We start from the raw sequence: 57671 nt of genomic DNA, 5'->3' as shown, positions 1-57671 counted from the left end.
CGGAACGGTCCATCACCGGCCCGCCGGGCACGTATTCCATCGCGATGTAGTGTTGGTTGCCGACCATGCCCACGTCATGCACCTGCACCACGTGCGGATGGCTGAGCTTGGCGATGATCCGCGCTTCGCGCAGGAAGCGCTCCCCGAACTGCTCGTCGCTGGCCAGCAGCGGCGACATCACCTTCAACGCCACTTCACGCTGCACCGATTGCTGTTCGGCCAGATACACGGTGGCCATGCCACCACGTCCCAGCGTTCGCACAATCCGGTATCCGGGGATTTCCAAATGCCTGTCTCCAGCCTGGGGCTGCGGGTTGTTCCCGCGCATCGCACCGCCGTCATGCCAATCCGAACGGAAATTGACCATGCGCGATACCGGGCCGGAAGCATACCAAGCCCGCCTGCCCCACCACATGTCCGCCAGGCCTGCGTTTGACACATGTGTAACAATTGCGGCTTACTCCACAATCCGCGAATTTGCACGGATTCGCATGTCGCGTGGCCGGATCAGCGGTTCGGCTTACCGGTTGGAGCATATTTCCTCCCCCCGCCGCACTGTTTCGCCACTCGCAGACCCATCCCCGCCGACCCTGTTCTCGGCACCTGCCGTGCCGATGCGGGACTAAAAGCAAAAGGGAGCCGCCTGCTGATGGCAGCCACTTTCAATCTGCCCGGGTCCACGCAGCCCGCTGCTGACCCGAGCCGAAAAAGCACTCGACCGCCCATTCGCACCTGCATCCTGCTGGCGCTGTCATGGGTGGCATTCGCCGGTGTGATGTGGCTACTTGATCGCCAAGCGCTGAACGTGACTCCCGACGCCTATCGGGGTGGCTGGACACTGACGATCAATGCCCTGGTGGCATTCTCGGCCTGGCTGCTGCTGGCTTCGGTAACCCGACGACCGTTCACCAGTCTGCTGCTGCTGGCGGCGTTGCAGTGCGCGCTCTATATCGCTGCCGGCATGAAACTGGAACTGTTGCAAAGCCCGCTGACACTGCCCGACCTGCACTTTCTGACCGAAGTGAATGTCGCCAGCATCCAGTTGTTCGGCTCCTATCTGGATCTGCCAGGCGGTCCTTGGCCATGGCTGATCGTCGCACTGGCCGTGATGATCGGAATCTTCACGCTGGAGCCGGCATCCGTACCACGGCTGGGCACCGTACGGCTCGGAGCATTTGCGATCGGAATGGCATTGACGGCCACGCTGTATCTGGCTGCATGGCCCTGGACCGCCATATACACCGAAGAGCGGATGCGACCATCACCCTTCAATGACCTGCCCAGCATTCTCCGCGCCGGGCTGGTTGGCTCGCTGGTTCACAGTTATCTGCATGCCCGCAGTGCGGCACCGCAAGTGGACGAGGAGGCACTTCACCGCACGCTGGTACTTCTGCAGGACCAAGGGATGCCGACAGCATCCCCTGCCATCCCTGCTGTACAGCAGGATGATCCGCCACCTGACATTGTCATGGTGCTCAGTGAGTCCTTCATGGATCCGCGCGCTCTTCATGGCTTCGATTCCATCGACGACCCGATTCCGTTCGTGCGTTCCGTGATCAACTCCGGCCGTGGCGGCGCGATGCATGTGCAAGCGTACGGAGGCGGCACGGTGCGTACCGAATTCGAAGTCGTGACCGGCATGCCGATCGACGCCTTCCCCGCCGTCACCTATCCCTACCGTGACCTGCGTCAGACACATATTCCCGGTGTGGTCTCGGTATTGGGCGGGCATGGCTATTCGACGCTCGCGGTCCACGGCAATTCCGGGTCCTTCTGGAATCGCACCAACACCTATCACGCGATGGGCATGGAGCGTTTCATCACCGATATCGAATTCAAGCAGAAGGCGATGCAGGACGGCCTCTGGTATTCGGATGAATCCATGACGGATTTCATGCTGCAAGCGCTGCAGGAAGCCAGCCAGCCGGCCTTCATTCTGGCCATCAGCATCCAGAATCACGGCCCTTACAATCGCCCTCTGCCGCTGCGCGACATGGCCGCCTGGAACGATATTGAAGTCCCGGCCTCACTCAACGAGGATGATGCGCTGGTGATGAGGAACTACCTGTATCACCTTCGCGCCGCCGACCGGCAGCTCCAAAGGCTGCACGAAGAACTGGTCCGGCGCGGACGCCCGTTCGTGCTGGTGTTTTTCGGCGACCATCTGCCGGCGATGGACCTGTTCGAAGAACTCGGATTCGTCGATGGACAGACCCCGCAGCAACAGACGGTTCCGTGGATCCTGTTGTCGGAAGGAACGGAGATCGATATGAACCTGCCGGAAACAGCAATTCCCGCCTGGCAATTGCCGGCCCTTGCACTGCAAGCAGCAGGCATCCATGACGATTATTTCGATTTCATCACGAGAGCAGCGGAGCTCCAGACACGCCTTCCATCCGATTCCAGCGATGTCACCGTGCTGACACGGGGAATCCATTCCGCAGCCAACGCCCGCCTTGATGGCCGCTTCGGGACATATCTGCAATGAAGGCGCGCAGGAAAGCTGCCCGCCTGCTGTTGGCATTTCCGGGCATCACCACCGGTAGCGGCCAACGCGCGATTGGCCATCGGCTGCGCCCCAGCCCCCCAATGTCCGCAATGGTTTCACCTCGCGCTGCGGGCCAGAAACAGCACGAAACACGTTCACCACGATTTCGCGCGTCTTCACTCGCGGCAAGTTCAGTGCATGTCGGCTGGCGTATCTGTGCAACGCTGCTGATCTGTACAAGTCTGCTTGCCTGCGACCCTCGGGGCGAACGGTCCCTGCTTCTGCTTGAACCGGCCTACCTCCCGGACTGCAGCGCCCCCGGCGTAATCACGGTGAACTGGAAAGCGGATCCACGCCGGAACGAGAGTGTGCGGCTGGAAGTCAGCCGACTCGGTAAGCCGGGCAAGCTCTGGGTGATTGGCCCGCCCGAAGGTTCCGACGCTACCGGCCCCTGGGTCGACGATGGCACGACCATCAGCCTGCTGACACACGATGGCAAGCTGCTGGCGCGCCAAACCGTGACCAGTGAGGGATGCAGGATGGATGACGGTTCAGACCAGTGACACTTGCAGTTGAGTCGCACGGCGCACGCTGCCTACATCCGTCGCGCCTCCAACACCGCCGGCACCGCTTCGATCCTCGCCAGCAGCTGGCCGAGCTGTTCGAAGTCGGCCACTTTCAGCGTAAAGCGCAGTTCGGCGCGGTTGCGGTTTTCGTCCAGGCGGGTGCTGGCGGCCAGGATGTGGACGTTGCTGGAGCCGATCACGTTGGTCAGGTCCTTCAGCAGCCACTTGCGGTCCCAGGCGCGGACCAGGATGTCGACGCTGAAGCTCTGCGCATTCTCGCGGCCCCATTCCACCGGCATCACGCGTTCGGGCGAACGCGTGGCCAGCGCCTGCAGTGAGGCGCAGTTGGAACGGTGCACGGTGACGCCGCGGCCGCGCGTCAGATAGCCGGAGATCGCGTCGCCGGCCACCGGCTGGCAGCAGCGTGCCAGTTGTGCCATCAGATTGCCGACACCTTCGATGGTGAAACCGCGCGCCGGTTTGGGCGGTCGCGCCAGCGCGCCACCCAGACCATTGGGCCTGGGCTCGGCGCCGATATCGCCGGGTGCCTGGGTGGCTTCGTGCAGCGCGCGCGCCACCTGGCTGCAACCGATGTCGCCCAGCGCCACCGCCACGTACAGATCATCGGTTTTCGCCAAGCGGAACTTCGGCAGCGCCAGCGCCAGATCCAACTGGTGCAGACCGAGACGCTTGAGTTCCTTTTCCAGCAGTTCGCGCCCGGCCTGAAGATTGCGCGCGAATTCCAGCCGGTGGAACCAGGTACGCACCTTCTCGCGCGAACGCGAGCTTGCCAGATAGCCGGAACCGGCCACCAGCCAGTCACGCCGAGGCTCGGACACCTTGCCCGTGAGGATTTCCACGCGCTCGCCGCTGGATATCTGCCAGGTCAGCGGCACGATGCGGCCGTTGACCTTGGCGCCACGGCAACGGTGTCCGACTTCGGTATGCACGTGGTAGGCGAAATCCAGCACCGTGGCGCCAGCCGGCAGGTCGATCACCTTGCCCTGCGGGGTCAGCGCATAAACCCGGTCTTCGATCAGCTCGGTTGAAAGCCCGGCCAGCAGAGGCGCATCACCGTCCTCTTCCTTGTTGCTTTCCAGCAGCTGGCGCATCCACGCGATCTTGCGTTCGAACTCCGAATCGCCCGCGCCGCCTTCCTTGTAGCGCCAGTGCGCAGCCACGCCGAGTTCGGCGTGCTCATGCATTTCCCAGGTGCGGATCTGCACTTCCAGGGTCTTGCCCTGCAGGCCGATCACGGCGGTATGCAGCGAGCGGTAATTGTTGGATTTCGGGTTCGCGATGTAGTCGTCGAACTCGCTCGGAATCGGCGACCACAGCCCGTGCACGATGCCAAGCGCGGCATAGCAGCCGGCGATATCATCGACCATCACGCGCAGCGCGTGGATGTCGTACAGATCCTCGAAGGCCAGATGCTTTTTCTGCATCTTTTTCCAGATGCTGAAGATGTGCTTGGGTCGGCCACTGACTTCGGCCCGGATGCCGGCCTTGTCCAGTGCCTCGCGCAGCGCCGCCAGCGAATCCTCGATGAAACGCTCGCGGTCTCCGCGTTTTTCCGATAGCAGCGAGGCCACGCGGTGGTAGGTATCCGGCTGCAGGGTGCGGAAGATCAGATCCTCCATTTCCCACTTCAGTTGCCAGATGCCGAGCCGGTTGGCCAGCGGCGCGTGGATATCGGCTGAAAGCTGCGCCAGGCGTTGACGTTCATCCGGTTCCAGCGACTTGATCGCACGCAACCGCACCAACTGCCGCGCCAGCAGGATCAGCACCACGCGCAGATCGCGCACGATCGCCAACAACAGGCGGCGCAGCCCTTCGGAACTGGTGCGCGCACCGCGCTCGGCATGGATCGACCACACCGTCTCGGCTTCGCGCTGGCCTTCGATCAGCACCGCCGGCACCAGTCCGGCAGGGATTTTCTCCACCGGCACACAGACATAGAGCGCCGCCGCCGACAGCGTCGGCTCGTCCGCACCCAACCCCTCCAACTCAAGAAGCGTCTGCACCAGCTCGGCTTCCTGCGCCGCCGGCAACGGATGCGACTGGATCAGCTCCCACACCGCTTCGGACACACCCACCTGGGCACGGCCCGGCATTGCCTGCCAGGCGGCGAGGGTTTCGATCCGGGGTGTCTGCGGTTCCATCGATCCAGTCCACTACAAAAAACAACGCCGGGGAAGTCCCCGGCGCTGCATCATGCCCCTGTGCCTCTGATTCCGTGGATCCAGATCATGGCAGCGGATTCATATGGCTCACTGATTGAAGCCAACAGTGACAGTGCAGTTGTCCTGCACGGATGTTGCCTTGTACACGATCCTTTCTGGTGGGCTCGAGTCGATCAACGAAAACTGGAAGTTGCAGCGTACCGGATCAGATACCACCAGCTGGGGCCCATATCCCGATGCAGGGAAAACGGCGAATGCCGCAGCCTGCCCATGGATGACCTCGTCGATCACTACCGGAAGAACATCACCAACCGATGCACCCGCTTCACCGATGGTGCCGTTTGTCCCATCCTCACCTGCAGCAAGCTGCACGTTCACGGTGTACTCGTTGATTGCAAAACTCGCCGACAACTCACAGCCCGAGCTGAAAATCGGCCCGGCAGTTCCGGTTTCACCATCATCGCTGACCGTGCCACAGGCCGGTGTGCCGGTTACCACTCCATCCAGGTGATAGCCGGTCTGTGGCTGCACCGTGAACTGCGCATCATCACCATGCGTAACAACGCCACCGCCATCCAGCACAAGCGTGCCGTTGTTCATGCTCGAAACGGTGACCTGATGCGTGATGAGACTGAAGGTGAAGTGCACCGTGCAGTCACCAAGAATCCCGCTGATGTAGTACTCGTTGCCGTTCATCCAGAAGCCCGTCGGGCAAGTGCCGCCTGGATTCTGATCGATCTGGTAAGTGCTGTCCGCAGCCTCCACGGTGAAATACACGGTGCTGTTCGGATAAGTCACCGGCTTCACTGTCGGGCCAATGATCTGCCCGTTGGGACCGGCTGTGGCTGTCACCGTCGATTCGATGCCTGAGAACTCAACGTGTACTGCGCAATCCGCCGTCACAGGAGCAGTTTCCCAAGTGCTGCTGTCGACTTGCGTAAGACCGCCGCAACCTGTTGCCGTACTGACCGCATAACCGGTGGCAGGTGAAATTGTGAACTCCGCAACCTCACCATAATCAATCTGTTGCGAAGGCGGGGTGATGGCGCCATGGTTTCCAGCCGTTGCGGTGACGGTCGGCATGGCATGGAAGTTGGCCACCAGTGTGCAGCTGGTGCCACCACTGGTGGTAAATGTGCCGCCGGTTGAGCTTGTGCCAGAGGTACTCCCGGCGCAACCGCTGAAACCTGTGAAGGTGTAACCATTGTTAGCGGTGGCGCTATAGACCAGCCCCGTCGTACCCGGTGGACAGGCAGTAGTGCCGAACGACTCAGTCTCGCACGCCGCAGGCGCGAAGGTTCTGATGATGCTGCCACCGCTGGTATCGCCGGCATTGCCATTCGTACTCACCGCGCGGGTGATGTTGATCTGGTTAACAATCTCAACCACCAGGCTCCGCGCGTTATTGCCAAGTACGGGATCGCCGCTGCTGGCCGGATCGGAGAATGCCGCCACCGCCGCCAGCGCGCGCGTGCCGACGGTACCGGTGGGAATCTCACGAGTCAGGGTGAACTCGATGGACTGGCCGGCGTTGATCGTTCCCAACGCGACATCCAGCACACCCGAGCACGGCAATGAATCGTCACGGACACAGTTGCGCGCTTCGATTACTGGCAGCACCGTACCGCCAGCGGTCGGCAGGAACTCACGTACCTGCACGTCTTCAGCAGGGCCTTCGCCCAGATTGCTCACCCGCACCTTGTACGTGAACTCGTTGCCGGCCGCAGCCGTGACATGACCAATCTGCAGGGGACTCCCCTGGGCATCCAGCAGTGTCACTTCCAGATCGCCAATGCTTTCAAAGCTGGCGGAGAACAGATCATCGCTGGTATCAGGGCCCGGGGTTGCCGGTGGGTTGGTGGTGGTGTCGCCATAAGGAAACACATGACAACGCGCCACCGGGCCATGCGCGGCCTGGGCAAACAGTGGCGTCACGGTACCGTTGCTCAGCTGATAGCCAACCGTATCCACACCACGCAGTTCCTGCACGTCACCATTGCTGTCGGTCAGCACAAGCGCGAGCTTGTCACCGGCAGTGTAATAACCATGGCAGATAACCGGCTCGGTTACCGTGGCACCCAGTCCCGCAGGCGTGCCAGAGAAGTCATAGACGATGGGGGAGCCCGGTGGCGTGCTGTCGGCAATGACGGCCTTGGCCGTGGAGCCTTCAAACTGGAACGCCAGATTCGCCGTGGTGCTTTTGACACAGGTCTTGGAATCGATGGCATCAACGGTGTGCACCAGGTAGGTGCCGTCACCCATCGGATACAGGCCCAGGACCTCCTCACCGTCAGCCAGTGCCTTGGTATTGGTTTCACCCGAACACAGCGGCCAGGGGCCGGTGTCGAGGTCGACATCCTTGATCGCGCGCTGCTTGCTGGATGCAGTCGCCAGGTCGGATGCGAAAGTCTGTTCCGCTGCGAGGGCCAGCTGGCCGGCACCCGCTGCAAGCAGGCCGAACATCGTTGCCAGTGCCAGTGCGCGGCGGGGTTGCGCCACGCGGGTTTGCTTCACGCTATCCAGGTTCTGCTTCACATCATTCCTCATCGGCTCGTCACTCCTTTGACTTGGGACCGGCTTACCGGCCTTGTGCAATCGTCGAACCCGGCCCTGTCATCCGGGGTGATCCACGTGCGGGATCTCTGGTGAGCCGCTGCCGGACGCAGGCGCAGCTATCCCCTTGATTGTAGAACAGCATCGCACAGCGGTGCGTGAATCTTCCGTAAGCCGACAATCGGCATGGTACAGGCGATATGCGTGTCTCATTCCGCCGCTTCCAGCGCCTCCAGCTGACGCGCAAGACGCTTGGGCGACACCGGCGTGGCGGTGCCCAGTTCCTGCGCGAACAGTGAAACACGCAGCTCCTCCAGATCCCAGCGCAACGCCTGCCAGCGCGGGTCGGCGAACGCGGGGGTATCCCGCACCTGCTCCAGCGCACGGGCGAAGGGGCGCAGTTCCAGCATCCGCGCCTGGTCGCGCGCCGGGTCGCGCAGCGCGCGCTCGATGCGGCGCAGGATTGCATCCAGATAGCGCGGCATCTGCGCCAAGGCGCTGCCGGGCGTGTCACGCAGGAAGCCGGGATGCACCAGCCCTTCCAGTTGTTCGCGCACATCATCGAGGTTGCCCTGGGCCCAGCCCATCAGCGGGGATTCCAGCTTCGGGCGGATCTGCGCGACGCGCTGCAAAATGGCTTCGGCCAGTTCCAGCCGGCGCACGGCCTCGCCGAACAGGCGGCGGCCGGCATCGGCCAGACGTGCATCGAAGGCGGCGCGGTCGCGGATCGCAGCCAGATCATGTTCGAGCACCGCGTTCAGCGCGGCGGCGACGATGTCCTGGCGCAGGCTTTCCTGCGATTCGATCGCGGCATAGAGCAGGCCGGTCTTGGGCGATACCGGCAGTTGTTTGCGCGCCTGGCGGATGCGGTCGGCCAGCGCGATTTCGAGCAGGCGGCGCACCCCGCGCGGATGTTCTGCTGCCGCCTGCGCGGCATCGGCGAAGACACGCAGCGCGACACTGTCGCCGTTGTCCACCAGCGCAGGAAAGGCCGGCACTCCGGCCTCGCCCGGCACGCTCGGCGGGATCGGATCGGAAGGGAAACCTTCCAGCGCATCGCTTGCCAATTCGCGCCCGGCGCGGGCTGCAAAAGCCTGCTCGGCACGCTCACCGAAACGTTGGCGAAGTCCACCCAGATCACGCGATTCGGCCAGCACGCGCTTATCGCTGTCGATCAGGCGCAGGCGCATCCGCAGGTGCGGCTCCAGCGCGGATTCGTCGAAATCGGTGGTGGCCAGCGTGGCGCCGGTGACACGGGAGAGAAACCGCGCCAGCTCACCGCGCAGGCTGTCGCCGCTGGGCTGCGCGAAGGCTTCGGCGAAGGCACGCGCGAAATCCGGCGCCGGCACGAAATTGCGCCGCTGCGCCTTGGGCAGGGCGCGGATCAATGCGGTGGCCTTGTCTTCCACCAGGCCGGGCACCAGCCATTCCAGCCGCGCCGGATCGAGCGCCTTGAGCAGGTGCAGCGGCACATCCAAGGTCACGCCATCGTCCTGCGCACCGGGGCTGAAGTGGTAATGCAGCGCCAGCCGCACCTCGCCCAACGGGAAGTATTTCGGGAAGCGGTCGGCATCGCTGCCCTCGCCTGGCAGCAGTTCGGCCAGCGGCCATTCCAGTCGGCGCTTGCCGGTTTCATCCAGCTGGCGATACCAGCTGTCCAGCCCGGCAACGCTGTTGATCTCGGCCGGAATCCGGTCCAGATACCAGCGTGCCTGCCAGTCCTCGTCGGCCACCAGCCCAGCACGGCGCAGTTTGGCCTCTTCCTCGCGCGCCTTGTCCAGCGTGGCCAGATTGCGCACGATGAAGCCGGCACGGGCATCGATTTCCCCCGGCACCAGCGCCTGCCGCACGAAGATCTCGCGTGCTTCAGCCGGATACAGGCCGCCGTAATGCACCGGACGTTTGGGCGCCAGCACCAGCCCGAACAGACTGATCTGCTCGTAACCCACCACGCGCCCCTGCGAGCGCGCCCAGTGTGGCTCAAAATGCTTGCGCGCCAGCAAATGCGACAGCTCGGCGATGATCCAGTCCGGCTCGATCCGCGCATTGATCAGGCCCCAGATCTTCTGCGTATCCAGCAAGGTGGCCGAGAGCACCCACGGCGGTGGCTGGCGCGCCAGCGCGGAGCCGGGGAACAACTGGAAGCGGCGGCCGCGCGGGCCTTCAAACACGCCCTTCTCGTTCTTGTTGCCGATCTGGGCTGGCAAGCCGGCGAGCAGGGCGCGGTGCAGGCGGGTGTAGGTGGCCGCGTCGGGTTCGTGCAGCAGCGATGCCTGTTGTGAAGCGGACGGTGGGCTTGCCGCACGGTGTTTCGCGGGTAAAGACGTTTCCGGATTCGTGGCCGGAGCCGCAGAGGTCTTGCGCGCCGGTCGCCGCCTGCGCTGTCGCGATCCGGCTGAAACTTCGGTCGTGGCGGGCGCATCCAGCGGCCAGCCCATTTCCTCGCAGGCCAGCAGCAACTGGCGGTGCAGTTCGCGCCATTCGCGCATCCGCAGGAAACCGAGGAAATGGCGTTCGCACCAGCCGCGCAGTTTCGACTGGCTCAGCTCCTCGTGCGCTTGGCGATAGGCCTCCCACAGTTTCAGGATACCGACGAATTCCGAACGCGGATCGGCGAACTGCGCATGCGCCTGATCGGCGGCACCACGCTGATCGGCCGGGCGTTCGCGCGGGTCCTGGATGCCAAGGAAGGACGCGATCGCCAGCACCTGGCGCAGCACCCCGTGCTCCTTCGCGGCCACCAGCATACGGGCCAGTTTCACGTCCACCGGCAGGCGCGCCATGGTGCGGCCGATGGTGGTGAGTTGGCGCTGTTTGTCGACCGCGCCCAGTTCGGTCAGCTGTTGCCAGCCATCGGCGATGGCGCGCTCGTCGGGGGATTCCAGAAACGGGAAGTCCTCGATCTTCCCCAGCCCCAGTGACAGCATCCGCAGGATCACACCGGCCAGCGAGGCGCGCAGGATTTCCGGATCGGTGTAAAGCGGGCGGGCCTGGAAATCCGCTTCCGGATAGAGCCGGAAACACACGCCGGAAGCGACGCGTCCGCAGCGCCCGGCGCGCTGGTTGGCGCTGGCCTGGCTGATCGGTTCCACATGCAGCCGATCCAGTTTGGCGCGGCTGCTGTAACGCTTGACCCGGGCCAGGCCCGGATCGATGACGAAGCGGATGCGCGGCACCGTCAGCGAGGTTTCGGCCACGTTGGTGGCCAGCACGATGCGGCGCTGCGGGCCGGGATTGAAGATGCGGTCCTGATCGCGCGCCGAGAGCCGCGCATACAGCGGCAGCACTTCGGTTTCGCGGTATTTGCGCCGTTCCAGCGCCTGGTGCACATCGCGGATCTCGCGTTCACCGGGCAGGAAGATCAGCGCATCGCCACGCGCATCCTCGCGCGTGGCTTCGTCCATCGCACGCACGATGCCGTCGATGATGCCGATGCCTTCGCCCGGTTCGGCATTGCGGCGCGATGTGGACGAAGGTCGAGGTGAGGTGGACTTTCGAGTTTGGCGGGAAGAAGCACCCGCGCCTGCGGCGCTCGCCCCCTCACCCCAACCCTCTCCCCCGCGGGCGGGGGCTAGGGAGCTGTTTGAGCAATCGCCTTCATCCAGCGGCCGATAGCGCATTTCAACCGGATAGCTGCGCCCTTCCACCGACACCACCGGCGCATCATCGAAATGGCGTGCGAAGCGCTCGGTGTCGATCGTGGCCGAGGTGACGATCAGCTTCAGGTCCGGGCGTTTTTTTAGCAGCGTCTTCAGATAGCCGAGCAGGAAGTCGATGTTGAGGCTGCGCTCGTGCGCCTCGTCCACGATGATCGTGTCGTAAGCCGAGAGATAGCGGTCGGACTGGATTTCCGCCAGCAGGATGCCGTCGGTCATGAACTTGATGTGGCTGCGCTCGGAAACACGCTCGTTGAAGCGCACCTGGTAGCCGACCGCGCCACCCAGTTCCACACCCAGCTCGCGGGCGACCCGGTTCGCCACCGCGCGCGCGGCGATGCGGCGCGGCTGGGTGCAACCGATCAATCCCGCCGCACCGCGCCCGGCGGCCAGGCACATCTTCGGCAATTGCGTGGTCTTGCCCGACCCGGTTTCGCCGGCGACCACGATCACCTGGTGACGACCGATCAGTTCGATGATCCGTTCGGCCTCACGCGCGACCGGCAGCGACAGATCGAATTCGGGTACCGGCAATGCCTCGCGCCGCGCCTGGCAGGCCGCGACCGAAACCGCCAGTTCGGCCTCGAACGTGGCGCACAACTCCGCGTCACGCGGATTCTGGCGCGCACGCGATTGCAGGCGTCTCAGGCGCCCTTGATCGCGGCTCAAGGCAAGTCTGAGCGAAGGTTGGGAAGAGGACATCAGGATGCGGGCAGACGTATCGGGAACGGACGAGCCGACAGCGACGGTCGGCACAAGAGAGACAGGCAAGCGAGCGCCCGGAACAGGCGAACAGATGACGCCACACCGGCAACACTTCAACCCGATAGCCTAACGCTACTCACCCGAATGCACCGAAACCGGATTCAGCCATGCCACACGCGTGCAGCAGACAGTAGCCAGCATGGCGATCAGCTGCGCCGCATGCCGCTGATTCAACCGCAATGGCAGCGGTTCGGCTTGAATTCCCGGCAATTGACCACACCTATTGAAGTCAGACAAACCTTTGATTTCCCTGCCCTCGCAAACTGGCGTAGGGTAGTGACCATTCCCCCGAACCGAGGAGCCCACGATGAAGATCGATATCGGCATCAAGACCGCCGACCGCAAGGCCATCGCCGAAGGCCTTTCGCACATGCTGGCCGACGCGTACACGATTTACCTGAAGACCCACAACTTCCACTGGAACGTCACCGGGCCGATGTTCAACTCGCTGCACACCATGTTCGAGACCCAGTACACCGAACAGTGGAATGCACTGGACGACATCGCCGAGCGCATCCGCGCGCTGGGCTTCAATGCACCCGGTTCCTACGCCGAGTTCGAGAAGCTGTCCTCAATCAAGGAAGAACCTTCGCAGGACGGCGTGCCGGACTGGCAGGGCATGGTGCGCCAGCTGGTGGCCGGCAACGAGGCGCTGTGCCGCACCGCACGCAAGGTGCTGGCCACGGCCGACAAGGCCGGCGATGACCCGACCGGCGATCTGGTGACCCAGCGCCTGCAGACGCATGAAAAGTACGCCTGGATGCTGCGCTCGCTGCTGGAATGATCCAGCACCGCACACGCTGACCAGCGCACCCGCCCGACAGCGTCCGGCCCAGGCAACACGCAAGTGGCAACGGCAGGAAGGAATTCCTGCCGTTGCCGTATCTGCGGCGGGCAATTTCCGGCCCGTGCGCCGGATATGCGCATAATCCCCTGTCGGCATTACCGCCGGACACCTTCCTTTCATTGGCCTGCCTCTGATCCATGACCTTTGCTTCCGCCTTCGCCCAGCTGCTGGATTTCGTCGGCACCTTCGCGTTCGCGATCAGCGGCGCGCTGGTGGCGGTGCGCAACCGCCTGGATCTGTTCGGCGTGTTGCTGCTCTCGTTCACCGCCGCCACCGCCGGCGGCGTGCTGCGCGATGTGCTACTCGGCCTGATGCCACCGCTGGCGATTGTCGACTGGCGCTATCTGGCGATATCGATCGCTGCCGGGTTGCTGACCTTCTTCCGTCATGCGCAAGTGGAACGGATGCGCAACCCGGTGCAGATCACCGATGCGATCGGGCTGGCTATGTTCGCGGTGATCGGCTCGACCCGGGCGCTCGACGCCGGACTCGGCCCCGGCGGCGCGATCATGCTCGGCATGGTATCGGGCATCGGCGGCGGCATGGCGCGCGACATGCTGGTGGCACAGGTACCGAGCGTGCTGAAGCGCGAACTGTATGCGGTCGCAGCGCTGGTCGGCGCGGCGATGATCGTGGCCGGCGACATGCTCGATTTGCCGCGTGAACCCATCGCCGTCGCCAGTATGGTGCTGTGCTTCACGCTGCGCTGGCTGGCGATCCGGCACGGCTGGCGGCTGCCGGTATCCGGCGGCTGAAAGCCCGGTCGGGAACGGCCCTGGCCCGGCTGATAGTGCCGCCTTCCTGCACCATCACCACACCGCCCCATCCCCGAACACAGGCTTTTGTCCTATCCTGTCCGGATGTCTGAGCCCGCCCTGGAACTGCTGAAGCGCGTCTTCGGTTTCGATGCCTTCCGTGGCCCGCAGGCGGACATCGTCGAGCACCTGCTGGCCGGCGAAGACTGCCTGGTACTGATGCCCACCGGCGGTGGCAAGTCACTGTGTTTCCAGGTGCCGGCGCTGTTGCGCGAGGGCACCGGCATCGTGGTGTCGCCGTTGATCGCATTGATGCAGGATCAGGTCGATGCGCTGCGCCAGCTCGGCGTGCGTGCCGCGCGGCTGGATTCCTCGCTCGCCCCACAGGAGGCGTTCGATACCGAACGCGCGCTGCTGGCCGGTGAGCTGGATCTGCTCTATGTGGCACCGGAGCGGCTGCTGACTTCACGCTTTCTTGATCTGCTGGATCGCAGCCACATCGCGCTGTTCGCGATTGACGAAGCACATTGTGTTTCGCAGTGGGGCCACGATTTCCGCCCCGAATACCGCCAGCTCAACGTGCTGCACCAGCGCTGGCCGCAGGTCCCGCGTATTGCGCTGACCGCCACCGCCGACCCTCCCACGCGCGAGGAAATCGCCGAGCGCCTGGAACTGCGCGAGGCGCGCTGGTTCATCAGCTCGTTTGACCGCCCCAATATCCGCTACCGCGTGGTGCAGAAGAACGACGCACGCCGCCAGCTGCTGGATTTCCTTAGCGAACGGCGCGGCCAGTCCGGCATCGTCTACTGCCTTTCGCGGCGCAAGGTGGAGGAAACCGCGGAGTTCCTCGCAGGCCACAGCATCAACGCGCTGCCCTACCATGCCGGCCTCGATTCGGAGGTGCGGGCGCACAACCAGCGCCGTTTCATCCGTGAAGACGGCATCGTGATGTGCGCCACCATCGCCTTCGGCATGGGCATCGACAAACCCGACGTGCGCTTCGTCGCGCACCTTGATTTGCCCAAATCGGTGGAAGGTTATTATCAGGAAACCGGCCGCGCCGGCCGCGACGGCGAGCCGGCCGAAGCCTGGATGTGCTACGGATTCGGCGATGTCGCCACGCTGATCGGCATGATCGACGGCGGCGATGCCGGCGAGGAACGCAAGCGGCTGGAACGGCGCAAGCTCGACGCCCTGCTCGGCTACGCCGAATCCACCCGCTGCCGCCGCCAGGTGCTGCTCGCCGGCTTCGGTGAAACCTATCCGCAGCCCTGCGGCAACTGCGACAACTGTCTGGAGCCGCCGCAGACCTGGGACGGCACCGAGGCTGCGCAGAAGGCACTGTCCTGCGTCTACCGCACCGGCCAGCGTTTCGGCGTCGGTTATGTGATCGATGTTTTGCGCGGCGTGCGCAACGAGCGCATCAGCCAGTTCGGCCACGATTGCCTGAGCACCTTCGGCATCGGCGCCGATCTGGATGCCAACACCTGGCGCAGCGTATTCCGGCAGCTGGTCGCCGGCGGCCTGCTGGATGTCGATGTGCAAGGCTACGGCAGCCTGCTGCTGACCAAAGCCGCACGTCCGGTGCTGCGCGGTGAAACGAACATCCAGCTGCGCCGCGACCTGCGCCCCACACGTCGCCGCTCCGGCGCGCGCGGCGACTCGCGCCCGACACGCGATATCGAGATTTCACGCCAGGCCCAGCCCCGTTTCGACGCCCTGCGCGAACTGCGCACCCAACTGGCACGCGAACAGAACGTGCCGGCCTACATGATCTTCAGCAACGCCACGCTGCGCGATATCGCCGAAACCGACCCGAACGAACTGGACGAGCTGGCCACGATTTCCGGCGTCGGCGCAGCCAAGCTGGAACGCTACGGCGAAGCGGTCCTCGAAGCACTGGCGCTGATGCGCTGAAACAGGGTTTCCACGTCGCCTCACGGCAACTTCAACAGCCCGCCCACACGATCACCGGGCCGGCTGTTTCTGGAATATCCGGACAAGAATCGACCCAGACATTCTTCACGATGAACTTCGGGGAAGTTGCTCCCGATATTGAACAGTTCACCCCACTGAAATGACACCCCGATTCCAACACCCGTCTCGAGTTTGAAATCTTCCTGCATCGAGCACTTATGGACTATTCACACGGCACTGAATCCGACTGCGGCAAGGCACCACCTCAGGCAATGTGCTAGAATCGCGCTGCGTTTTGCGCGATTTTCAGCCGGATTCGGCTGTTTTGCCCGATGTTCGCAGCCATTCTGCGGGCTGGCACCATATTTTGCGCATTCGCCCATGCCCGGCACCGGCAGGGTGGAACCCGGCTCCCACAGGAGCCCCGACATCTTCCTTCCCTCCATCCACTGCACTCCACCTTGCAGCCGGGCGCTTTCGTGCGTTGCCCGCTCCCGGGCGGCGTTCCGGCGCATCCTGCGCCAGGCCACGCCCCCGAACGGGCGTTGCCGTGAAAAGGAGATGACCATCACATGACCCAACGTATCGCCATTCTTGGCGCCGGCCCCAGCGGGCTGGCACAACTTCGCGCTTTCGACGCGGCCCGCCGCGCGGGTGCGCAGGTACCCGAGATCGTCTGTTTCGAAAAGCAGTCCGACCTGGGCGGCATGTGGAACTACACCTGGCGTACCGGCCTGGACCAGCACGGTGAGCCGGTGCACGCGAGCATGTACCGCTACCTGTGGTCGAACGGTCCGAAGGAGTGCCTGGAGTTTGCCGACTACAGTTTCGAGGAACACTTCGGCCGTCCGATCGCTTCCTATCCGCCGCGGCCGGTGCTGCGCGACTACATCATGGGCCGGATCGAACGCAGCGGCCTGCGCGACCAGATCCGCTTCAACACCGCCGTGCACTCGGTGGAGTACAGCGAGGAGACCGGCAGGTTCACCGTGACCGTGCGCGAGCTGCTGGAGGACCGCATGGTGAGTGAGGAATTCGACTGGGTGGTGGTGGCCACCGGCCATTTTTCCACGCCGAATGCACCGGCATTTCCGGGCCTGTCTCAGTTTCCTGGCCGCGTGTTGCACGCGCACGATTTCCGTGATGCCTGCGAGTTCGAAGGCAAGGACCTGCTGCTGGTCGGCAGCAGCTATTCGGCCGAGGACATTGGTACCCAGTGCTACAAGTACGGCGCGAAATCGGTCACCTTCAGCTATCGCAGCGCGCCGATGGGCTACGAGTGGCCGGAGGCTTTCAGCGAGAAGCCGCTGCTGGAACGGGTCGAAGGCAATACCGCCCACTTCATCGATGGCAGCCACTGCGATGTCGACGCGATCATCCTGTGCACCGGCTACCAGCACCACTTCCCGTTCCTGCCGGACGAGCTGACCCTGCGCACCAACAACCGCCTGTATCCGCAGGGCCTGTATCAGGGCGTGTTCTGGATCGACAACCCGAAACTGATCTATCTCGGGATGCAGGACCAGTACTACACCTTCAACATGTTCGACGCCCAGGCCTGGGTGGCGCGCGACGTGATCATGGGCCGCACCGCCCTGCCGGGCCGCAAGGAAATGGTGGCCGACAGCGAAGCCTGGTTCGCGCGTGAGAACGCCTGCGCCGGCGTCAATGATGACATCGATTTCCAGGCCGCCTACGTGCGTGATCTGGTGGACCGCAGCGACTATCCGGATTTCGCGATCGAAGAAGTGGCGGAAATGTTCAAGCAATGGATGCGGGACAAGCGCGAGGGCATCCTTGACTACCGCAACAAGTCCTACCGCTCCACCATCACCGGCACCCTGGCGCCGCCACACCACACCCCGTGGATGGAGGCGATGGACGATTCGCTGGAGGCGTTTCTGCGCGACTCCACGCCGCTGAAGCCGCAACCGGCCAGTATCGCCGCCAATGGCGCACGAACCCGGCCCGAACCTGCAAAGGATCAGCTGCGCAAGATCGCCTGATCCCTATCGAAGCCGGCGCAGATGCACGCATCGCGCCGGCCCGATGAGTCTCTTTTACCAGCCACGCAACCGGATCTGCCTGATGCCGCATCACAGGGTGACGAAGAGTGCGGCCTGCGCCCGATTCGGGCTTCGAGGTATCCGTCGCGGGGCGTGGCATCGCCGTGTCGCTGACAGTGACACCGTGACCGATACACACCACAACCAACTGGCGGTCTGCCACAGAATTTCGGCAACTGCGTGAATACGCTGGGAGGGAGTGGTGGGCCGTGATGGATTCGAACCATCGACCAATGGATTAAAAGTTCGCTATGAAATCAGCAAGTTACTGAAATACAAGCTAAGGACACCGAAGACTGAGGAAGACTAAATTAGTTTCAAATCAGAAAGTTAGAGAAGGCTGGCCGAGCTACGGCGAACTGACGGGTGTACCGCTGATGTACCGAAATCCGGGGCAGCTCTGGACCGCCTGTCGATCATGGCGATGGCCGCCATGGATCGACGATGGCCACTCCCGTCGGCTCGAAATCTGCCACATTACGCGTGACCACCGCCATGCCATGGACCAGCGCCGTCGCCGCGATGAGCGCGTCACGCTCGCCGCGTCTGTCAGGCACATGCAGTCGGGCGCACCGCTGCGCCACCGCCGTATCGACAGACAGCGTGCGTTCGGCGAATTCAGGCAACACATGCCTATTCATCCACGTGCGCAGTACCGCCCCTTGGGCCGCATCCTTGCGTTCGATCGACAACACGCCGAGCTCCAGCTCCATGATGGTGATCGACGATACAAAGAGCTCGGCGGCATCGATGCTGTCGGCCCATGCAGCCACGTTCACATCGGCCTTGCCAAGCCGCACCTTGCGCAACTCGGACACCACGTTGGTATCGAGCAAATACATCATGAAAGATCGGCCGGCCGGGCTCCGATCATCACGCGTGGCGGCTCGAACTCGATGTCCGCAGCTTCTGGCATGACCAGCGCATCAGCAATGCTTCGGCGTTGCTTGATCAACCGCTGGTAGTCCTCAAAGCTCAAGAGCACATGCGCAGGCTTGCCGCGATCAGTGATGAACACCGGACCGCCCTTGGTGGCCTTCTTCGCTCGCGTCACATCTTGGTTCAGCTCTCGGCTGGATAGGGTTGTAATAGCCATCGGGCATCTCCTGCTCTCTCCCAACGTATGAACATTACTACATTTCTGGGTGAGGTAAAAACTGGAGCGTCAAAGCCAAAGACTTACCCAGACGAGCGCCACTCTTGCTGGCCCGGCAAAATTAGGTGCATGCTTTACGCTAGTAAAACCTGCCTTGCGGGCCAAAAATGAGCTGTACAGCAATGCACGACCGCCCAGCTTGGCAAGCTCACCTGTAGCGATACAGCCAGCCCGCGATGGATCGACGTTGAGGGCTCGACCAATGCTGATAAGCTGGCAACCGATAGCGGAGGCATTGCGATGGAGCTGGCACCTACGGGCCACTGGGTGGGCGATGACATCTGCGTCTCCTTCGAGTCGTGGACCCGTCAACGCAAAATCGTGTCGATCGGCACCAATGCTGGCGCCGAGCCGTTGCCCTTTCAGGGCTGGCATCATTTCAAGGAAGCGTTCGCCCCGGAGGTCGTCGCCCGTGCGGTGCGCGAGAGCGAACGCCCTGTCACGCGCTGCCTGGATCCTTTCGGGGGCTCGGGTACCACAGCACTGGCCTGCCAGTTTCTAGGCGTGGCGCCAACCACGATCGAGGTCAATCCCTATCTAGCCGACCTGATCGAAGCCAAGCTGACCGCTTACGACGCCGATGATCTTGTTGCCGACTTGGGCCGCATCGTGCGTGCGGTGGGCACCCTGCGTGCAGACATGAGCCGTTTCGCACACATGCCGGTGACGTTCATTGAGTCCAGTGCGACGGAGCGCTGGATCTACGACCGTGCGGTGGCTAGACGCATCGCAATACATCTGGAAGCGATCGAGTGTTTAGCGCGCCCCCACCATCGACGTCTGTTCAAGATCCTACTGGGAGGCATGCTAATCGCGGTGAGTAATGTCGTCGTCAATGGCAAGGGGCGCCGCTATCGCAAGGGCTGGATGAACCGGCGGACGGCACCAGCGAAGGTCGATGCGCTGTTTCGCCAGCGCTGCCAATCGGCGATCACCGAGATCCACGCCCACCGTCATCGGCGTCATCGCGGGCATACCCTGCTGCGCGGGGATTGCCTCCAGCAACTCGATCAAGTCGATGCTGCTGACTTGGCAGTCTTCTCCCCCCCGTACCCCAACTCGTTCGACTACACCGACGTCTACAACGTCGAACTGTGGATGCTAGGGTATCTCGATGGATCGGCAAGCAACCAGTCGCTGCGCCACGCCACCCTGTGCTCACACGTGCAGATCAAACGAGAGTTCAAGCCGGCGCCCGCGGGGTCGCTGCGGTTGACGCGCGCTCTCAATCGCCTTCGCCGTGAGCGCGATGCGCTATGGTCGTCATGGATTCCTGACATGGTGGGGCACTACTTCTACGATATGCATCAGCTCCTTACGAAACTGAGCCGCACGCTCAGCACACAGGGAGAAGTGTGGGCTGTGGTGGGCGATAGCCGCTATGCCGGCGTGCAGATCCCGGTGGCGCGTGTGCTTGCCGACTACGCACCGGCGCTGGGCTTTTGCGTCAAGAGCATTACGCCCTTTCGCTCAATGCGCGTCTCCGCACAACAGGGCGGTCAGCAGCAGTTGGACGAGTCGCTCATTGTCCTTCAGAAGCTTGACTGATCAAGAAGCTTGACTGATCAGCCCACCCCTTTCGTCACAGCGACCACTCCCGCGGCGCGACGCGACGTCCGCGCGGCCTTGGCTTGGTTGTAAATCGGCCAGACCCACAGGCCAATCTGTTCGCGCTTAGCCCGACCCACCTCATGCGCAATCGCCTCAACAGGATTGGGCGCTTTGCGCATGTCGTAACAACTCAGCGCCGCCAGCCGACACGCATGGTCGGATCGATAGTCGCGTGCCTGATCCAAGCCTTCAGTCACGGCCTTCTTGTTGCCACTCGCGGGAAAGGGACTCCCAGTGTGCGTGAAGTCCTTGAGGACTTTCAGCTCAATGATCGCGTGGTGCGTCCACTTCGAGCTGTCGACCGGATCCTGCTCCTTCAAAATGAAGTCGCACCGCCCCATTACGGTCGTATCTTCTTGCTTGATATGCAGCGAGCTATGCATAAGATGCGTATTGAGCGCGATATAAAGGATCTTCTGAATCGCCTTCTCCGACTCGTTGACTGGGTGCCACTTGGCGCGATCCTCCCACAGATCACGCTGCGACTCCGAAGCCGTCGGCGTTTCCAGAAATTTCTCATGCAGCTTTTTCAGAAGGTCGTGCAAGTGATCGAGCGTGATATTGGCTGCATCAAGCGACAGCTCCTCGTACTCGTCAGGGTCGGCCATGCCCTTGTGATAGATGCGCATGACGCCGTCATTGATCGCGGCGTCGTAGACGATCGCCGGCGAATTACCCACGCCCAGTGTCATAACGACGTAGTCGAATAGCGCACAGTCATCGAGCTCGCTTGTCGGCATCGCGATCCCCGTTGCGCTGGCGAGCCGCCTAGAGCCAAACCACACGCGGCCTGAGACCTCGACCTGTGCGGTGTCGAATCGTGGTTGACGCTCGACCTGCGCGTCCACCGCGGGAAGGCGCGCCATCACGAACACGGCCGGTGCCGCTCGTAGCGAGTCCGGCGCGCAAGCGCGACGCTTGCGGATGATCTTGGCCGCGGCATGGCAGAACTGCGCCAGCTCCGGAGCCTGCTGCGTATAGCCTGAGCCCACATAATTGCGGATCGTGGCCTGTAGCGCCGTATCCGTCCAATCCGGTGCCAACTTATGCATGGCGCAGCCTTCGACCCAAGTGGTCGAGATAGATGTCCATGCATTGCGCGGGCTCGAGATCTTCGCCGGCAAGTGCTTCAATGCGTTCAAGCACATCGGCGGTTCGCGTGAGTCCGCCGTGCTCTAACCACTCACCCAGATCCACGACATTGCCGATGTCGACGTCTGGGTCGGCATAAGTGGCGTCTTCCACTAGGCCCGTACGTTGTTCGGCGTCTGTCAAACGATTGAGCGCCTGGACAACCTCCCCCAAAAACTCCAGCAGATCCGCCTCCTCCTGCACCGTCCGCATGATCGCCAGTACGGGATCGGCAAAGGAGCGATTGAGCGCGAAACGCCCCTCCATCCGCGATCGCTGCGCATCCATTTCCAGACCGGCCACATCCAGCATGCCCATGCCGACGAGAGCGTCAAGGTCGCGCTGTAGCATGGGGAAATAGGGCGGGCGTTCAGTCTTAAGAACTGCTGCATCGAAAGGCGCCAGCCGCCAAGCCGGCGCCAGAGCATTGGCTAGATACCACAACGCGTTGAGCTGCGCCGGTGCGACAGGACGAATGCCAGCCCAGTCCAGTGCATCGAACAGACCCACGAGCACGATGTGTCGCCGGCGCGAATCGACAAAGCTTGCGTGAGCCAGCGCCTCGCTCATGCGAAGCCCACTTCCTGCAGGATGTCATTCCATTCCTGCTCGTAGGTACCTCGCATACGCTGTACGGCCGCAGTGGGCACAGCGATGTCCATCAGATTAATCAAACGATCTTCACGCTCGGCTTTTGGCACGCCATGGCGTATTAACTGTGGCAACAAACGTCCGTCGACTAGATTGGATGCGATGATGAGCCGATTGTCTGAGCCGGGCCGCCCGAACCGGGTCAGCACCTCGGCCGCACGCTCGACGAACACCGCATCCAGAGACGATTCTGGAGCATCGATCACGAGCGACCCGCAACCGTGTTGCCCTACAACTTCAATTAGGGCCATCCGAAAAGCCAAGTCGATGAACTCGCGCTGGCTCTCCGACACTGCTTCGGGGCCTTCGCGTCGCTGTGCTTGAGAAAAATCGGTGCCTGACATGTCGAGTTCGAATGACGCGGTCTCAAATTTTTGCAACTGACCAATCCGGCGCATCTGAGGCGACCACTTCAACGCCACCGTCTCGAATAGAAAGTCGCCCGCATAGCGTGCGAATGCCGCCTTGATCGCGTCAGCCTTCTCGAGCACCCGCGCGTTTAGACTCTGCGTCGTCGCGGTCAACGCGGCAGCCAACCCGTCCAGCTTGCGCTTGTCGTCACCAATCTTGTCCTTGAGCACCTCTAGTTCTTCCTTCGCTTCGACCTGCTTTTGCTCGTCTGAGGGCAAGAGGGCCATGAGGTCGTCGAGCTGCTGCTGTCGGTCTTCGATCGCTTCCGTCAATTGCACAAGGTGGCTGCTCACCTTGCGGTGCCGTTCCGTGGTCTCGCGCAGGTCTGACGAGATCTCCGCTATGCGCGTGCGCTGCGTGTCGAGGGAAACACGCAACTGCTGCAATCGCGCCTGATCGATGGGCAGAGCCTCGAACCCCCGGGGCTCTGCCTCCACAGAACCGCATAGCACGCAGGACATCGTGGACTCCCGCTCGGCCAACGTGCTGACCAAGGCCGGGCTTTCATTCGCGCAAACCGAGCATCGGCCGTCCGAGAGCAGTTGCGACAGCAGATATTTGGCCGTCGCCGAGCCATCGGGAAAGCGACTGTAGACAAGACGTAGCCGCGCATCGTCCATCTCGCCCTCCAGGATCGCCGCCGTGTCCTCTGCCTGGAGAAGATCGCGCCTCAATCCACGGCGCGTTTCATCCAGCTGATCGTGAACTTCGATCAATTCGCTGCGCTTACGAATGTCCGCATCCTGCATTGGGCTGATCGACGCGATGCGTGAACGGACATCTTCGCTACCTTCCTGAGCTTGATCATCTTCAGCAATGCGCTTAACTAGCCGATGCAGGGCGAAGGTTAGGTTGCGCACATTGCTGTCAAGCGCCAGGTAGTCGCGCTCTTGTCGATAGAGAGCATCGGCCTCATCGGCGGGCAGCAGCAAAATACGAAACATCTGCCGCTGGGCCGATGCATCCCACACGAGCGAGCGGCGGTCCTCGAAATAGAACACCATCTGTCGCAGAACGATGAGCCAGTCGCCAAACGTGGCCAAGCCCGCCAGCCGCAGAATTTCCTGCTGGAAGAATTCCTCGTCGTTTTGCAGGGGCTCACCGTCCCGCTCGAATGCCACCAGCCCCAAGTTGTCAAGGCGACGTTGAATCGAGAGCTCGGAGCCGCCGATCTTAACCACCAGTGTTGCACGCGCGTTTCGCGCACGGTCATTGACCCGATCAGCAAACATGGCACGCGGCTTGGGCTTGAGGCGATAGACCTCAAGGTCTGCACCGCCTAACTCCTGGGCCTGCAAGGTGTTGCGCCCCAGCTCGAACCCGCCAGCCAGCATTCGATACAAAAGGGTGATCAGCGTCGTCTTGCCCAGACCGTTGGTCCCCACGATCAGGGTCAGTCCTTCTTTGAATTCAATATGCAGGCCGGGCCGGTTCGATGCGCCTGGATAGAGACCATAGTCGGTAACGGTGAGCCGATCAAAGATCGGAAACGGCACCTCCGCGCCCGACAAGGGACTGTCCCCAGCATTCCCGCTCACCACGCCGCTCGATTGCGATTCGACATTTCTCGCCCCTAGATTTCTTGTCATTGGCTCATCTGAAGACACGCCGCCAGCATGGGCCAAGCCTGACTGACGTTTTAACCCAAAATCATCGCCAGACAAAGTGTGGCCCGAGGGCTGCCGGCTTAAGCCGACCGCCCGTCGCCAGAATCGCGCCGGCGCTGCCATTCCTGCGCGATGGCCTGCAGCAGCTTGGGCACTGCAATCGGCGTGTCAGTGGCGGCCACCCACAAGCGCCTGCCGCGATGCTCCACCGCCAGCTACTCAAGCATCGACGGCAACAGGGCTAAGGCGGCTATGAAACCAGAACCGCCACCCACGCCGCGATCACAGGCTACATCCAAGGCTTCTACAGTCCCACCCGCCTGCACTCGGCGCTTGGCTAGCTGTCGCCCAATGACTATGCCAATAAGCTGAGGAAGGAAGCTTGAACCTGTGCTTCTTGGCGTCCGTTATCGGTGGACAGGTTCAATCACATCTTGCACCACTGGGATCACGCGGTGAGTGGCGTATGGGGAGACGGGAGCGTGTCATCGCATGACCCACCCAGCCGCTGCGGCAGCAGCCGTACGCCTCGCAGAGCAAGATCAGGTCGAGCTGCTAGGCGAGTCCGAGGCGGTATTGAGGCCTACAAAGTTCACTTTGTAGGCCTACAATACACATCTTGCCGTCTGCTTTTTTGCAATTCACCGCAACTCTTTGCATATGCGATGAAAGATTACGATGAATTGCGTAGAGTTGCATACCAACGCACAAAAGCGTTAAGAGTTGCGTTTCGGCGCGCAAAAACTCTGACAATTGCGCAAAATTGCAAAGAGTTGCATACCAACCTTGGATGGGCACAAATGAAAGAAAAACGTTACGGTGATGGGCGTGTATGCGTCATCTGCCGACTAGACACCCTTCAAGTCTGGGTTACTCAGGGACGGTCGCTGCGCTCGTTCTACGACAAGCACCAAGCGGCGCTCCCAATCAGCTATTCCCACTTCACCCGGCTGGCAAAGACCTACCTCCCAGACTCGACCCCATATCGGCCTTCAAAAGTGCGCTCGGCCACGTCCCGCGCACAACCACCACCCACTCCCGCCGCTGCAAACCCCGTGGCAGCCTCCACTTCGCTCTCGAGATCCAATGCGTCGATGGGGAAGTTCAAGCGGTTCGAGTACGACCCGTTAAGTGATATCAGCCAACTGATTTGAGACCCACCCTCCCAAAGCCCATGGAAACGCCCTGGGCGCCCCTGTATGAGCAACCCTCAGTCATCCGCAGAGGGCTCCCCGCAACATACCAAGCGAGCCGCACAGGGCAGCTACGACGACTTTACGCCAAAGTAGGAAAGGCAACGCGCCGAACTGGTGTTCGCGCTTCGTAGTCGATCACTCCCATCTACCCACAGGCATGCCGTCCGCCTTCAGGCGTTAATAGCTTTTGAAGTTAAAAAGACGCGCGCGCGTGTTACGGTTTCTGGAGCGCTTATTTGACGCGGCTTGTAGCCGATTTTGGTGGCTGGATGCCCGATGGTCCGGTGGCTGGATGCACGATGATTTTGGCCCCTGCGGTGGCTGGACGCCCGAAGCAATTCACAAGTTCTCCACAATCCGGGCCCAGACTGCTGACGCGCCCTGACAGCCAATCGAGGGCTTCATCGAAACAGCTGCGGATGGGCGATCGGGTGCTCGTGCAAGGATCGTGACCCTATCCCCCCGGCTATCCAACTCCAGGCGATAGGAAGGAAGAGAGTCGGCCTCGATGATCTGTCGCAACTTCCGGCGGAAGTCCTTCTCGCAGGATCGGCTGCCGCTTTTGTGCAACAGGGTCGTCACCTTCACGGGCCAGCTCCGCTGATTGCCACAGAACTTTCGCGCAAGCTCATACAGGCGACGATCAAGGCCAGATCGCAAGGCGAAGTAGCTGGGATCGAGCGTTAGAACATCCAGGTCGTCGATGGCATTACACAGCCACTCGGACAATGTGACTTCGACTTCTTCCTGGCGTTGGCCCTTCTGGCTACGCACGATCCGATAGCTGTCGATCAGCCCGAAACCATCCGTGATTTCACGGCCTCCAGTGATGCGGTTTGTGCGGATCGTCGTCCCGCGCAAACGCGTCAGCGCATGCATCAGACGCTCATAGTCCGCACCGCCCGTCCCGCGTCGACAGTACGTTAGGATGGCCGCCATTGGTATCACCACCGTGCGCGGGATGATCGTCAAACCCCGATTCCGTGCGGCTACAAGCTGGGAAATGCAGAACAGCAGCACATCCTTGTCGTGCTGTGTCGCGGCCCCCAAAGTGCTTGGAATGATGTGGACGCGGCAGTTCGCATCTTCATACACCCTCTCCTTTCGATCACCGGCACGAAGGGCAAAAAGTGGCAGCTCCAAGCCGGACCGATCCGCCTTGGGCGGTGCGTGGAGGGCCACGGCGCGATGCAACGCATCGACAGTGCCATGCCGCATTCCCCGAATATTGCTGCTCACGGCAGGAGCCTTGGATCAGTCCTGCTGCCGATCCCCGGTTACGATCACCTCTACGACATCCGTGGTGCGAAAGTAGATGCGACGGCCGATCCGAACCTTGGCCTGATTCAGCCGCAGCGCGTAAGGGGTCGACTCACGCAGCGCCATTCGAACTCCGTCGGTTGATCGATTCAGGATTTTCGCCAGCTGCGCCAACGTGACCAAGGGGCCGTAGCGATCGAACATCAGGGAGGACAAGGAGGAACTCGGAGCAGTCATGGCGTAACCGATTGTTGGCGATAGGTGGCCACAAACTTAAAAGAGCTATAGGATTTGGTCAGACATAAAACTTGAATAAATCAATGAACACTCCAGCCTGCACCCTCGCTCTGGATCGGCTCGAAAGGGCACGCACTCATCTCCGCGAAATCGCCCCGCCCACGCTGTGGGAGGCAGTCGAAACCCTGCTCTCTGACTTGCACCGCAGCATGACGGACACCGGCCATCTGATGCCGCTTCGCTCGGTTCGGGTTCGATACCGACGCCACCTGTCGCCAGCCTTTTCTAGTCACCTAGACGACCTGTTGCGGACCAATCCTGCGCAGGCTTCTGTGGCCTTCTGGCGACAGAGTCTCGATTTCGATGAGATTCTCGGCGACGCAAGCTCAATGCACCGCTTCGGCGCAGCCCTCGGTCACCATTGGCGAAGGGCTCTCGATGCGGGCCAGCAGCGACTCGGGACGAGCGCGGCGGATACCGTGCGTGAACTGGCGTTCCCGCTCGGCGGATGGCGTCGTCCCGAACGGGTGAAAGCAGGATCGGACCATCCGTTTCAAGGCGAAGCCCAGTTCCGGCGCAGCGCGGTCGAGCGCCTCCATCATGAAGAAGCCCCTTACTGCGAGCTTTGCTGGCGTCTGACCGAAAAGGACGCCCGTCTGGAACACGATGCGGGCCGCACCAAACACGAGGACCTTGCCAGATTCAGCGGGCGATTTTGTTCATGGCACACGACGACGGAAGGGTCTCGCTACTGGACGGACCGCCGCAGAAAGAGTCGGTTCTCGGAGCTGATTGAGGCCATCTGTCGGGAGGACGTTCACTACCGCTCGCGCTTTCAGGCCCCGGCGGATGACGCCTGCTGGCAACGAGTCGTCACTGCAGATCCGGCCATGTTTCACGCCGATGGGCTCGGGCGCCTTCCCGCAGCAAACCTGTACCAGATGCGCATTCGCATGGTGGCCTACCTCATGACGCAACGGCTCCCCATACAGGTCACTAAGGCATTGGAAATTGTCGAGTTGCAGCGCGGCGCCAAAGCGAGTGGAAACGAGCTTCTTTCACTGGCACAGATCGGAGAACACTTGAAAGTTTCACGTTCCGAAGTGCTTCGACGCCTTTCCATTGGCGGCGCCATCGACCCCGAACCTCGCTCTGCAATCTTGCGCTGGTGGCCGTTCTCCGAGAACCTCCCCGAGGGCTGCATACCACTGCGACCGCATCTCTACCAAGGTGTGCCAAGAAGCGACTGGCAGAGCTTGGTTTCCGCTTGGGTGGATGGACTCTACGGAAGCCGCCCCTCCACCCTTTGGAAAGGAATGGAGGCGTGGAAGCTGCTGTAGCCCATCCTTCACCCGCAAGAAGGCGCGCCTGTCATCGACCTTGTTTGCTCCCGATCGCGTCCAGCCGACCCACCAGATCTTCGGCACGCAGATGCGTGTAACGCTTGAGCATCTGCATGGATTTATGACCGCTGATGGCGGCAACCTCCTGATCTCCGAGTCCCGCCTCGACCAATCGGCTCACTGCTTCATGTCGCAAGTCGTGGAACCGCAGATCGGCCAACCCCACCTGCTTCTTGAGCATGTTCCAAGCCTTGTTGAAGTTGTAAGGCCGCCGGCGGCCATCGCGCCCCGGCTCGCCGAAGAAAACCAAGTCACAGCCTTCCGGGCGAAGCGGATTGGCCAGCGCAGCCGCCAGCGCAGATTGCGCCTTGCGGGTCATAGGCACTGTCCGCGCCGAGTCGTTCTTCGTGTAAGCAAGCCGCACGATGCGTCGAGCCAGATCGACCTGAGGCAGGCGCAGCGCCGTGATCTCACTGGAGCGCATGCCGGTCTCCAGCGCGATGCGAACAATCAAGCCGAGCATCGGGTTTGAGTAGCCATCCACAGCCGCCAGAATCCGCTTTTCCTCGTCGGCGCTGAGCCGACGATCCCGCCCTTCCCCCGGCGATGGCTTTCGGATGCTCTGAACGGGATTTTGGACAATCCCGATCCTCCACTCCTTGATCGCCATGGTGAAGACATGGCCAAGCAACGCCAGTTCCAGGCGAACCGTTGTCGGGCTCAATGTGCCTGTTACCCCATTGCGCGGACTCTGGGTGGTCAGCCGCTGATCGCGGTAGCGAGCAACCAGATCGACGCTGATTGCAGCCATTGCGTAAGCGCCGAAAAACTCACGCAGGGGAGCGGCACGAAAGCGCTCGGCGCGCTGCGTGGAAGGCTTCTTGGATGGGGTGACTTCAGCCAGATAGCGATCCAGCGCGTTGCTGAAGATCAGTCGTTCCGACGTGCTTCGCTCGATAAAAACGCCCCGCACCATCTCATCTTCAATGCGTCGCGCCCAATCTTCTGCGTCGCGCTTGGTTCGGAACGTCTTGGCCTGGCTCGGCCAGCCAGTCTTTCGAATGAGGGCCTTCCATGTGCCGGAAGGGGTCTTTACGAATGTGGCCAATGCGCATCCTCCGAGTGGCATGGATGCGCTCAACTGTACTGAAATCGTACCTGTGTGCAAATTATCCGCGATGGAACTCGGGAAAACGGATATAACTTGTTGATTTTAATGGTGGGCCGTGATGGATTCGAACCATCGACCAATGGATTAAAAGTCCACTGCTCTACCGCTGAGCTAACGGCCCGGGAGATGGGTAAGGAGGGTTGGCATGGCGCGGAACCGCGTGTGCCGGTGGCGCGCTGCAGGCAGCGCGCGAAAGGGGATGAATTCTAGTCACGCAGCGCTTGCGACACAAGGTCTGCGGATCACAGATATCGTGTCGGATCGCTCAGGCCGGCGGTGCGGAAGCCTTCGGCCCGCAACCGGCAGGCATCGCAGCGGCCACAGGCACGGCCCTGCGCATCGGCCTGGTAGCAGGACACGGTCAGCGCGAAATCCACGCCCAGGCGCCGGCCTTCGCTTGCGATCTGCGCCTTGCCCATCCGCATCAGCGGCGCATGGATGGACAAGCGGTTGCCTCCCACGCCCGACACCGTGGCCAGGTTGGCGAGGCGTTCGAAGGCTTCGACGAACTCCGGGCGGCAGTCCGGATATCCGGAGTAGTCCACCGCGTTGACGCCGCAGAAGATGTCGTTGGCGCCAAGCACTTCGGCCCAGCCCAGCGCGATTGACAGCATGATGGTGTTGCGCGCCGGCACGTAGGTGACCGGGATGCCGTCCTGCGGCGCCTCCGGCACATCGATGTCGGCGGTCAGGGCCGAGCCGCCGATGCTGCGCAGATCGACCGACACCACCTTGTGCTCGACACCGCAGCTGGCGGCCAGGCGCAAGGCCGCTTCCAGTTCCGAGGTGTGGCGCTGGCCATAGCTGACACTGAGTGCATGGCAGGCGAAACCCTGCTCGCGTGCGATCGCCAGCACCACCGCCGAATCCATGCCGCCAGACAGCAGCACCACTGCTTTTTTCACGTTCCAATCCTCATTGTTGCCGGGCGCTCAGCGGCCGGGTTCGTCGTTCCACAGCAGCTTGTGCAGCTGCATCTGGAAGCGCACTGGCAGGCAGTCGGCGACGATCCAGTCGGCCAGTTGCTGCGGATCGAGCTGATCCTTGCTGGGCGAGAACCAGACGGTGCAGCGGGTATCGAGCGCACGTTGGCGCAGTTGCTCCACCGCCCAGTCGTAATCGGCGCGCGAGCACAGCACGAACTTGATCTGATCGTGCGCGGTCAGCTGTTCGATGTTGCTCCACAGGTTGCGCGCTTCTTCGTCCGAATCCGGGGTCTTGATGTCGACGATGCGCGAAACGCGGGTGTCCACGGTGGAAATGTCGATCGCACCGGAGGTTTCCAGCGACACCACGAAACCGGCTTCGCACAGCCGCTCCAGCAGCACCACGCAGCGCTTCTGCGCCAGTGGTTCGCCGCCGGTGACGCAGACATGGCGCACGCCAAAGGCACGCACCTGGGCGACGAGTGAATCGATGCTGCGCCATTCACCGCCGTGGAAGGCGTAGGCGGTATCGCAATAGGTGCAGCGCAGCGGACAGCCGGTCAGGCGCACGAACACCGTCGGCCAGCCCGCGTCACGGGCTTCACCTTGAAGTGAAAGGAATACCTCGGTGATGCGCAGCCGCAGCACGTCGGTGTCTGCGGGGTCCATTCCGCTTGTCCGCCTTATTGCCGGTTTTCCAGCCGCAGCGCACGCAGCCGGCCCTGGGCCAGACGTGCAACGGTGCTGTCCGGATACGACTGCACGACCTGGTTGAGGGTGTCCTCGGCCTGGGTCCAGTTGCGCAGTTCGTAATGGCTGTAGCCCACCTTGAGCAGGGCGTCGGGCACCTTGTTGCTGTTCGGGAAGCGCGCCAGCAGGGTCTCGAACGCGTCCAGCGCGATCTGGTAGTTCTGCGTCACGTAATACGATTCGCCCAGCCAGTACTGCGCATTGGGCGCGTACTCGCCATCGGGAAAGCGCTCGAGGAAAGACTGGAAGCGGCGTGCGGCCTCGGCGTACTGGCCATTCTTCAGGGCTTCGAACGCGGCGTCGTACGCGGCGCGCTCGGCCGCCGGATCAGCGATGACCGGCTCCTGCGTCTGCAACGCATCGCTTTCGGTACCTTGCAGCGCGACGCCGGCATCCACCGGAGCGCGAACCTCAGGCTCTTCCATCACCACCGAGCCGACGATGCCGCCCATCTGGCTGCCACCCGCGGATCCCGGCTCCGGATCGATGAAGCGTCCGGACTGTCCGCTACCGCTTTCAAGGCGTTCAAGACGTGAATCGAAGTCGATGCCCAGATCGCGGCTTTGCCGTTCCAGCTCGCGCAGCTTGAAATCCTGCTCCTCCAGCATTCCGCGCAGCACCTGGACCTCGGTCTGCAACTGGCTGATGCGGTTGAGCAGTTCGACACTGCCGGCCTGCTGGCCCGAACCGCCAGCCTGCTGCTGTTCCAGCCGTGCCACGCGATCGGCCAGGCTCAGGCGCCCATCCTGGGCGGTTGCAAACGACGCAGCGGCGGCCCAGAGGGCCACCGCTACGCTTGCACATCCAATGGTGCGAAGAAACGTCATCGCTTACTTGGCGGTGTAGACGATCTCGACGCGACGGTTCTGGCTCCAGCACGATTCGTTCGAGCTGGTGCAGACCGGGCGCTCTTCGCCGTAGCTGACCACGTTGAGCTGGCTGCCCGAACCACCACTGGCTTGCACAGCTGAAGACACCGCGTTGCCGCGACGCTCGCCCAGGGCGTGGTTGTATTCACGCGTGCCGCGCTCGTCGGCATTGCCTTCCAGCGTGATGCGGGCCGACGGACGGTCCTGCAGGTACTTGGCGTGGCAACCGATGATCGCGGTGAATTCCGGCTTCAGCGCATCCTGGTCGAAGTCGAAGTAGACCACGCGCTGGCGCAGGCAGGAATCGGTGTCCAGATCTTCCGGGCTGTAGCGGCCATCATCGACCACCGGGGTCTCGACCGGTGCCGGCGGCACGTACGGCTCGGGCTCGGGCTCGGGTGCCTTGGTCTGCTTGGTGCAGGCCGCCAGCGACAGCATCAGGACGGAGAAGAGGGCAAAACGCAGTGTCGTGTTCATGAAACAGATCCTTGCAAGGATGAGGTAATCGGGTGGTCAAGCTGATTGTTGGAGAAGCCCGTCCAATAAACTTACCGCTGCCTGAATGGCGACCAGGCGGGCTCCCGGACGTCACCATCGGCCAAAACCAGACGCTGCCGCACCCGCGCATCCGCGGACACGACATAGAGCACGCCGCGCTGATTTTCACGCGTGGCGTACAGGATCATGCTTCCATTCGGGGCAAAACTCGGCGATTCGTCCAGATTGCCCGGGGAGATCAACCGCGTCTCCCCTCCGCTGCCGTACCTGCGATCCAGAACAGCGATACGATAAACGTTTCCGGCCCCTTGCGCCATAGCGATACGGCCTTCCGGCTCGATCGTGGCACGCGCGTTGTACTGTCCGCTGAAGGTGACGCGGCGGGCTTCCCCACCCTCGATGGCGACCTCGTACAGCTGCGGCTTTCCGCCGCGGTCGGAGGTGAAGATGATGCTGCGGCCATCGGGTGTGAACACCGGTTCGGTGTCGATGCTCCAGTGGTTGGTGAGCTGGGTCAGGGCGCGGCTGGCCAGATCCATAACGTAGATTTCCGGGTTGCCGGTACGCGACAGCGCCAGCGCCAGCTTGCTGCCGTCGGGTGAGAATGCCGGTGCGCCGTTGATGCCCTTGAAGCTGGATACCACCTCGCGCGCGCCGGTGGCGATCTCCTGGATGTAGATCGACGACGCGCCCCGCTCGAAGCTGACATAGGCCAGACGCTTCCCGTCCGGACTCCAGGCCGGCGACATCAGCGGCTCACGCGAGCGCACCACGGTCTGCGGGTTGTGGCCGTCGGCATCGGCGATCATCAGCGAATAGGTGGTGTCGCGGCCCAGGCCCACGGCGGTGACGTAGGCCATGCGGGTCCAGAACGCGCCGCGCGTGCCGAGGATCTTCTCGTAGACATGGTCGGCCACCTGATGCGCGATGTCGCGCATGTTGCCGGGCCGGCCACTGAGCGCCAGGCCGAGCATGCGCTCCTGCTTGGCGACATCGAACAGTTCGAACTCGGTGCGGTAACCGCCGGCCGGATCGTCCAGTACGCGGCCCACCAGCAGGTAATCCTGCCGCAGCAGGCGCCACGTACCGAAATTGACGTCGGACTGGCGCAGCGGGCGTTCGACCAGATCGCGGTCGGCCAGCGTGCGGAACGAGCCGGAACGGTTCAGATCGGCCCGCACCACGGCCGCCAGATCGACATCCGGTGCCACCGATGCCCCCAGATAGTCGAACGGCACCACCGCGATCGGCAACGCTGCAGCACTGCCGCTGATCGGGTTGATTTCCAGGGTCTGGGCATGCAGGCCATGCAGCGGGACGAGCAGGAATGCGAGCAGCATCAGCAGACGATTCATCGGGTGCAGACCTCGATCGGATAACAGAATGGGACGATGAGCTTGCGCTCGAAGACATCTTCGTAGCCACGGTACGGTAGCGGCTCACGCATGAGCGAGGCCTCAATGGAGCGACGTGTCATCTCATCGGTCTGGCAGCGGGAAAAATCCACGCCGGTCACCTGGCCGCCGACCATCTGGGTCACGCCGATGTAGCAGCGCAGGCCCGGACGCAGATTGTCCGGGCGCAGCCAGTTGCGATCGATCTGTTGCTGGATCGCCAATGCGTAGCGCGCAGCCAAGCCATCATCGGTGCCCTGGTTGCCGAGCCGGTCGGACAGCGGCTGGTTCGAAGCTGGCGCGGCCGCAGGCGTTGGAGCCTGGGTGGCAGCCTGTTCACGGCGGTCGGCCAGTTGCTGGAGTTTTCCCTCTTCCATCCGGCGGCGCTTTTCCGCCTCCTCACGCTGACGGCGGATGTCGGCCAGTTGCTTGTCGCGCTCGGCCTGCTGCTGGGCCAGACGCTGGCGCCGTTCGGCGGCTTCCTTTTCGCGCTGCTCTTCCAGCTGCACCTGTTCCTGGCGGCGGCGTTCTTCCTGTTCGCGGCGTGCGTTTTCGGCGCGTTCCTCGGCTTCGCGCAGGACCTTCTCCTGATCCACGGTATCGGGCCGGGTCAACGGCGCCTGGGCGTCAGGCTGTTCGGGTTCGGGCGAATCCTGCGGGCGTGGCTCCGGGCGCGGCTGCGGCGGGGGCGCGGTCTCCTGCTCGGCACGCGGGGCCGGGCGCGGCGGCGGGGGTGGTGCAGATGCCGGTGTGGACAAGGCTTCGGTCAGCACTGCTTCGATCGAGCCGCCGGCCACCGACAGCGGTGGACGCTCGCGCTGGAACAGCATGCCGACAAACATCAGGCCGAACAGCAGCAGATGCAGGCCGATGGCCAGCACGACCGAGGTGATCCTGTCGGCACGGGTTTCCATCGCAGGGTCAACGCGCGCCGCTGGAGGCCGGCTCGCCCCGGAAGGTGATGCGGCTGGCGCCGGCACGCTGCAGCGCCGCCATCGCGCGATAGATCAGCGAGTAGGAGGCATCCATGTCGCCATCGATGAAGACCGCGGTTTCCGGGCTCTGGCGCACAAAGGCGGCGATGCGCGTTTCCAGCCCTGCCTCGTCCAGTTCTTCCGCCGGCTGGCCTTCGAGCTTGAGCAGATAGCGGCCGTCGCGGGTCACGCCCACCACGACCGGATCCTTCGGCGCCTGGATGCCGCGCGCATCGGCCTGCGGCAGCCTCACGTCCACGCCCAGCTGCAACAGCGGCGCGGTGACCATGAAGATGATCAGCAACACCAGCATCACGTCGATGTAGGGCACGACGTTGATTTCGGCATTGAGCTTGCGGCGCCTGCGGCGGGTCATCATCGACGGGATACTCCAGGCAAGGCCCACGGCGCCAGGACGCGCACGGCGGGCATGCTTTCAACGTGGAAGACAGGGAAACGGGGCTGCATGCGGCGGCTCAGAATTCATCCTGCGACTGGCGTTGCAGGATCGAACTGAACTCCTCGGCGAAGGCCTCGTAACGCACGTTGATGCGGTCCACCTTGGTGGCGAAGCGGTTGTAGGCCCACACCGCCGGGATCGCCGCGAACAGGCCCATCGCGGTGGCGATCAGCGCTTCGGAAATACCCGGCGCGACGGTCGCGATCGTGGCTTCCTTCATCGAGGCCAGCCCGTGGAAGGAGATCATGATGCCCCACACGGTGCCGAACAGGCCGACGTAAGGGCTGATCGAACCGACGTTGGCCAGCAGTTCCAGATTGCTTTCCAGCGCGTCCACTTCGCGTGCCAGACTGGCCCGCATCGCGCGCTGCGCGCCTTCCACCTGGATGCGCGAATCCGAACCGCGCTTCTGCCGCAGCCGGGCGAATTCGCGGAAGCCGGCCTCGAAGATCGCGGCCAGCCCGGTCGGACGCTGGTCGCGTCCGGAAACATCGCGGAACAGCGCGGCCAGATCACCACCGGACCAGAAGCGCTCCTCGAAATCATCGGCCTCTTCGCTGGCGCCGCCCAGCACCTTGCGCTTGCGGAAGATGATGACCCAGGACGCGATCGAGGCCAGCAGCAGCAACAGCATCACCAGCTGCACCGGCAGGCTGGCATGCAGGATCAGTTGCAGCGTGTCCAGTTCGGCACTGACAGGGGCCGGCGGCAGGCCGGAGACCGCAGCCTCGCCCAGGGCTTCGGCAGCGGCCGGGGCCGCCGTCTGCAACATCGCCAACAGCATCATCGATCACACCTCATGCGAAATTTGCTTGAACCGCTCCCGCATGCCATCAGGCAGCGGGCGCGGACGGAAATCCGGCGCCGACAGGCAGGCCACCTTGACCGTGGCCGTCAGCAACACCCGCGCATCGGCGTCACGCACGATGCGCTGTTCAAACACCAGGCTGGCGCGGCCAAGAGATGACACGCCGACCAGCACCGACAGCGCATCGTCCAGCCGTGCCGGCGCGAGAAAATCCAGTTGCATGCCGCGCACCGCGAACACCACACCCTGCTGCTCGCGCAATGTCTGCTGTCCGATGCCCAGGCTGCGCAGCCACTCGCTGCGCGCGCGTTCGAGGAAACGGACATAGGACGCGTGATAGACCACACCGCCAGCGTCGGTATCTTCCCAGTAGACGCGTATCGGATGGCTGAACGGCGAGGATTCGGAATTGGCAATTCGGGATTGGGAAAGCGACGCGCTGGCATCGCCAGCTTCGCAGGCATCGTGGGCCATCAGAACAGCTCCCCCGATTCCCCACTCCCAACTTCCGAGTCCCGCACCTTGGACCCAAGTCCAAGGTGCTGATACGCCTTGGCGCTGGCCATGCGGCCGCGTGCGGTGCGGACCAGATAGCCCTGCTGGATCAGATACGGTTCGATCACGTCTTCCAGCGTGCCGCGCTCCTCGCTCAGCGCCGCGGCCAGTGATTCGATCCCGACCGGGCCGCCGTCGAAGCTTTCGATGATCGTGCTCAGCATGCGCCGGTCGAGTTGGTCGAAGCCTTCCGGATCGACCTTCAGCATCACCATCGCGGCATCGGCGATGGCGCGCGTGATGACGCCATCGCCCTTGACCTGGGCGTAGTCGCGCACCCGCCGCAGCAGGCGGTTGGCGATGCGCGGGGTGCCGCGCGAGCGGCGCGCGATTTCGGCCGCGCCTTCCGGCTCGCAATCAATGCCCAAAATGCCGGCCGAACGCCGCACGATGCGGGTCAGTTCTTCCGGCGAATAAAACTCCAGCCGCTGCACGATGCCGAAGCGGTCGCGCAATGGCGCGGTCAGCAGCCCGGCGCGGGTCGTGGCGCCGATCAGCGTGAAGGGCGGCAGGTCGAGCTTGATCGAACGTGCGGCCGGGCCTTCGCCGATCATGATGTCGATCTGGAAATCCTCCATCGCCGGATACAGCACTTCCTCGATCGCCGGCTGCATGCGGTGGATTTCATCGATGAACAGCATGTCGTGCGGCTGCAGATTGGTCAGCAGCGCAGCCAGATCACCGGCCTTCTCAATCACCGGGCCGGAGGTCTGGCGCAGGTTGACGCCCAGCTCGTTCGCGATGACATGCGCCAGCGTGGTCTTGCCCAGCCCGGGTGGGCCGAACACCAGCACATGGTCGAGCGCCTCGCCGCGGCGCTTGGTCGCTTCGATGTAGATCTTGAGCTGCTCGCGGACCGCCTGCTGGCCCAGGTATTCGTCAAGCGAACGCGGACGGATATGGGCCTCGGAGTTGGCGTCCTCGCTGGTGGCGTCGGCGGCGATGATGCGGTCGGAAGTCATCGCGGCATTGTGACCCAAATCCGGCCCTGCGGCGCAGGCATATCACGCGCGGACAGCCGCAGGTTCATTTCAGCGCGGCGCGCAGCGCCTTGCGGATGATGGCCTCGGCATTGTCGCCGTCCGCTGCGGCCTGACGCGCCATGCGCGCAGCTTCCGGCGTCTTGTAGCCCAGCTGCTGCAACGCCACCGTGGCCTCGCCCAGGGCATCGGCCGGAGCGCTGCGTTCGGCCGTCGTCACGCCGGGAGCAGCACCGGCAAGGCCGTCGAGCTTGTCGCGCAATTCCAGCACGATACGATCGGCGGTCTTCTTGCCGATGCCGGGGATGCGCGACAGTGCGGCGGTATCGCCGTCCTTCACCTGGCGTGCGAAATCGGCGACGCTGCTGCCGGACAGGATCGCCAGCGCGATCTTCGCGCCGATGCCGGTGACCTTCTGCACATCGCGGAACAGGCGACGCTCGCTTTCATGCAGAAAGCCATACAGCGAAACACCATCGTCCTTCTGCGCGTGATGCACGAACAGCACCACTTCGCGCCCGAGTTCGGGCAGGTCGTAGATGGTGCTCATCGGCGCTTCCAGCTCGTAACCGACGCCGCCCACATCCACGATCAGCCACGGCGGCTGCTTGTGCACCAGAGTGCCTTTCAATCGTCCGATCACGCTGTGCTCCTTTCCGCACGATTGCGGCGTGTGCCGCGCCTACTTCCGTCCCCAGGCCTGCCGCACATCCACGCCGATGCGGCGCGCGGTGGCGCGCACATGCGCGTGGGTCACGGCCACCGCCAGCGCGTCGGCGGCGTCGGCCTGGATCTTGCCGGGCAGGTTCAGCATCAGGCCGATCATGTGCTGCACCTGCTCTTTCTGCGCGCCGCCGGTGCCGACCACGGCCAGTTTGATTTCCTTGGCGGCGTATTCGTGGATCGCCAGATCGCGCAGCACCACCGCGCTCATCGCGGCGCCGCGCGCCTGACCCAGCTTCAGCGCCGAATCCGGGTTGCGCGCCATGAAGACCTTTTCGATCGCCACTTCCTGCGGCGCATGCAGCTCGATCAGTTCGCGCAATCCGTCCAGCAGCAGCCGCAGCCGCTGCGGGAAGGAATCGGCCGCCAGCAGATTGAGGGCGCAGTGGTGCACATGACGGATGCCGCCGGCGGTATCGACATCGATGATGCCCACGCCGGTGCGCTGCGAGCCCGGGTCGATGCCCAGGATGCGGGTCGTGGCCAGTACCGGCTTCATCGCCGCCGGACCAGATCAGTCCTCATAGGCCTCGGCCGGCAGATCGGCATTGGAATAGACCTCCTGGACATCATCCAGATCCTCCAGCCAGTCCAGCAGCTTGACCACGGTGACAGCGGTATCACCCTCGACCGCGATATCGTTGTCGGCACGCAGCGTGACTTCGCTTTCATCCGGCTTCAGCCCGGCGGCCTCGAACCCGGCCAGCACGGCGTCGAAGTTTTCCGGCGCTGCGATCACTTCGATCGAACCATCTTCCGGATGCACCACCACATCGTCGGCACCAGCGTCGATCGCGGCATTGGTGATCGCGTCCTCGTCGGCACCAGGCGCGAACGAGGCCACGCCGAGCTTCTTGAACATGAAGGCGACCGAGCCATCAGTGCCCAGATTGCCGCCGAACTTGTTGAATGCGTGCCGCACCTCGGCCACGGTGCGCATCCGGTTGTCGGTCATCGTGTCCACGATCACCGCGACGCCGCCGGGCGCATAGCCTTCGTAACGGATTTCCTCGTAGCTGACGCCTTCCAGTTCACCGGTCGCCTTCTTGATGGCGCGCTCGATGTTGTCCTTGTTCATATTGGCCGCCAGGGCCTTGTCCATGGCCAGGCGCAGGCGCGGATTCGAACCGGGGTCACCGCCACCGAGGCGGGCTGCCACGGTGATTTCGCGGATGATCTTGGTGAAGATCTTGCCGCGCTTGGCATCCTGCTTGCCCTTGCGGTGCTGGATGTTGGCCCATTTGCTGTGTCCTGCCATGGTGGAACCGTCGGTACGTGTAGTGGAAACAGCCGACGATTCTACAACGGCAGGCAGCCCGCCGGCCGTGGTGCGCTACTCCACCATCACCACGCCCAGTGCGTCGATGCGGAAGCTGCGCTCCGCCACTGCGGAAGCAGCGTGCGCATGGCTTTCACCTTCCCCATGTGCGTGGTCATGATCGTGTGCATGGCTGTGGTCATGGTCATCTCCATGATCGTGCCCATGACCATGGCCATCGCCGGCCTGCAACACGCCGTACACCAGCGCTTCGCCACGCAGGTCGCGCGGCATCATGAAGCCGTAATCGCGCGGCATCACCCGGGCCGAGTGGCCGTCCAGCTCCAGCTTCGCCCAGCAACCGCGCTTTTCGCAGACCTCGACGATGCGGCCCTGATACACGCGCGGCTCGTTCATCGCGGCATCGAACGAGGCCAGCGCCTGGTCCAGCGGCAGCGCCTGCTGTTCGGGCACCGTCTCGCCCCAGCTTTCGGGTGCATCCAGCGCAGTTCCGGCGTGCGCCAGCGGCGCGAGCAACAACAGCAATGGCAGGCAGCGGATGGACATGGCGCACAACTCCTTCAAATGAGAACGAGAATCATATTGTATTGGGTGGATTTCATGTCGAATGCTACACCTGCCGGCGGTTGGTGAAAGCGGCTGATCCAGTTGCCGAGCTAGCCGCACCCGCGTATGTTTTACGTGAGTAAAACAAAAGGAACGGCCATCATGAGCTGTGTCGCCACCCTCCGCCGCTCCGGCGGCTCCATCATCCTCTCGATTCCCAAGGCCATCGCTGACACCCTGGCCGTGGATGCCGGCTCGGTGGTCGAGCTGACCGTCTCTGGCGACAGCCTCTCGGTGACGCCGGCGCGGCGCAGCCTCGCTGATCGGCTGGCGAAAAGCCCGACATCCCCGGACCTGTGGCAGCGCGACACCGACTGGCTGGAGGACACCGCTCAAGGAAGGGAGGCGCTGTGAGCCGCGCCATCCCGCAGCGGGGCGACATACTCGAGCTGAGCCTGGACCCGACCCAGGGCCGCGAGATACGCGGCTCGCGCCCGGTGCTGGTGCTGTCGGCCGATGCTTTCAACAGCGCCTCGGGTCTGCTGCTGGTGGCCCCGATTACCCAAGGTGGAAGCGCCTCGCGCGAGACCGGTTTCAGCGTGACCCTGATGGGAACCGGGCTGCGTACCCACGGCATCGTGCTCTGCGACCAGACCCGCACCGTCGATGCCCGGGCGGGGACGTTTCGGCATCTGGAAAAGGCGCCAGCCCATGTGGTGCAGGAAGCGCTGGAAGCGGTTCGGGCGATTCTCGAATAGCCGGACGAAATGTCCCCGCCCTTGCCGCCACCGCGTCACGCTTCCGCTTCGAAACCACCGCCACGCAGGAACGCACCCACCTGCCGCGCCGCATCGCGCGAGAACAGCAGGCCGGAATGGCTGGCGTGCACCGTGGTGTGGGCACGCAGGCCGGGCCAGCGGGTTTCGGCGACACTGACGGTGCCATCGCCGGGGCCATCCAGCCCGCCCAGCATGCGCCCGACGCCGCGTGCCGATGTGCCGGCCACGGCGGCAACCTGTGCAGTTGCCGACCACGGGAATGCCACACCCGCCGTCAGCAGCTCGCGGCTGCGTCCGGTCATGAAGCCCAGACCGCGCCGCTCCAGGCCTGCCGCCACCAAGCTGCCGGCCAGCGGCGAACCCAGGCACACCACGCGGCTGACGGGAATATCCGACGCTTCGCGCAAGGCTTCCAGCACCATCAGACCACCGAGGCTGTGCGCCACCACCGCGTCGGCGCTGGCCATCGCCTCGCGCAGACGCGGCAGGGTCGGCTGCGGGCCGCCAGAGACGCCGGCATATCCCAGCCAGCGCGGCGAGAATCCTTCGCCCGCCAATTGTTTCGCCAACCAGCGCATCGACCAGCCCGGCATCCAGATGCCCGGCACCAGCAGCACCCGTGCCGGCCGGGCCGGCGCCATTGTTTTCACCTGCGGGAAGATTGCTGCGGATTTTTCCATCGCATGAGTCTAATCCGGGCTGGCTGCGCGCCTGTTGAACCGCCCTCACCCAATCGCTCCTGCGGAAGCAACCCGCCGCGACAGCACTTTCCACACGATGTCCGAATATCGGGATCTTGGGCAGGCTTACTCCCACAAACCGCCGGCAATCCGGATTCCGCTCCGTATGCGCCCTGCTTTCCTGACGGCGCGGTTGATCATGCCCAGCTCACCTTGATAACTGTTATCAAGACCCTTAGGCTGGCGATCCGTCCAACGCAGAGCACGCCATGATCAGTGCAGAACTCGGTAAACCGCTGGAACAATTCATCAGCGATCTGGTGGCAAGCGGACGCTATGGCTCCAAGAGCGAAGTGCTGCGCGAAGGGGTCCGGCTGATCCAGGAGCGCGAGGCCCGCTTTGCCGTGCTGGATGCAGCGATGGCGCGCAGCCTGGAGGATGCTGAAGCCGGCCGCACGCAATCGGCCGAGGCCGTGTTCGACCGGCTTGAGGCCAAGTACGCGGCAATGGCGAAAACCACGGCATGAAGGTGCGGCTGACGCAGGAAGCCGAAGCCGATCTCGAAGCCATCGCGGACTGGATTGCGCGTGACAATCCGGGCCGGGCCGTAAGCTTCATGCAGGAACTGCGCGCCTGCTGCCTGGCTCTGGGCGATGCACCGCTGGCGTTCCCGCTGGTGCCACGCTACGCGGACATGGGCGTACGACGCCGGGTCCATGGCCATCATCTGGTGTTCTATCGCGTGGAAGCCGGGCAAGTGGTCGTGCTGCACATCCTGCACGGCGCGCGCGATTACCTGCCGCTGCTGTTCCCCCGCGAGCCATGATCCTGCGCTGTCTCGATATGCTCATCGGTCACGGATGGGGCCGGCGGCCATTGCGGGGTAAAGTGTGGATTCCCCGCCCCACAAGGTGACCCTGCCCGTGAACCAACCTCCCCGCATCGCGTTCCTCGCCAGCCGCACGCCGGAAGGACAGGCGCAGCTGGCCGAGCTGGAACAGCTTTACGAGCAGGTGTCGCCGGACGAGGCCGACATCCTGGTGCCGCTGGGCGGCGACGGCTTCATGCTCCAGACCCTGCACCGGCACATGGGTCTGGGCAAGCCGATCTACGGCATGAAGGCCGGCAGCGTCGGTTTCCTGATGAACCACTTTTCCACCGAAGCGCTGATCGAACGGTTGCAGGCGGCCGAGCGCACCACGTTCAAGCCGCTGGAAATGGTCGCCGTAACCGAGGCCGGCGGCAGCGTCGGCGCGGTCGCGTTCAACGAGGTGTCGTTACTGCGCCAGACCAAGCAGGCGGCCAAGGTGCGGATCCATCTGAATGGCAGGGTGCGGCTGGAGGAACTGGTCTGCGATGGCGTCTTGGTGTCCACGCCGGCCGGCAGCACCGCCTACAACCTCTCCGCGCACGGCCCGATCCTGCCGCTGGCCAGCGACCTGCTGGCGATGACGCCGATCAGCCCGTTCCGGCCGCGCCGCTGGCGTGGTGCGATCCTGCGCAACGACACCGAGGTCAGGTTCGAGATTCTGGATCCGTGGAAACGCCCGGTCAGCGCCACCGCCGATTCGTTCGAAGTGCGCGACGTGGTGGAAGTGACGATCCGCGAATCGAAGGACAAAACCGTCACCCTGCTGTTCGACCCCGAACACAATATGGAAGAGCGCAATTTCGATGAGCAGTTCACCGTCTGACCCGGCCGTGATCGAACTGAACCCGCATCTGGCCGCCGCGCCGGGCGAGGAGCGCCTGGTGGTGGCGCTGTCGGCACGCGCGCTGTTCGATCTGGAAGACAGCCACGCCGTGTTCGAAGCCGAGGGCGTGGACGCCTACGCCGCCTATCAGCGCAGCCGCGAGGACGAGCCGCTGGAACCGGGTATCGCCTTCCCGCTGGTGAAGAAACTGCTGGCGCTCAACGCACTGGGCAAACCCGAACTGCCACGCATCGAGGTCATCCTGCTGTCGCGCAATTCGTCGGACACCGGGCTGCGCATCTTCAACTCGATCGAGCGCAGCGAACTGGAAATCGTACGCGCGGCCTTCACCAGCGGTGCGCCGGTGTGGCCCTACATCAAGCCGTTCGGCGCGCACCTGTTCCTTTCCGCCAATCCGGAATCGGTGCGGGCTTCGCTCGACAACGGCGTCGCCGCCGCGACCATCCTGCCGGCGCGTGCCGCAGCGCGCACCGACAGCCAGTTGCGGGTCGCCTTCGATGGCGATGCAGTGATCTTTGGCGATGAATCCGAACGCATCTCGCGCGAGGACGGGCTCGAAGCCTTCGCCCGCAACGAGCGCGAACTGGCCGCGACGCCGTTGTCGGCCGGGCCGTTCCACGGCTTCCTGCATGCGCTGCACCAGATCCAGATCGCGTTCCCGCCGGAAAACTCCCCGCTGCGCACCGCGCTGGTCACCGCGCGCTCGGCACCGGCGCACAAGCGCGTGATCCTGACCCTGCGCCAGTGGGGCGTGCGGCTGGACGAGGCATTGTTCCTCGGCGGGCGCGACAAGGGTCCGTTCCTGCGCGCCTTCGGGGCCGACATCTTTTTCGACGATTGCACCCACAACATCCAGAACGCGGCCCGGCATGTCGCCGCCGGGCATGTGCCGCACGGGGTGTCGAATCCGCGATGAGCCGATTCACCGGAAGCGCGGCCCATGAAGACAGTCCGCGCGGCGCGCAATGCAGCGCTCGCCATCGCGCCGGGCAAGGCGGGAACACCATGCTGCGGGCCACCGTACTGGCTGCACTGGCCGCGCTGCTGCTCGCCGCCTGCGCCGGACAGGCGCCCAAAACCCCGGCCGGCCCGACCCCGGCCGAAGTGCGCGCCGAGATCGTCCGTCGCATCCCTGCCAACGCCCCTGATCGCGACGGCTGGGCTGCCGACATCCAGATCGCCTTCCAGGCCCAGTCGATCACGCCGAATGCGGAAAACATCTGCGCCGTGCTGGCGGTGCTGGAACAGGAATCCGGCTACCGCGCCGACCCCTCGGTGCCGAATCTGGCGAAGATCGCACGCAAGGAAATCGAAGACCGCGCCGCCGCGCTGCACATCCCGAAATTCGCCGTCGCCGCCGCGCTGAAGCTCAAATCCACCGATGGCCGCAGCTACGAGGAACGGCTGTCGAAGGTGCGCACCGAACGCGAACTGAGCGCGCTGTACGACGATCTGATCGGCCGCGTGCCGCTGGGCCAGCGCCTGTTCGGCAAACGCAATCCGGTGGAAACCGGCGGCCCGATGCAGGTCTCGATCGCATTCGCGCAGGCCAACGCGCGCGGCTACCCGTATGCGGTGGACGGCAGCATCCGCAACGAAGTCTTCAGCCGGCGCGGCGGCATGTATTTCGGCATCGCACACCTGCTTGGCTACGACACGCCGTACACCCGCAAGGTGCATCGTTTTGCCGACTACAACGCCGGACGTTACGCCAGCCGCAATGCCGCCTTCCAGAATGCGGTCAGCCAGGCCAGCGGGATTCCGCTGGCACTGGATGGCGACCTGCTGCTGCCCGGCGCACCGCTGGACCAGCCCGGCCTGACCGAAGCCGCGGTGCGTTCGCTCGCTGGAAAACTCGATATGACCCCCCGCCAGATCCGGCGCGAACTGGAACGCGCCGACCGGCTGGAATTCAGTGATTCGGCCCTGCACCGGCGCGTGTTCGAACTGGGCGAAGCAGCCGCCGGCAACGCGCTGCCGCGTGCCGTGATTCCCGGCATCCGGCTGGAAAGCCCGAAGATCACCCGCGAACTGACCACCGAATGGTTCGCCACCCGCGTCTACGACCGCTATCGCCACTGCATGCAGCGCTGAACCACTCCGACCCACGCACTGCTGCCGGCAGGACAAGCCATCAACGACACCGCCAACAGTGACCAGCCGCCGGACAGCATGCCGGCGTCGCTGCGCTACCCTACGGAATCCGGCCATATCAGCCCGATGCCCATGCCAGCCAACCGCACACCATCATGATCCTGTTTATCGGTCTGCTCCTTGCCCTGCTGCTGGCATGGGCCATATCCACCTACAACCGCCTGATACGGCTGCGCAATCAGGTGCTCACCGCCTGGTCGGATATCGATGTGCAACTCGCGCGCCGGCACGATCTGGTGCCACAACTGGTCAGCGCGGTACGCGCCTTTGCGGCACACGAAACCGCCGCCTTGCAGGCCGTCACCGCGCTGCGCCAGCGTGCCCTCGCCACGCATACCCGGCCGGAACTGGCGCAGGCCGAGGAGGAGTTGCAGCGCGCCATCGACCACCTGCTGGCGCTGGAAGAGTCGTATCCGGAACTGAAAGCGAGCGGCAATTTCCTGCAATTGCAGCGCGATCTGGTGCAGGTCGAAGAACAATTGCAATACGCCCGCCGCTTCTACAACGGTGCGGTGCGGGATCACAACGATGCGGTCGAACGCCTCCCCACCCGGCTGCTGGCGCGGCCGATGGGTTTTCCGGCGGAAGCATTCTTCAGTGCCGATCCGGCCCGGCGCATCGCACCGGACGTGGCACAACCATGAGTCGCGCAACCTTGTTCCAGCTGCTGCTGGCTTTGGTGCTGTGCACCGGCAGCGCACCGCTGTTCGCGCAGGAACGCATTCTCTCGCACGACAGCGAGGTGCTCATCCATCCCGACGGCAGCATGGACGTGACCGAACACATCAGGGTGCGGGCCGAGGGCCAGAACATCCGCCGCGGTCTGACGCGGGATTTCCCGACCGGTTACATCGACGGCAACGGCAACCGCGTCCGGGTCGGCTTCGAGGTGTATACGGTGTTGCGCGACGGTGAACCGGAGCCGTGGTTCACCGAGACGCTGTTCAATGGCATACGGCTGAACACCGGCGACGACAACTTCCTGCCGGTGCCGGGCGAATTCACCTACACCTTCCGTTACCACACCACGCGCCAACTGGGATTTTTCCAGGAGCACGACGAGCTCTACTGGAGCGCCATCGGCACCGGCTCGATCTTCCCGATAGAGACGGCCACGGTCGAGGTGCAGCTACCGTATGAAGTGGATCCCGAAGCCATGCGGATCACGGCCTATACCGGAACCTGGGGCAGCCGCGACCAGAACTGGGAGGGCGCAATCACGGCACCGGGTGTTGCACGCTGGCAGCTGACCGCCCCGCTGAAACCACGCGAAGCTTTCACCATCGTGCTGGGTTTTCCCAAAGGCGTGGTCGAAGCACCCGGCCCGCTGCGCAAGTTCTGGTGGCTGCTGACCGACAACCGCGCCGGCCTGATCGCGCTGCTCGGGTTGCTGGCGGTGCTGGGCTACGGCCTGCCGCGCTGGCACCGGATCGGGCGCGATGCAAGGCCCGGCCCGGTGGTGGTGCAATACAACCCGCCCGATGGCCTGCCGCCGTCGATGCTGCGCCTGATCGAAAGACGCCATCCCGACATGCGCGGCGTCTCGGCCGATGTGCTGGCGCTGGCGGTTGCCGGCAAGTTGCGGATCAAAGTGGAGAAAAAGGGTCGAAGGGCGGAAACCTGGCGCCTTGAACGCACCGATGACAGCGAGGCAGGTGATACCGCAGATGACGCGCTGGCACCCGGGCTGGAACCGCTGGCACGCGCGCTGTTCCGCAAGGAGCCGCATCTCACCCTGGATGACAGCGGCGCCAGCCGCGCCCGCACCATCTTCTTCGCCCATCAGCAACGTATCCGCCGGATGCTCAAGCGCCTGTATGGCGGGCGCCTGTATCAAAGCAACGGCAGCAGCGTGCTGATCGTTCTGGGAATCGCCGTGGCTTTCAGCGTTGCGGCGCTGGCTATCGGCCATGGCACCGGCGGCGGCCAACTGCTGGCCCTTCCGCTGGTGGGATTGACCATCGTGGCCGCCATCGTGCTGGCCCTCCTGCTGCCCGCAGTCACGCCGGAAGGCCGCGTCCTCCGGGACCGTATCGAAGGTTTCCGCCGTTACCTGAGCGTGGCGGACCGTGAAGAACTGAAGCGCCTGCAACCGCCGGGCACACAGGATCCGATACTGGATGAGCAGCGTTACCAGTTTCTTCTGCCCTATGCCGTGGCACTGAAGGTCGAGGACGCCTGGACCCGCAAGTTCACCCTCGCCGTGGGCGCCAGCGCCGCTGCCGCAGCCACTTCGACGATGGCCTGGTACAGCAGCAATGGCCGTCCGGTGTCCGATATGGGCGCTTTCAGCAGAGCGGTCGGCAGATCGCTCACAACCCGGATCGATCACGTCGCCACACCCCCGGGAAGCGGTTCGGGATTCTCCGGCGGCTCTTCCGGCGGCGGCGGTTTCTCCGGCGGTGGTGGTGGTGGCGGCGGGATTGGCGGGCGCTGAACTGCGCCAGCGCAGCTGATCCAGGTCATGGCCGGCCACGGCGAACAGCGCCAATCTGGAGTCCGACCCAGACAAGAGGAACGTGGCGACATGATCGCAACCCCCAACCCATCGATCGACATCGACGGCGTACTGGTGGCGCGCGCACTGGATCTGGAAGTGGAGCGCTTCCGTCAACTGATGGCCGACGGCAGGATTTCCGTGCTGTGCGAACGCGGCACCGGCGAAGACCTAGGCCGCTACCGCGCCAGCTTCTATTTCGGCCGCAAACGTGCCCGTTTCCTGCTCGACACCGAAGGTCAGCTGCTCGGCAGCGGCTGAACCGGTCACGCCATACACTGGCACCAGCCGCCCCGGCTGCCCCCACGAACGCACCGGCATGGACATCCCGCCCCGACCCGCTCCACCGTGGCAGGTGGAACACTGGTTCAACACCGCGCAGGCGCCGACGCTGGAATCGTTGCGCGGCAAGGTCGTGGTGCTGGAAGCCTTCCAGATGCTGTGCCCGGGCTGCGTCAGCCACGGCCTGCCACAGGCGCAGCGTATCCGCGCCACCTTTTCGCCCGAAGATGTCGCCGTGATCGGCCTGCACACCGTGTTTGAACACCACGATGCAATGCGGCCGGTGTCCTTGCAGGCCTTCCTGCACGAATACCGCATCGATTTCCCGGTCGGCGTGGACCGCCCCGGCGACGGCGAGCCAATCCCGCAGACGATGCGTGCCTACGCCATGCGCGGCACCCCGACGATCATCCTGATCGACGCCCAGGGCCGGTTGCGGCACCAGCATTTCGGCCAGATCGGCGATCTGGTGCTGGGCGCACAGATCGCGTTGCTGATGCAGGAAGCGCGGCACGGCACAGCAACGCCAGGCCCATCACGCGCGTAGAATCCGCCCGCAGGGGACACATGCCGCGCCCGGACCACCGGATACGCGGGCGCGACACCACCGCTCCGGGGGCAACACCATATGCCGCACCGCATTTGCATTTTCCGCTGGCCCCTCCTGCTGGCAGTCGCCGCCGGCCTGTCGCCCACCGCCGCAGCACAGGTGGCGGATGATCCACCGGCCTGGGTGCTGACCTCCGCAGACAGCCTGCGCAACAGTCCGCTGCGCCACCTGCCCGCCAGCGAGCGGCGCGACAGTCTCGGCACCGCGCTGAAACTGCTGGAACTGGATACCGCCCAGCAGCATCTGCTGACCGGACACCTGCATCACCGCGAAGGCCGCTGTGGCGGTTATTTCGCATTCGAAAGCCGCGCGGAAGCCGAGGATTTCCTCGCACGCGAGCGCTCCCTGCAGGCCCTGCTGGCCCCGGCCGGCAGCGGCTACACGATCGACAACGCCGCCACTATCGAGCCCTGGTTTCCGCAGGTGGCCGAGGCCAACATCCGCGCCACGATCGAGCATCTTTCCAGCTACCAGAACCGTTACTACGCCAGCCCGCACGGGCTCGATGCCGCACTCTGGATCCACGACCGCTGGGCCGGACTGGCGGCCGGCCGGAGCGATGTGCAGGCCGAACTGTTCACCGCCTGCACGCTGTGTTCGACCCAGCCCTCGGTGATCCTGACCGTGACCGGGACGGAGCTGCCGGACGAGGTGGTCGTGGTCGGCGCGCACCTGGATTCGATCCGCTCGGGCGCCGGCAGCAACCCGGAACAGTTCGCGCCCGGCGCCGATGACGACGCCTCCGGCATCGCGGTGATCACCGAGGTGATCCGCATCGCGCTGGACAGCGGCTGGCGACCGAAGCGCAGCGTCAAGTTCATGGGTTACGCGGCCGAGGAAATCGGCCTGCGCGGCTCGCGCGCGATCGCCGAAAGCTACGCCGCTGACGGCGTCAATGTGGTCGGTGTGCTGCAACTGGACATGACCAATTACCACGTCGGTGTGGCCTACCATCTGCACTTCATCAGCGACTACAGCAACGGCCCACTGCTGAACTTTTCGCGTGAGCTGTTCGATGTCTATCTGGGTTCGCGTGGGTTGCAACGGCGCGACCTGGCCTGCGGCTATGGCTGTTCCGACCATGCTTCGTGGACAGCCAAGGGCTTTCCCGCGGTGATGGCTTCCGAACCCGGCTCGCCCACCCAGTCGTTCTATCCCGGTCTGCACACCGCCAACGATACGCTGGGCCATGTCGGTGGCACGGCGCAGGCGAGCGTGCCGTTCGCATGGTTCGCACTGGCCTTCATCGGCGAACTGGCGAAAACCGGCGCGGAAAGCGGCCACCCGCCACTGCATGTCGACGGTTTCGAATCGCAGGATTGAGTGGCAGCCATCCCTTCGCGGCGGGCGGCCCGATATGCATCGTGCCAGCCCGGATATTTCATGAGGGGCGTGGATGATCGCGAGGGATTTTGTGCCGCTCGCAAGGCGCGACGACTCCCGGTGGCAGGCCCCACCGGGGGGAGGAGCAACACAGCGAGCGGCGCAAAAGACCCGCGAGCGCCGCGTCAGCAGAAAAGTGCGCGGGACACTTCATCCAAAGCGGAAACATGGATCAAATGGCAATCTGGTGAGGTTTGCGGGGCACTTTTCTGCGATCTCATGAAATATCCGGGCTAGGATGCGCCATGCCCGTCCGTGTACTCGCCTTCCTTCTGCTGTTGCTGCTGCCGCACGCGTTGCCGGCAGCACGCGGGATTGCACCTGATCTGCCACGTTTCGCCGCTGCCGGGCCGGGCCTGCCCAGCAGCGTGGTGACCTCGCTGGCCGAAGACAGCACCGGCTTCATCTGGATGGGAACGGCGCGCGGGCTGGTGCGTTTCGACGGGCATCGCTTCCGGCTTTACGGCAACCGCTGGAGCGCGGCGCCGGAGGAAACCTCGCTGTTCGTGCGCTCGCTGCTGGCCGACCGCGATGGTGCGCTCTGGGTCGGTACCGATTTCGCCGGGCTGGCGCGTTACGAACCGGCCAGCGACCGCTTGCTGCCGGTCGACACCGGCGCGCTGATGCCGCCGTCGTTCTCGGTCAACACGCTGGTCGAGGACGCGCAGGGACAGCTGTGGATCGGCACCGACGACCAGGGCGTGCTGGTCCGCAGCCGCGACGGGCAACTGCGGAAATTCAGCTACGGCGATGGCAGCGGTCTGCCGGACAACCGCATCGAATCACTGCTGTTCGACCACAACGGCACGCTCTGGCTGGGCAGCTGGAACGGCCTGGCCCGGCGCACAACCGATGCCCCCACGTTCACGCCGGTCGCGCTGGGCGATGCCACACCGCGCATCACCGCCCTGCTCCAAAGCGATGACGGGCAGATATGGGTCGGCAGCCGCGATGGCCGGCTGTGGCGCATCGCCGCCGGTGATGAAAACGCCATCGCACAGCCGATCGCGGATGCGGGCAATGCCGCGATCTATGCCCTGCTCCAGACCGGGCCGGACCAGCTCTGGGCCGGGCGCGCCAACGGCGTGGAGATCCGCGCCATCAGCGATGGCCGGCTGCTGCATCATCTTCGCCACCAGCCCGGCAACCCCGCCTCGCTGGCCAATGGCGAAGTCCGCGCCCTGTTGCGCGATCGCGGCGAACAGTTCTGGGTTGGCAGTTATGGCGGCGGGGTGCAGCGGCACAACTCGCGCAATACCGCCTTCCGCCTGCGCGACCGCCATGCCTTCGCCGCCGTCGATGACGCGCCGGACGATCTGAGCGTGCGCGCCATCGCGGTGCTCGCGAACGGCCGCATCCTGCTCGGCACCCAGGGGCGCGGCATCGCGGTGCTTGATGCCGCGCTGCAACCGCAGGATGTATTGCGCGATGAAAACGGCCAGCCGCTGCTGCGCGGCGTGCGTATCACCGGGCTGGCGGAAACCGTCGATGGTGCGCTGTGGATCGGCAGCGATGCGGGACTTTTCCGCCGCGCCGCCGAAAACGGACCGTTGCAGGATTTCGTATTGGACACCGGGCGCGTGCGACGCCTGCTGGCCGATCCGCGCGGTGATTTGTGGATCGCCGCCGAAGATGGCCTGTGGCGGCACCGGCCCGGCGCGACGGCACTGGAACGCAAATCCGGCGATGCGGCCACGTCGTTGCGTGGCGACATCAATGCGCTGGGTCTGGATGCCGCACAACGCCTGTGGATCGGCAGCGAATCCGGCCTCGCGCTGCTGGATGATCCCGATGCGCAACCGCGCCGGATCGAAGCCGCGCACCCGGCGCGTGGGCACAACCCGGACGTGCTCGGCCTGCTGGTCGATGACGATGGCAGTGTCTGGTTCGATACCCCATCGGGCCTGTTCCAGTTGAAGCTGGACACCGAAGGCCGCGAAACCGTCGAAGCCATCAGCAGCAGGCACGGTCTGCCCGGCCAGCCTTTCGGCGCCAATCTGCTGCGCGATGCGCAAGGCCGGCTCTGGACGCAAAGCCACGTTCTGGATCCCGCGCTGGAGCGGGTACTGACGCTGGGCCCCAGCGATGGTGTGGAACTGGGCTCGCCCTGGTTCCGCGCCTATGCGCAGACCCGCGACGGCATCCTGCTGTTCGGCGGCACACAGGCGCTGGTCGCGGTGCTGCCGGAACATTTCCAGCTTTCCGACCACGCGCCGCCGCTGGCCATCACTGATCTGCGTATCGACGGCACCAGCACGCCGCAGGCACTCGGCATGGAAGGCGTGGAACTGGTGCCCGGCCAGCGCAGCCTCGCAATCGAATTCGCCGCGCTCGATTACAACGCGCCCGACCGCATCCAGTACGCCTACCGCCTGCTGGGCGAGCGTGAGGACTGGACCACGACGACGGCCGATTACCGCGTCGCGACCTTCGCCAACCTGGCGCCCGGCAATTACCGTTTCGAACTACGCAGCAACCCGCGCGCGAGCCAGTCCGGAGATCAATTGCTGTCGTTGCCACTGCGCGTGTATCCGGCCTGGTGGCAGACCTGGTGGGCGCGGCTGGCTGCATTGGCACTGCTGTTCGTGCTGCTGCACGCGTTGATCCATCAACGCACGCGCTGGCTGCGCCGGCGCCAGCACGAGCTGGAGCAGCACGTCACCGCACGCACCCGGGAATTGCAGGATGTCTCGATCGCACTGCGTGAAAAGTCGCAGGCACTGGAGGAAGCCAGCCTCACCGACCCGCTCACCGGCTTGCGCAACCGGCGCTACTTCGCCGCCCACATCGAGGCCGACGTGGCGCAGAGCCTGCAACGCCACGACGCCGCCAGCACCGAAGGCCGCAACGCGGCGCAGGCTGATCTGCTGTTCTTCATGGTCGACATCGACCACTTCAAGCAGGTCAACGACGAATACGGCCACGCCGCCGGCGATGCGGTGCTGATGCAGGTGGCGCAGCGCCTGCACGACTGCTTCCGCGACAGCGACCATCTGGTGCGCTGGGGTGGCGAAGAGTTCCTCGTCGTCGCGCGCCACGCCACCCGCCGCCATGCCGCCGAACTGGCCGACCGCGTGGTGCAGGCCATCGGCAGCCGCGCCTTCGAACTGCCCGACCGGCGCCGCCTGCACCGCTCCTGCTCACTGGGCCAGGCAACGTTCCCACTGCAGACCGCGTTTCCCCACCAGACCAGCTGGAGCGATGTGGTGGAACTGGCGGATCTGGCGCTGTACGCCGCCAAGCGCGCCGGCCGCAACGGCTGGGTCGGGATCCACGCCGGCGCATCCGAACCACTGCCGCTGGACTGGCGCCGCCAGCTGCCGGCGATGCTGGACGCCGGCCACCTGCATCTGAGCGGATCGCTGCCGCGCGATGCGGTGCGCGCGGCGCTGGATGAAGGCCGGGATTGAGCAGGCACACCTGAACCGGCCGGCGGGCATTTCCTTACGGCCCGGCCCGAATTGATCCGTGTCATGGAAGCCTTCCGGCATCTGCTCCACCATTCCGGTACCGCCCCTGCCTTCCGGTGCCCACCATGAAATCGATCCGCCTCCTGCCGTTACTGCCGCTGATGGCACTGCTCGCCCTCGCCCTGCCCGCACATGGCGTCGAACACGCGCATCAGCACGAACACGAACACGGCCATGACCACCACGCCGCCGAATCGCACGCCACCTGGCAGGTGCCCGCCGATCACGTGCGCTGGACCCCGGATGCGGCCTTGCTGGAAGGCATGGCGCGCATCCGCAGCGCGCTGCACGATCTGGCTCCGCACGAGATCGGACGCCTGGGCCCGGCCCGGGTGATCGCGCACGCCGACCGGATCGATGCCGCGATCCAGTACCTGTTCGCCAACTGCAAGCTGGAACCGGAACCGGACGCCGCCCTGCACCACATCCTCGCGGCGCTGATGAACGGCAGCCGCGCGCTGCACACTGATCCGTCCGACAGCACACCACTGGCCGGCATGAATGCGGCGCTGCGGCACTACGCCGAACTGTTCGACGATCCGGCCAGCGCACCGCCGCACTGATCCCGTCACCGCCCGCCGCCATCCGGCCCGAAATCCCAGCGGGCCTGCACCTGCGCAACTGAAATTGCGGACTCGCTGCGCACGCCTGCACACCAGTCATTGGTGCGCCATTGTCGCCCGGCTACGATGGCGTCATGCGTGACCCGCTTCCCCCGATTCCGACACCCGAACCCACAACGCTGCGCCAGTTGCTGCGTGAGCTGGCACAGGTGCGCCCGGCACCGCCGCAGCGCTGGGCCTTCGCCTTGCGCGCGGCGCTGGCGATGGGCCTGCCGATCCTGGCCGGGATCTGGTTCGATGACCTTTCCGCCGGCCTGATGGCCACGCTCGGCGCGTTCACCGCGCTGTACTGCGCCGGCCGGCCGTATGCCTCGCGCGCGATCACGCTGGCCGTGGTCGCCTGCGCTTTCTCGCTGGCGGTGATGTTCGGCCTGTGGCTGGAAAACTGGCCCTGGCTGATCGTGCCGGTGCTGACCCTCGTCGCGATGCTGGCGACCTGGCTGTGCAATGCGGTAAGGCTCGGACCGCCGGGCGCGTACATGTTCGTACTGGTCTGCGCCGCCGGCACCGCGCTGCCGGCCGAACACACCGAAGTGTGGCAGGCCGGCGCGCTGGTGCTGGGCGGTGGCATCGGTGCGTGGGTGCTGCACACCATTGGCGCCCTGATCCAGCTGCGCGGTCCGGAGCGCCAGGCCGTGGCAGCGGCCGGGCGCGCGGTGGTGGCCTGGCTCCAGGCCGGCACCCCGCAGCACATTTCACGCCATGCCGCCGCCCGCGCGTTGCAGGAGAGCTGGCAGATGCTGGTCGGTTTCCAGCCGATCCCGGCGCGCGATGGTGGCGAGTTGGAACGCCTGCGCGGGGTCAACCGCGAACTGCATCTGCTGTTTGCCAGCAGCCTGGACGAACAGCTGTCCGACGAGCGCCGCCAATCGCTGCTGGCGCGCGCCAATGCGCTGCTCGAAGACACCATGCGCCCGGCGATCCGGCGCCCACCCTCACTTCCACTCAGTGCCATTCCGCATGGCTACCCGCGCTCGTGGACGTGGCTGCGGGAAAGTCTGGCGCCCGGTTCCAACGCGCTGCGTGTGGTGCTGCGGGTCGGCGTGGCGGCCTTGCTGGCCGGCGCGCTGGCGGCCGCGATGGAAGCCGAGCGCGCCTACTGGACGATCGCCGCCGCGGTGCTGATGCTGCATCAGGGTTTCGATTGGCCGCGCACCCTGCTGCGCAGCATCCAGCGCACCCTGGGCACCTGGATCGGCCTGCTGCTGGCCGGCCTGATGCTGTGGTGGAATCCGGCCGGGCTGTGGCTGCTGCTGATGGTGATGGCGATGCAGTTCGTGATCGAGATCGCCGTGGTGCGCAACTACGCGATCGCGGTGGTGTTCATCACCGGCGTGGCGTTGACCATCGCCTCCGGGGGGCAACCGGTCGATGACATCGGCGGCCTGCTGCTGGAGCGCGGCGTCGACACCCTGCTGGGCTGCGCCTGCGCACTGTTCGTATTCCGCCTGCTGCCGCCGCGCGCCGATGCCGGAACCCTGGTCGGCAGCATGGTGCAATGCCTGTCGGCGATCCGCCGCACCAGCCTGCTGCTGGCCTCCGGCGATGTCACCTCCACCGCCGCGCGCATCACCCGGCGCGAACTGCAACAGTGCAGCTTCCAGTTGCAGCAGGGCGTGGACGACGCCCTCGCCGGCTCGCGTGCGCAGCGGAACGCGGCCGAACTGTGGTGGCCCGGCATTTCAATCTGCCAGCGCCTGGCCTACCGCGTGCTGGCCGCCTGCTGGGACACCGAGCGCAACCTGTGTGAAAACGACGACGACAACACACCCATCGTCCATCTGCGGCCCGACGACATGCCGCCGATCAATCACGCGATCGAAGCCCTGAGCCAATCGCTGGGTTATCTGACCCCGCCGCCCGCGCTGGAACCGCTGCCGGAACTGCTGCACGCTGACCTGACCGATCTGCACGACTTCCTGCTACGCCAGATTCCCGCAATCCGCGACCAGACGCCCGCGCCGCAGGGCACGGTCTAACCAGCGTTACTCTGGTCGGCGAACGGAGCCGGCAAGCCGGACTCACCGGCCCTGCCCATCTTCGCCCGCCTCGAAGCCGCTGCGGAAAAACGCCGGGTCCAGCATCACCGGCTGCGGCACCGGCACGCCGGGGAAACGCCCATCGCCCATCTGCCCGTATTCGTTGTCGCCCCAGCATTTGACCCCGCCCGTAGCGGTCAGCGCACACACATGGAAATCGCCGACGGCAACCGCTTGGACCCCACTGCCCAGGCCCGCCACTTCCACCGGCATATACGCCGGCGTGCTGCTGCCGCCGTCGCCGATCTGGCCCCGCGCATTGTTGCCCCAGCACTTCACCACACCGGCGATCACCACGCAGTTGTGGAGGTCGCCCGTGCCCAGTGACTGCACGCCGTTGACGCCGCTCAGCGCCATCGGGGCCGGCGTGCCACCCTGTCCATACACTGAGCTTCCCCAGCACTGGACCCAGTCGAGGGCATCGATCGCGCAGCTGTGCCTGCTGCCTGCACTGACTTTTTTCGTGCCCGGCCACAGGCCCTCGATCAGAACCGTCTGGTAAGGGCTGTCGCTGCCGTAATAGCCGAACTGGCCACCGTCGTTGCTGCCCCAGCACTTCACCGTGCCGGTGGTGGTTACCGCGCAACTGTGCCCCCCACCCGCCGCAACCGAACGGATGCCGCTGACCAGATCGGCCAGCGTCGTCGTCCCGCCGTTGTAGCCGAATGGCGAAATGCCCCAGCAACTGACCCGGCCGGCGCTGTTCAGCGCACAGGTGTGAAACGAACCCGCGTCGATCATCGTTGTATTGCCGGACAGCACCACATTCACCGGCGGATGCGGTTCGAGCGTGGCGGGCACACCAAGCTGGCCCTGGGAATTGTCGCCCCAGCATCGCACCGTATTGCCGACCAGCACGCAGGTATGACGATTACCCGGCGCGAGCATCTGTACGCTGCCGGCTGGCAGACCGATCACGCTGACCGGCGTGAAGCGGCGCACGGAACTGCCATCACCCAACTGGCCGGATCCATTGTTGCCCCAGCACTTCACCGCGCCCGCCGACGTCTTCGCGCAGGTATGGTCCCCGCCGGCGGCCAGCGCAACCACGCCACTGGACAGGCCCACCACATCCACCGGCGTACGCCCGAACACGGGCCACGACAC

Annotated in this window: 50 protein-coding genes, 1 tRNA gene and 1 pseudogene (2 of these 52 cut by a window edge); 23 read left to right on the top strand and 29 right to left on the bottom strand. The window is 64.2% G+C overall.

The window, feature by feature from the left end; all coding sequences use genetic code 11:
- Window positions 1–262: the beginning of a protein kinase domain-containing protein gene (locus tag WDB66_RS04390; protein ID WP_339397328.1), read on the bottom strand. The gene continues 2141 nt to the left of window position 1, outside the view; 262 of the gene's 2403 nt are visible here — the first part of the coding sequence; the start codon lies at window positions 260–262; the stop codon falls past the left edge of the window.
- Between the two features lie 387 nt (window positions 263–649).
- On the opposite strand from WDB66_RS04390, the gene WDB66_RS04385 reads away from it, so the two are divergent.
- Window positions 650–2488 carry an LTA synthase family protein gene (locus tag WDB66_RS04385; protein WP_339397327.1) on the top strand — a complete coding sequence of 613 codons (1839 nt, stop codon included), beginning with the start codon at window positions 650–652 and terminating at the stop codon, window positions 2486–2488.
- Window positions 2485–3051 carry a hypothetical protein gene (locus WDB66_RS04380; RefSeq protein WP_339397325.1) on the top strand — a complete coding sequence of 189 codons (567 nt, stop codon included), beginning with the start codon at window positions 2485–2487 and terminating at the stop codon, window positions 3049–3051. Before WDB66_RS04385 ends, WDB66_RS04380 begins: the two co-directional genes overlap by 4 nt.
- 32 nt (window positions 3052–3083) lie before the next feature.
- Here the strand turns inward: WDB66_RS04380 and WDB66_RS04375 are convergent, their stop codons facing one another.
- From WDB66_RS04375 to WDB66_RS04365, 3 genes are all read right to left on the bottom strand, one after another.
- A complete protein-coding gene (locus WDB66_RS04375; RefSeq protein ID WP_489670819.1) occupies window positions 3084–5168 on the bottom strand; it encodes a RelA/SpoT family protein in 2085 nt (694 codons plus the stop codon).
- Between the two features lie 156 nt (window positions 5169–5324).
- The gene (locus WDB66_RS04370) at window positions 5325–7784 is read right to left on the bottom strand and encodes an InlB B-repeat-containing protein (RefSeq protein ID WP_339397323.1); all 2460 of its coding nucleotides are present in this window, start codon (window positions 7782–7784) and stop codon (window positions 5325–5327) included.
- A 215-nt stretch (window positions 7785–7999) separates the two neighbouring features.
- The gene (locus WDB66_RS04365; protein ID WP_339397322.1) at window positions 8000–12148 is read right to left on the bottom strand and encodes a DUF3418 domain-containing protein; all 4149 of its coding nucleotides are present in this window, start codon (window positions 12146–12148) and stop codon (window positions 8000–8002) included.
- Window positions 12149–12524: 376 nt separating this feature from the next.
- Here WDB66_RS04365 and WDB66_RS04360 point away from each other — a divergent pair.
- From WDB66_RS04360 to WDB66_RS04345, 4 genes and pseudogenes are all read left to right on the top strand, one after another.
- Window positions 12525–12995 (top strand): annotated as a pseudogene (locus WDB66_RS04360) (Dps family protein); the annotation flags it as partial.
- Window positions 12996–13195: 200 nt separating this feature from the next.
- A complete protein-coding gene (locus tag WDB66_RS04355; RefSeq protein ID WP_339397321.1) occupies window positions 13196–13813 on the top strand; it encodes a trimeric intracellular cation channel family protein in 618 nt (205 codons plus the stop codon).
- A gap of 105 nt (window positions 13814–13918) precedes the next feature.
- Window positions 13919–15730 carry a DNA helicase RecQ gene (gene recQ / locus WDB66_RS04350; RefSeq protein WP_339397320.1) on the top strand — a complete coding sequence of 604 codons (1812 nt, stop codon included), beginning with the start codon at window positions 13919–13921 and terminating at the stop codon, window positions 15728–15730.
- A 572-nt stretch (window positions 15731–16302) separates the two neighbouring features.
- The gene (locus WDB66_RS04345) at window positions 16303–17736 is read left to right on the top strand and encodes a trimethylamine monooxygenase (protein WP_339397319.1); all 1434 of its coding nucleotides are present in this window, start codon (window positions 16303–16305) and stop codon (window positions 17734–17736) included.
- Window positions 17737–18212: 476 nt separating this feature from the next.
- Here the strand turns inward: WDB66_RS04345 and WDB66_RS04340 are convergent, their stop codons facing one another.
- Together WDB66_RS04340 and WDB66_RS04335 are read right to left on the bottom strand one after the other, a co-directional pair.
- Entirely contained in the window at window positions 18213–18641 is a 429-nt protein-coding gene (locus WDB66_RS04340) for a type II toxin-antitoxin system VapC family toxin (protein WP_339397318.1), read from the bottom strand.
- On the bottom strand, window positions 18638–18892 hold the full coding sequence (locus WDB66_RS04335; RefSeq protein ID WP_339397317.1) for a type II toxin-antitoxin system Phd/YefM family antitoxin: 255 nt from the start codon (window positions 18890–18892) through the stop codon (window positions 18638–18640). The genes WDB66_RS04340 and WDB66_RS04335 overlap by 4 nt, the downstream gene beginning before the upstream one ends.
- Window positions 18893–19192: 300 nt before the next feature.
- Between WDB66_RS04335 and WDB66_RS04330 the strand changes: the two genes are divergently transcribed.
- Entirely contained in the window at window positions 19193–20500 is a 1308-nt protein-coding gene (locus tag WDB66_RS04330; protein WP_339397316.1) for a hypothetical protein, read from the top strand.
- 17 nt (window positions 20501–20517) lie between these two features.
- On the opposite strand, the gene WDB66_RS04325 is transcribed toward WDB66_RS04330, so the two are convergent.
- From WDB66_RS04325 to WDB66_RS04305, 5 genes are all read right to left on the bottom strand, one after another.
- Window positions 20518–21615 (bottom strand): PD-(D/E)XK nuclease domain-containing protein, encoded by a 1098-nt coding sequence (locus WDB66_RS04325; RefSeq protein ID WP_339397315.1) that lies wholly within the window; start codon window positions 21613–21615, stop codon window positions 20518–20520.
- Window positions 21608–22264: a hypothetical protein gene (locus WDB66_RS04320; protein ID WP_339397314.1), complete on the bottom strand. Its 657-nt coding sequence runs from the start codon at window positions 22262–22264 to the stop codon at window positions 21608–21610. Before WDB66_RS04320 ends, WDB66_RS04325 begins: the two co-directional genes overlap by 8 nt.
- A complete protein-coding gene (locus tag WDB66_RS04315; protein WP_339397313.1) occupies window positions 22261–24294 on the bottom strand; it encodes an AAA family ATPase in 2034 nt (677 codons plus the stop codon). Before WDB66_RS04315 ends, WDB66_RS04320 begins: the two co-directional genes overlap by 4 nt.
- Before the next feature lie 1604 nt (window positions 24295–25898).
- Window positions 25899–26798 (bottom strand): replication initiator protein A, encoded by a 900-nt coding sequence (locus WDB66_RS04310; protein WP_339397312.1) that lies wholly within the window; start codon window positions 26796–26798, stop codon window positions 25899–25901.
- A 15-nt stretch (window positions 26799–26813) separates the two neighbouring features.
- Complete coding sequence (locus WDB66_RS04305; protein WP_339397311.1) at window positions 26814–27035, bottom strand: DNA-binding protein; 222 nt, start codon at window positions 27033–27035, stop codon at window positions 26814–26816.
- Between the two features lie 104 nt (window positions 27036–27139).
- On the opposite strand from WDB66_RS04305, the gene WDB66_RS04300 reads away from it, so the two are divergent.
- Window positions 27140–28396, top strand: a complete 1257-nt coding sequence (locus WDB66_RS04300; RefSeq protein WP_339397310.1) for a hypothetical protein — start codon at window positions 27140–27142, stop codon at window positions 28394–28396.
- Between the two features lie 31 nt (window positions 28397–28427).
- Here the strand turns inward: WDB66_RS04300 and WDB66_RS04295 are convergent, their stop codons facing one another.
- The 16 genes from WDB66_RS04295 to WDB66_RS04220 form a co-directional block, all read right to left on the bottom strand.
- A complete protein-coding gene (locus WDB66_RS04295) occupies window positions 28428–29507 on the bottom strand; it encodes a site-specific integrase (protein ID WP_339397309.1) in 1080 nt (359 codons plus the stop codon).
- 109 nt (window positions 29508–29616) lie between these two features.
- A tRNA-Lys gene (locus WDB66_RS04290) sits at window positions 29617–29691 on the bottom strand.
- A 121-nt stretch (window positions 29692–29812) separates the two neighbouring features.
- On the bottom strand, window positions 29813–30475 hold the full coding sequence (gene queC / locus WDB66_RS04285; protein WP_339397308.1) for a 7-cyano-7-deazaguanine synthase QueC: 663 nt from the start codon (window positions 30473–30475) through the stop codon (window positions 29813–29815).
- A gap of 27 nt (window positions 30476–30502) precedes the next feature.
- Complete coding sequence (queE, locus tag WDB66_RS04280; RefSeq protein WP_339397307.1) at window positions 30503–31165, bottom strand: 7-carboxy-7-deazaguanine synthase QueE; 663 nt, start codon at window positions 31163–31165, stop codon at window positions 30503–30505.
- Window positions 31166–31179: 14 nt separating this feature from the next.
- The gene (gene ybgF / locus WDB66_RS04275; RefSeq protein ID WP_339397306.1) at window positions 31180–32034 is read right to left on the bottom strand and encodes a tol-pal system protein YbgF; all 855 of its coding nucleotides are present in this window, start codon (window positions 32032–32034) and stop codon (window positions 31180–31182) included.
- A 42-nt stretch (window positions 32035–32076) separates the two neighbouring features.
- Window positions 32077–32592: a peptidoglycan-associated lipoprotein Pal gene (pal, locus tag WDB66_RS04270; protein ID WP_339397305.1), complete on the bottom strand. Its 516-nt coding sequence runs from the start codon at window positions 32590–32592 to the stop codon at window positions 32077–32079.
- A 71-nt stretch (window positions 32593–32663) separates the two neighbouring features.
- On the bottom strand, window positions 32664–33968 hold the full coding sequence (gene tolB, locus WDB66_RS04265; RefSeq protein WP_339397304.1) for a Tol-Pal system beta propeller repeat protein TolB: 1305 nt from the start codon (window positions 33966–33968) through the stop codon (window positions 32664–32666).
- Window positions 33965–34921 carry a cell envelope integrity protein TolA gene (gene tolA / locus WDB66_RS04260; protein ID WP_339397303.1) on the bottom strand — a complete coding sequence of 319 codons (957 nt, stop codon included), beginning with the start codon at window positions 34919–34921 and terminating at the stop codon, window positions 33965–33967. Before tolA ends, tolB begins: the two co-directional genes overlap by 4 nt.
- A gap of 7 nt (window positions 34922–34928) precedes the next feature.
- Entirely contained in the window at window positions 34929–35360 is a 432-nt protein-coding gene (locus WDB66_RS04255; RefSeq protein ID WP_339397302.1) for an ExbD/TolR family protein, read from the bottom strand.
- A 97-nt stretch (window positions 35361–35457) separates the two neighbouring features.
- Entirely contained in the window at window positions 35458–36228 is a 771-nt protein-coding gene (gene tolQ / locus WDB66_RS04250; protein ID WP_489670813.1) for a protein TolQ, read from the bottom strand.
- A 3-nt stretch (window positions 36229–36231) separates the two neighbouring features.
- The gene (ybgC, locus tag WDB66_RS04245; protein ID WP_339397301.1) at window positions 36232–36723 is read right to left on the bottom strand and encodes a tol-pal system-associated acyl-CoA thioesterase; all 492 of its coding nucleotides are present in this window, start codon (window positions 36721–36723) and stop codon (window positions 36232–36234) included.
- The gene (ruvB, locus tag WDB66_RS04240) at window positions 36723–37766 is read right to left on the bottom strand and encodes a Holliday junction branch migration DNA helicase RuvB (RefSeq protein ID WP_339397300.1); all 1044 of its coding nucleotides are present in this window, start codon (window positions 37764–37766) and stop codon (window positions 36723–36725) included. Before ruvB ends, ybgC begins: the two co-directional genes overlap by 1 nt.
- 64 nt (window positions 37767–37830) lie before the next feature.
- A complete protein-coding gene (gene ruvA, locus WDB66_RS04235) occupies window positions 37831–38427 on the bottom strand; it encodes a Holliday junction branch migration protein RuvA (RefSeq protein ID WP_339397299.1) in 597 nt (198 codons plus the stop codon).
- Window positions 38428–38466: 39 nt separating this feature from the next.
- The gene (gene ruvC, locus WDB66_RS04230; protein WP_339397298.1) at window positions 38467–39006 is read right to left on the bottom strand and encodes a crossover junction endodeoxyribonuclease RuvC; all 540 of its coding nucleotides are present in this window, start codon (window positions 39004–39006) and stop codon (window positions 38467–38469) included.
- A 15-nt stretch (window positions 39007–39021) separates the two neighbouring features.
- Window positions 39022–39765 (bottom strand): YebC/PmpR family DNA-binding transcriptional regulator, encoded by a 744-nt coding sequence (locus WDB66_RS04225; RefSeq protein WP_339397297.1) that lies wholly within the window; start codon window positions 39763–39765, stop codon window positions 39022–39024.
- Between the two features lie 75 nt (window positions 39766–39840).
- On the bottom strand, window positions 39841–40332 hold the full coding sequence (locus WDB66_RS04220) for a DUF4920 domain-containing protein (RefSeq protein ID WP_339397296.1): 492 nt from the start codon (window positions 40330–40332) through the stop codon (window positions 39841–39843).
- A 162-nt stretch (window positions 40333–40494) separates the two neighbouring features.
- Here WDB66_RS04220 and WDB66_RS04215 point away from each other — a divergent pair, with 162 nt between their 5' ends.
- Together WDB66_RS04215 and WDB66_RS04210 are read left to right on the top strand one after the other, a co-directional pair.
- Window positions 40495–40746, top strand: a complete 252-nt coding sequence (locus WDB66_RS04215; RefSeq protein WP_339397295.1) for an AbrB/MazE/SpoVT family DNA-binding domain-containing protein — start codon at window positions 40495–40497, stop codon at window positions 40744–40746.
- Window positions 40743–41090, top strand: a complete 348-nt coding sequence (locus WDB66_RS04210; protein ID WP_339397294.1) for a type II toxin-antitoxin system PemK/MazF family toxin — start codon at window positions 40743–40745, stop codon at window positions 41088–41090. The genes WDB66_RS04215 and WDB66_RS04210 overlap by 4 nt, the downstream gene beginning before the upstream one ends.
- A 35-nt stretch (window positions 41091–41125) precedes the next feature.
- Here the strand turns inward: WDB66_RS04210 and WDB66_RS04205 are convergent, their stop codons facing one another.
- The gene (locus WDB66_RS04205) at window positions 41126–41752 is read right to left on the bottom strand and encodes an esterase/lipase family protein (RefSeq protein ID WP_339397293.1); all 627 of its coding nucleotides are present in this window, start codon (window positions 41750–41752) and stop codon (window positions 41126–41128) included.
- Window positions 41753–42060: 308 nt separating this feature from the next.
- Between WDB66_RS04205 and WDB66_RS04200 the strand changes: the two genes are divergently transcribed.
- From WDB66_RS04200 to WDB66_RS04140, 13 genes are all read left to right on the top strand, one after another.
- Entirely contained in the window at window positions 42061–42318 is a 258-nt protein-coding gene (locus WDB66_RS04200; RefSeq protein WP_339397292.1) for a type II toxin-antitoxin system ParD family antitoxin, read from the top strand.
- Window positions 42315–42617: a type II toxin-antitoxin system RelE/ParE family toxin gene (locus WDB66_RS04195; protein ID WP_339397291.1), complete on the top strand. Its 303-nt coding sequence runs from the start codon at window positions 42315–42317 to the stop codon at window positions 42615–42617. The genes WDB66_RS04200 and WDB66_RS04195 overlap by 4 nt, the downstream gene beginning before the upstream one ends.
- Before the next feature lie 97 nt (window positions 42618–42714).
- Window positions 42715–43485 carry an NAD kinase gene (locus WDB66_RS04190; protein WP_339397290.1) on the top strand — a complete coding sequence of 257 codons (771 nt, stop codon included), beginning with the start codon at window positions 42715–42717 and terminating at the stop codon, window positions 43483–43485.
- A complete protein-coding gene (locus tag WDB66_RS04185; protein ID WP_339397289.1) occupies window positions 43466–44422 on the top strand; it encodes a 5'-nucleotidase in 957 nt (318 codons plus the stop codon). The genes WDB66_RS04190 and WDB66_RS04185 overlap by 20 nt, the downstream gene beginning before the upstream one ends.
- Window positions 44423–44511: 89 nt before the next feature.
- Window positions 44512–45600: a DUF1615 domain-containing protein gene (locus WDB66_RS04180; RefSeq protein WP_339397288.1), complete on the top strand. Its 1089-nt coding sequence runs from the start codon at window positions 44512–44514 to the stop codon at window positions 45598–45600.
- Between the two features lie 155 nt (window positions 45601–45755).
- Complete coding sequence (locus tag WDB66_RS04175; protein ID WP_339397287.1) at window positions 45756–46304, top strand: LemA family protein; 549 nt, start codon at window positions 45756–45758, stop codon at window positions 46302–46304.
- Window positions 46301–48097: a DUF2207 domain-containing protein gene (locus WDB66_RS04170; protein ID WP_339397286.1), complete on the top strand. Its 1797-nt coding sequence runs from the start codon at window positions 46301–46303 to the stop codon at window positions 48095–48097. Before WDB66_RS04175 ends, WDB66_RS04170 begins: the two co-directional genes overlap by 4 nt.
- 90 nt (window positions 48098–48187) lie before the next feature.
- On the top strand, window positions 48188–48418 hold the full coding sequence (locus WDB66_RS04165; RefSeq protein WP_339397285.1) for a DUF6522 family protein: 231 nt from the start codon (window positions 48188–48190) through the stop codon (window positions 48416–48418).
- A gap of 58 nt (window positions 48419–48476) precedes the next feature.
- Window positions 48477–48986, top strand: coding sequence for a redoxin domain-containing protein (locus WDB66_RS04160; protein WP_339397284.1), 510 nt, complete (start codon window positions 48477–48479; stop codon window positions 48984–48986).
- 81 nt (window positions 48987–49067) lie between these two features.
- On the top strand, window positions 49068–50372 hold the full coding sequence (locus WDB66_RS04155; protein WP_339397283.1) for a M20/M25/M40 family metallo-hydrolase: 1305 nt from the start codon (window positions 49068–49070) through the stop codon (window positions 50370–50372).
- 305 nt (window positions 50373–50677) lie between these two features.
- The gene (locus WDB66_RS04150; RefSeq protein WP_339397282.1) at window positions 50678–53842 is read left to right on the top strand and encodes a two-component regulator propeller domain-containing protein; all 3165 of its coding nucleotides are present in this window, start codon (window positions 50678–50680) and stop codon (window positions 53840–53842) included.
- A gap of 125 nt (window positions 53843–53967) precedes the next feature.
- Window positions 53968–54465 carry a DnrO protein gene (locus WDB66_RS04145; RefSeq protein WP_339397281.1) on the top strand — a complete coding sequence of 166 codons (498 nt, stop codon included), beginning with the start codon at window positions 53968–53970 and terminating at the stop codon, window positions 54463–54465.
- A 134-nt stretch (window positions 54466–54599) separates the two neighbouring features.
- Window positions 54600–56504 carry an FUSC family protein gene (locus WDB66_RS04140; RefSeq protein ID WP_339397280.1) on the top strand — a complete coding sequence of 635 codons (1905 nt, stop codon included), beginning with the start codon at window positions 54600–54602 and terminating at the stop codon, window positions 56502–56504.
- A gap of 42 nt (window positions 56505–56546) precedes the next feature.
- On the opposite strand, the gene WDB66_RS04135 is transcribed toward WDB66_RS04140, so the two are convergent.
- Window positions 56547–57671, bottom strand: the end of a protein-coding gene (locus tag WDB66_RS04135) for an RCC1 domain-containing protein (protein WP_339397279.1). The gene runs 1137 nt beyond the window's last position; only the last 1125 of its 2262 coding nucleotides appear in the window; its start codon lies off the right edge, out of view; it ends in the stop codon at window positions 56547–56549.

This window comes from Denitratimonas organivorans, from assembly GCF_037478135.1.
GTDB lineage: Bacteria > Pseudomonadota > Gammaproteobacteria > Xanthomonadales > Xanthomonadaceae > Denitratimonas.
This window is presented reverse-complemented; position numbering and strand designations above follow the sequence as displayed.

Excerpts from the sequence above, each read along its gene's own strand:
- WDB66_RS04150 (WP_339397282.1), top strand. The coding sequence starts at position 50,678 with ATGCCCGTCCGTGTACTCGCCTTCCTTCTGCTGTTGCTGCTGCCGCAC.
- WDB66_RS04375 (WP_489670819.1), bottom strand. The coding sequence starts at position 5,168 with ATGCCGGGCCGTGCCCAGGTGGGTGTGTCCGAAGCGGTGTGGGAGCTG.
- WDB66_RS04180 (WP_339397288.1), top strand. The coding sequence starts at position 44,512 with ATGCTGCGGGCCACCGTACTGGCTGCACTGGCCGCGCTGCTGCTCGCC.
- WDB66_RS04175 (WP_339397287.1), top strand. The coding sequence starts at position 45,756 with ATGATCCTGTTTATCGGTCTGCTCCTTGCCCTGCTGCTGGCATGGGCC.
- WDB66_RS04345 (WP_339397319.1), top strand. The coding sequence starts at position 16,303 with ATGACCCAACGTATCGCCATTCTTGGCGCCGGCCCCAGCGGGCTGGCA.
- pal (WP_339397305.1), bottom strand. The coding sequence starts at position 32,592 with ATGAACACGACACTGCGTTTTGCCCTCTTCTCCGTCCTGATGCTGTCG.
- WDB66_RS04220 (WP_339397296.1), bottom strand. The coding sequence starts at position 40,332 with ATGTCCATCCGCTGCCTGCCATTGCTGTTGTTGCTCGCGCCGCTGGCG.
- WDB66_RS04170 (WP_339397286.1), top strand. The coding sequence starts at position 46,301 with ATGAGTCGCGCAACCTTGTTCCAGCTGCTGCTGGCTTTGGTGCTGTGC.
- recQ (WP_339397320.1), top strand. The coding sequence starts at position 13,919 with ATGTCTGAGCCCGCCCTGGAACTGCTGAAGCGCGTCTTCGGTTTCGAT.
- queE (WP_339397307.1), bottom strand. The coding sequence starts at position 31,165 with ATGGACCCCGCAGACACCGACGTGCTGCGGCTGCGCATCACCGAGGTA.
- WDB66_RS04195 (WP_339397291.1), top strand. The coding sequence starts at position 42,315 with ATGAAGGTGCGGCTGACGCAGGAAGCCGAAGCCGATCTCGAAGCCATC.
- WDB66_RS04165 (WP_339397285.1), top strand. The coding sequence starts at position 48,188 with ATGATCGCAACCCCCAACCCATCGATCGACATCGACGGCGTACTGGTG.
- WDB66_RS04200 (WP_339397292.1), top strand. The coding sequence starts at position 42,061 with ATGATCAGTGCAGAACTCGGTAAACCGCTGGAACAATTCATCAGCGAT.
- WDB66_RS04370 (WP_339397323.1), bottom strand. The coding sequence starts at position 7,784 with ATGAGGAATGATGTGAAGCAGAACCTGGATAGCGTGAAGCAAACCCGC.
- WDB66_RS04255 (WP_339397302.1), bottom strand. The coding sequence starts at position 35,360 with ATGATGACCCGCCGCAGGCGCCGCAAGCTCAATGCCGAAATCAACGTC.
- WDB66_RS04300 (WP_339397310.1), top strand. The coding sequence starts at position 27,140 with ATGAACACTCCAGCCTGCACCCTCGCTCTGGATCGGCTCGAAAGGGCA.
- WDB66_RS04160 (WP_339397284.1), top strand. The coding sequence starts at position 48,477 with ATGGACATCCCGCCCCGACCCGCTCCACCGTGGCAGGTGGAACACTGG.
- ruvB (WP_339397300.1), bottom strand. The coding sequence starts at position 37,766 with ATGACTTCCGACCGCATCATCGCCGCCGACGCCACCAGCGAGGACGCC.
- tolB (WP_339397304.1), bottom strand. The coding sequence starts at position 33,968 with ATGAATCGTCTGCTGATGCTGCTCGCATTCCTGCTCGTCCCGCTGCAT.
- tolA (WP_339397303.1), bottom strand. The coding sequence starts at position 34,921 with ATGGAAACCCGTGCCGACAGGATCACCTCGGTCGTGCTGGCCATCGGC.
- WDB66_RS04340 (WP_339397318.1), bottom strand. The coding sequence starts at position 18,641 with ATGATGTATTTGCTCGATACCAACGTGGTGTCCGAGTTGCGCAAGGTG.
- WDB66_RS04365 (WP_339397322.1), bottom strand. The coding sequence starts at position 12,148 with ATGTCCTCTTCCCAACCTTCGCTCAGACTTGCCTTGAGCCGCGATCAA.
- WDB66_RS04385 (WP_339397327.1), top strand. The coding sequence starts at position 650 with ATGGCAGCCACTTTCAATCTGCCCGGGTCCACGCAGCCCGCTGCTGAC.
- WDB66_RS04155 (WP_339397283.1), top strand. The coding sequence starts at position 49,068 with ATGCCGCACCGCATTTGCATTTTCCGCTGGCCCCTCCTGCTGGCAGTC.
- WDB66_RS04140 (WP_339397280.1), top strand. The coding sequence starts at position 54,600 with ATGCGTGACCCGCTTCCCCCGATTCCGACACCCGAACCCACAACGCTG.
- WDB66_RS04215 (WP_339397295.1), top strand. The coding sequence starts at position 40,495 with ATGAGCTGTGTCGCCACCCTCCGCCGCTCCGGCGGCTCCATCATCCTC.
- WDB66_RS04380 (WP_339397325.1), top strand. The coding sequence starts at position 2,485 with ATGAAGGCGCGCAGGAAAGCTGCCCGCCTGCTGTTGGCATTTCCGGGC.
- WDB66_RS04185 (WP_339397289.1), top strand. The coding sequence starts at position 43,466 with ATGAGCAGTTCACCGTCTGACCCGGCCGTGATCGAACTGAACCCGCAT.
- WDB66_RS04330 (WP_339397316.1), top strand. The coding sequence starts at position 19,193 with ATGGAGCTGGCACCTACGGGCCACTGGGTGGGCGATGACATCTGCGTC.
- ybgC (WP_339397301.1), bottom strand. The coding sequence starts at position 36,723 with ATGGCCCACGATGCCTGCGAAGCTGGCGATGCCAGCGCGTCGCTTTCC.
- WDB66_RS04145 (WP_339397281.1), top strand. The coding sequence starts at position 53,968 with ATGAAATCGATCCGCCTCCTGCCGTTACTGCCGCTGATGGCACTGCTC.
- WDB66_RS04225 (WP_339397297.1), bottom strand. The coding sequence starts at position 39,765 with ATGGCAGGACACAGCAAATGGGCCAACATCCAGCACCGCAAGGGCAAG.
- WDB66_RS04325 (WP_339397315.1), bottom strand. The coding sequence starts at position 21,615 with ATGCATAAGTTGGCACCGGATTGGACGGATACGGCGCTACAGGCCACG.
- WDB66_RS04335 (WP_339397317.1), bottom strand. The coding sequence starts at position 18,892 with ATGGCTATTACAACCCTATCCAGCCGAGAGCTGAACCAAGATGTGACG.
- WDB66_RS04205 (WP_339397293.1), bottom strand. The coding sequence starts at position 41,752 with ATGGCGCCGGCCCGGCCGGCACGGGTGCTGCTGGTGCCGGGCATCTGG.
- tolQ (WP_489670813.1), bottom strand. The coding sequence starts at position 36,228 with ATGATGCTGTTGGCGATGTTGCAGACGGCGGCCCCGGCCGCTGCCGAA.
- WDB66_RS04320 (WP_339397314.1), bottom strand. The coding sequence starts at position 22,264 with ATGAGCGAGGCGCTGGCTCACGCAAGCTTTGTCGATTCGCGCCGGCGA.
- WDB66_RS04355 (WP_339397321.1), top strand. The coding sequence starts at position 13,196 with ATGACCTTTGCTTCCGCCTTCGCCCAGCTGCTGGATTTCGTCGGCACC.
- ruvC (WP_339397298.1), bottom strand. The coding sequence starts at position 39,006 with ATGAAGCCGGTACTGGCCACGACCCGCATCCTGGGCATCGACCCGGGC.